At 41.1% G+C, this 41,241-nt stretch carries 26 protein-coding genes and 4 pseudogenes; 7 read left to right on the forward strand and 23 right to left on the reverse strand.

What is annotated here, in order from left to right; translation table 11 throughout:
• Positions 1-256: 256 nt before the first annotated feature.
• Both FTT92_RS15725 and FTT92_RS15730 read right to left on the reverse strand, forming a co-directional pair.
• Positions 257-963 (reverse strand): annotated as a pseudogene (locus tag FTT92_RS15725) (IS1 family transposase).
• Positions 964-1,053: 90 nt separating this feature from the next.
• Positions 1,054-1,896 carry a carbapenem-hydrolyzing class D beta-lactamase OXA-58 gene (locus FTT92_RS15730; protein WP_002002480.1) on the reverse strand — a complete coding sequence of 281 codons (843 nt, stop codon included), beginning with the start codon at positions 1,894-1,896 and terminating at the stop codon, positions 1,054-1,056.
• A gap of 80 nt (positions 1,897-1,976) precedes the next feature.
• Between FTT92_RS15730 and FTT92_RS15735 the strand changes: the two are divergent.
• Positions 1,977-2,345 (forward strand): annotated as a pseudogene (locus tag FTT92_RS15735) (IS1-like element ISAba3 family transposase); the annotation flags it as partial.
• 134 nt (positions 2,346-2,479) lie between these two features.
• Here FTT92_RS15735 and FTT92_RS15740 read toward each other — a convergent pair.
• Positions 2,480-3,805 (reverse strand): ISNCY family transposase, encoded by a 1,326-nt coding sequence (locus FTT92_RS15740; RefSeq protein WP_180025629.1) that lies wholly within the window; start codon positions 3,803-3,805, stop codon positions 2,480-2,482.
• 296 nt (positions 3,806-4,101) lie between these two features.
• Between FTT92_RS15740 and adeR the strand changes: the two genes are divergently transcribed.
• A complete protein-coding gene (gene adeR, locus FTT92_RS15745) occupies positions 4,102-4,830 on the forward strand; it encodes an efflux system response regulator transcription factor AdeR (RefSeq protein WP_032073130.1) in 729 nt (242 codons plus the stop codon).
• On the forward strand, positions 4,820-5,926 hold the full coding sequence (gene adeS, locus FTT92_RS15750; RefSeq protein WP_032073131.1) for a two-component sensor histidine kinase AdeS: 1,107 nt from the start codon (positions 4,820-4,822) through the stop codon (positions 5,924-5,926). Before adeR ends, adeS begins: the two co-directional genes overlap by 11 nt.
• Before the next feature lie 103 nt (positions 5,927-6,029).
• Here adeS and FTT92_RS15755 read toward each other — a convergent pair whose 3' ends face one another.
• The 3 genes from FTT92_RS15755 to FTT92_RS15765 form a co-directional block, all read right to left on the reverse strand.
• Complete coding sequence (locus tag FTT92_RS15755) at positions 6,030-7,544, reverse strand: MFS transporter (protein WP_032073148.1); 1,515 nt, start codon at positions 7,542-7,544, stop codon at positions 6,030-6,032.
• 113 nt (positions 7,545-7,657) lie between these two features.
• Entirely contained in the window at positions 7,658-10,762 is a 3,105-nt protein-coding gene (locus tag FTT92_RS15760; protein ID WP_270915313.1) for a multidrug efflux RND transporter permease subunit, read from the reverse strand.
• Positions 10,759-11,922: an efflux RND transporter periplasmic adaptor subunit gene (locus FTT92_RS15765; RefSeq protein WP_032073150.1), complete on the reverse strand. Its 1,164-nt coding sequence runs from the start codon at positions 11,920-11,922 to the stop codon at positions 10,759-10,761. The genes FTT92_RS15760 and FTT92_RS15765 overlap by 4 nt, the downstream gene beginning before the upstream one ends.
• 426 nt (positions 11,923-12,348) lie before the next feature.
• On the opposite strand from FTT92_RS15765, the gene FTT92_RS15770 reads away from it, so the two are divergent.
• The gene (locus FTT92_RS15770; protein ID WP_074163998.1) at positions 12,349-12,945 is read left to right on the forward strand and encodes a LysE family translocator; all 597 of its coding nucleotides are present in this window, start codon (positions 12,349-12,351) and stop codon (positions 12,943-12,945) included.
• Positions 12,946-12,972: 27 nt separating this feature from the next.
• Here FTT92_RS15770 and FTT92_RS15775 read toward each other — a convergent pair whose 3' ends face one another.
• From FTT92_RS15775 to FTT92_RS15805, 7 genes are all read right to left on the reverse strand, one after another.
• Positions 12,973-13,791, reverse strand: coding sequence for an AraC family transcriptional regulator (locus FTT92_RS15775; protein WP_032073151.1), 819 nt, complete (start codon positions 13,789-13,791; stop codon positions 12,973-12,975).
• Positions 13,792-14,042: 251 nt separating this feature from the next.
• The gene (locus FTT92_RS15780; RefSeq protein WP_000678311.1) at positions 14,043-14,609 is read right to left on the reverse strand and encodes a recombinase family protein; all 567 of its coding nucleotides are present in this window, start codon (positions 14,607-14,609) and stop codon (positions 14,043-14,045) included.
• A gap of 186 nt (positions 14,610-14,795) precedes the next feature.
• Positions 14,796-15,695, reverse strand: coding sequence for a cation diffusion facilitator family transporter (locus FTT92_RS15785; RefSeq protein ID WP_005028603.1), 900 nt, complete (start codon positions 15,693-15,695; stop codon positions 14,796-14,798).
• Positions 15,696-15,781: 86 nt separating this feature from the next.
• Positions 15,782-18,922 (reverse strand): efflux RND transporter permease subunit, encoded by a 3,141-nt coding sequence (locus tag FTT92_RS15790; protein ID WP_179994455.1) that lies wholly within the window; start codon positions 18,920-18,922, stop codon positions 15,782-15,784.
• On the reverse strand, positions 18,912-20,141 hold the full coding sequence (locus tag FTT92_RS15795) for an efflux RND transporter periplasmic adaptor subunit (RefSeq protein WP_016658777.1): 1,230 nt from the start codon (positions 20,139-20,141) through the stop codon (positions 18,912-18,914). The genes FTT92_RS15790 and FTT92_RS15795 overlap by 11 nt, the downstream gene beginning before the upstream one ends.
• Position 20,142: 1 nt before the next feature.
• Positions 20,143-21,468 carry a TolC family protein gene (locus FTT92_RS15800; RefSeq protein ID WP_035269736.1) on the reverse strand — a complete coding sequence of 442 codons (1,326 nt, stop codon included), beginning with the start codon at positions 21,466-21,468 and terminating at the stop codon, positions 20,143-20,145.
• A 48-nt stretch (positions 21,469-21,516) separates the two neighbouring features.
• Positions 21,517-21,933 (reverse strand): cation efflux protein, CzcI-like, encoded by a 417-nt coding sequence (locus FTT92_RS15805; protein ID WP_227591103.1) that lies wholly within the window; start codon positions 21,931-21,933, stop codon positions 21,517-21,519.
• 289 nt (positions 21,934-22,222) lie between these two features.
• Between FTT92_RS15805 and FTT92_RS15810 the strand changes: the two are divergent.
• A pseudogene (locus FTT92_RS15810) lies at positions 22,223-22,459 on the forward strand (hypothetical protein); the annotation flags it as partial.
• A 123-nt stretch (positions 22,460-22,582) separates the two neighbouring features.
• Here the strand turns inward: FTT92_RS15810 and brxL are convergent.
• From brxL to FTT92_RS15850, 8 genes are read right to left on the reverse strand one after another with little or no spacing between them, the layout of a single operon-like run.
• Positions 22,583-24,619 carry a protease Lon-related BREX system protein BrxL gene (gene brxL, locus FTT92_RS15815; protein WP_180172591.1) on the reverse strand — a complete coding sequence of 679 codons (2,037 nt, stop codon included), beginning with the start codon at positions 24,617-24,619 and terminating at the stop codon, positions 22,583-22,585.
• 29 nt (positions 24,620-24,648) lie between these two features.
• Positions 24,649-27,273: a BREX-1 system phosphatase PglZ type A gene (pglZ, locus tag FTT92_RS15820; RefSeq protein WP_180172592.1), complete on the reverse strand. Its 2,625-nt coding sequence runs from the start codon at positions 27,271-27,273 to the stop codon at positions 24,649-24,651.
• Positions 27,270-28,640, reverse strand: coding sequence for a hypothetical protein (locus FTT92_RS15825; protein WP_163146590.1), 1,371 nt, complete (start codon positions 28,638-28,640; stop codon positions 27,270-27,272). The genes pglZ and FTT92_RS15825 overlap by 4 nt, the downstream gene beginning before the upstream one ends.
• Positions 28,637-32,173: a BREX-1 system adenine-specific DNA-methyltransferase PglX gene (pglX, locus tag FTT92_RS15830; RefSeq protein WP_163146589.1), complete on the reverse strand. Its 3,537-nt coding sequence runs from the start codon at positions 32,171-32,173 to the stop codon at positions 28,637-28,639. The genes FTT92_RS15825 and pglX overlap by 4 nt, the downstream gene beginning before the upstream one ends.
• A 46-nt stretch (positions 32,174-32,219) precedes the next feature.
• Positions 32,220-35,900: a BREX system P-loop protein BrxC gene (brxC, locus tag FTT92_RS15835; RefSeq protein WP_180172593.1), complete on the reverse strand. Its 3,681-nt coding sequence runs from the start codon at positions 35,898-35,900 to the stop codon at positions 32,220-32,222.
• A gap of 40 nt (positions 35,901-35,940) precedes the next feature.
• Positions 35,941-36,516 carry a DUF1788 domain-containing protein gene (locus tag FTT92_RS15840; protein ID WP_086355031.1) on the reverse strand — a complete coding sequence of 192 codons (576 nt, stop codon included), beginning with the start codon at positions 36,514-36,516 and terminating at the stop codon, positions 35,941-35,943.
• Positions 36,517-36,532: 16 nt separating this feature from the next.
• On the reverse strand, positions 36,533-37,144 hold the full coding sequence (locus FTT92_RS15845) for a DUF1819 family protein (RefSeq protein WP_121523422.1): 612 nt from the start codon (positions 37,142-37,144) through the stop codon (positions 36,533-36,535).
• A 10-nt stretch (positions 37,145-37,154) separates the two neighbouring features.
• The gene (locus FTT92_RS15850) at positions 37,155-37,931 is read right to left on the reverse strand and encodes a YafY family protein (RefSeq protein ID WP_257223270.1); all 777 of its coding nucleotides are present in this window, start codon (positions 37,929-37,931) and stop codon (positions 37,155-37,157) included.
• On the opposite strand from FTT92_RS15850, the gene FTT92_RS16775 reads away from it, so the two are divergent.
• Both FTT92_RS16775 and FTT92_RS15855 read left to right on the forward strand, forming a co-directional pair.
• A complete protein-coding gene (locus FTT92_RS16775; RefSeq protein WP_227554859.1) occupies positions 37,845-38,039 on the forward strand; it encodes a hypothetical protein in 195 nt (64 codons plus the stop codon). The two genes, FTT92_RS15850 and FTT92_RS16775, sit on opposite strands and share 87 nt — an antisense overlap.
• 190 nt (positions 38,040-38,229) lie before the next feature.
• Positions 38,230-38,559 (forward strand): DUF4236 domain-containing protein, encoded by a 330-nt coding sequence (locus FTT92_RS15855; RefSeq protein WP_005403805.1) that lies wholly within the window; start codon positions 38,230-38,232, stop codon positions 38,557-38,559.
• Between the two features lie 273 nt (positions 38,560-38,832).
• On the opposite strand, the gene FTT92_RS15860 is transcribed toward FTT92_RS15855, so the two are convergent.
• Together FTT92_RS15860 and FTT92_RS15865 are read right to left on the reverse strand one after the other, a co-directional pair.
• Complete coding sequence (locus FTT92_RS15860) at positions 38,833-40,065, reverse strand: ATP-binding protein (RefSeq protein WP_160255372.1); 1,233 nt, start codon at positions 40,063-40,065, stop codon at positions 38,833-38,835.
• Positions 40,066-40,615: 550 nt separating this feature from the next.
• Positions 40,616-40,927, reverse strand: a pseudogene (locus FTT92_RS15865) (HNH endonuclease signature motif containing protein); the annotation flags it as partial.
• Positions 40,928-41,241: the final 314 nt, after the last annotated feature.

Genomic DNA, 41,241 nt, shown 5'->3' on the forward strand with positions numbered 1-41,241 from the left:
AAAATCATTTGAATGATTTCTTCTTGGTCTACGTGCCATAAAATACTCCATATATTGATGTTTATAACATCATTTGAGGAGCAAAATATCACTTATAGGAGTTGTTCAAATTTACGGATCCATCTCTCTAATGAAGAAATTCTAAAATTAACATAATACACCTTATACAAAATGCCCTTGTAAGCCCTTAATCAAGGGCATTTTTAGTCTCTACTTAACATAAAATTTTGGTGGTGCTTCAAAAAGTATGCTGCCTTTAAATGAAGCCATTATTGATGTAAAAGAAAAGAAGGCTAAATCAAAAGCTTTAAAATGGTTTTCAAGCTTTTTTGAAAAATTACAGCTTCTTCTGAAGCTACGCCTAATTCTATGCCTTATTTTGCAATTATTGCCTTCAATACCTACAGTAAAAAATTTACCAATACTTTGCTTACCATTTTTAAAAGCAGTGATGAAACTGTCCCAATGATCACTTGCAATTCGGGTGTAGTGAATATCTAATTGTTTAAGCTTTGTCTTCAATTGTTAGACTGTAGCTAAATCTCGTTTACCCCAAACATAAGCAACAATTTCACCTGTTTCTCGATGATAGGCGTAAATAAGCCATTGTTTATTCTTTTTATTTCCAACAAAATTCCAGAACTCATCTACTTCGAGAGATTCATAATGACTTTGCTGAGGCTGAATTTCATAGGTTGATTCAGTTAAAGTACGTAAAACTTTACCGATACTGATGCGCTCAACTTCAGCAATATCTCGTATACCGCTGCCTCTGACCATCAACTGTAATATTTTACGAGTAATACCTGACTTACATCCTAGATAGCTCAGTGCATGATCACCAATAAACTGACGTTTACAGTCTTTGCACTGATAGTTTTGTTTCCCATCTACTTTGATACCATTTTTCTTTATACTATCACTGAGGCAGGTTGGACATTTGATTGCTAGAGTTATTTGCATTTCTCTATTTTATCAAAATCCAATCGGCTTTTTCTTCAGCATACTTTTTGAAACACTACCAAAAATAGATTAACCTCAAACTTCTAATTCTTATAAATAATGAAAAACACCCAACTTATCTAGCACATCTAAAGACAATTGTTTACGTAGAGCAATATCATCACCAGCTTTCATTTGCATATTTAAAGCAAATGCCACCACTTGCCCATCTGCCTTTTCAACAAAACCCACATACCAACCCACTTGCGGGTCTACAGCCATTCCCCAGCCACTTTTAGCATATAGACGATTCTCCCCTCTGCGCTCTACATACAACATCTCTTTCACTTGTTGCTGAACTTCAGGTTTAAAAGGCAATTGCCCTTGGGCTAAATCATACACAAACTTTACTTCTTGTATAGGTGTAATTGTCAAAGGCCCTTTCAACCAAAATTGATCAACTTCCGTGCCTATTTGCATATTGCCATAACCAATACGTTGCAATTCACTTTGCATTAAGCTTGGACCAATACGACGTGCCAATTCTTGATATACAGGCACTGTAGATGCTTGCATGGCTTCGCCCAAAGTAAAATCTTTGTCCCATGCTTTAAAAAAACGTGGCTTTCCATCCCACTTAAATATTTCTGTAGATGTTGCTTTATGATTTTCTAAACCAATTAGTGCATTGGCAATTTTAAATGTAGATGCAGGAATATAAGCTGTTTTTGCTCGGTCTAAATGCGTGCCATATTTTTTAATATTTTGACCATCATATGTGACAAACACAGCATCAGCTGAGATTTCATTAAAAAGCGCTTGAACATTCTGATCGATGATTGAGTTATTCACTTGTGGAATTGTACTTGTTTTTGCTCGACTCATACTATGCTCAGCACAAGCCCCAATACTTATGCTTAAGCAAACTAAACTCAATATTTTTAATAATTTCATGATATACAACTTTAAAATTTGGTAGTGTTTCAAAAAGTATGCTGAAGAAAAAGCCGATTGGATTTTGATAAAATAGAGAAATGCAAATAACTCTAGCAATCAAATGTCCAACCTGCCTCAGTGATAGTATAAAGAAAAATGGTATCAAAGTAGATGGGAAACAAAACTATCAGTGCAAAGACTGTAAACGTCAGTTTATTGGTGATCATGCACTGAGCTATCTAGGATGTAAGTCAGGTATTACTCGTAAAATATTACAGTTGATGGTCAGAGGCAGCGGTATACGAGATATTGCTGAAGTTGAGCGCATCAGTATCGGTAAAGTTTTACGTACTTTAACTGAATCAACCTATGAAATTCAGCCTCAGCAAAGTCATTATGAATCTCTCGAAGTAGATGAGTTCTGGAATTTTGTTGGAAATAAAAAGAATAAACAATGGCTTATTTTTGTTCAAAAGTCATATTTTACCTCGGAGAAACCGGACATTTTTATTGGTGAGAATATAGACACTTTAAATGGGTTCTAACACTCTCTGTTATTCCTAAGTAGAAATGTCCTACCTAATAACCAAATAGAAATGTCCTATATGGACAATTCCAAGTCAAGCACAGGATTCAGATTTCGTTCTTTGATTACTGTCTTCTGTGCACGTCTGCTTGGCATAGATTGAGAACGATTACGTTTGTTTTGCTGTTCCAATTCTTCATGCTGTTGTTGAATATGATTGAGAACTGCACCTAAACGTTTATTCTCAACAATCTCTCGCTGGTTAAGCTGACTTAATTTATCGAAGATGCTGTAATTGATTTTTCTTCCCTGATATTCAATCGCGACTGTACCATCCGGGTATTCCAGGAACTCAAGATACTTACCGATCAACCTTTGATTTTCTTCGGTGTTTTCCAGGAGATATACGCATTTATCATAAGTAATCGTCAGGCTATTCGTGACTCTGCGGGGTTCACGCCAAGTAAAAATATCATCTAATTCTTCGGCTGTTTCAGTGATAGGCCGATGTAGATCCTTAGGATTAAAAGCCATCTTGGCGAACTTCTGATTGAACTGCTCAATGAAGCAGGGTAGCCAGGCATTAGCTTGCTCAATCGAGCTGATACCTTCCAGACGCATCTCCTTGATCAGACGGTCCTGAAGGGTTCTGTTGGCACGTTCCACACGGCCTTTGGCCTGTGGTGAATTGGCGAAGATGATATCGATATTCAGGGTACTGAGTACGCGTCCAAACTGGGTAATCTTGGTGTCTTTCTTGCTGCTTTGATTCACCCTGAAGACTGAATGTTTGTCGCTGTAAAATGCCAACGGCTTACCATGCTGCTCAACATACAAGCGTGTTGAAATCATATAATCAAAGGCTGATTCTGATTCACAGAAGCGTAAATGCTGCAATTTTCCTGTAGCATCATCGATAAACACCAGCAGACAGCATTTAGCAGCGCGTCCTTCAAACCAGTCATGATATGAGCCATCAATTTGGATCAGTTCACCAAAGCAATCCCGGTTGTAACGAGGCTGATACGGGCGTTTCAGGCGCTTGGATCGAGGAATCCATAAGTCAGCTGCAATCATCCAGGAACGCAGGGTTTCTACTGAAAGATCGAATCCATGTACGGTGGTGAGCTTTTCATGCGCTAAAGTGGGTCCGAAACCATGGAGTTGGTCAGAAACAATATTGAGGCACTTGAGTCTGAGTTCTTCAGGAAGTTTGGAATTGCTGATTTGGCCACGACCGGCATGGGCTAATGCAGCGGGACCTTGAGCTTTGTATTTCTGCAGTAAGCGTCTGATCTGACGTTCTGAAATATGAAGTAGCTGAGCAGCCTGGGATTGAGTTATGCGTTGATCGCAGATTTCCTGCACGACCGACAATCGTTTAAGTTCTTTATCCGACATAGACACCAACATATCAAACCGTCCGCTAACGAAATTGCAAAAGTGCATATTCTAAAAGCGGACATTTTTACTTTGGAGAAACCGGACATTTCTATTTTGGAGTTACACTCTCGTTTCGTATAACAGCCATTATGTTAAATGAATGATAATTGACATTTTGTTCATTAATACTGATATGCAACGAATTTTATTATATGTCACCCCTCAATTACAAATATAAATGACTGCTCGTCTAATCATCTCCATTACACAATTAAATGTTAAAATGCATAGCTACTTCATCTAAGATAAAATATATGTATCCAAATCTACAGCACAGCTTCGAAAACAGCGTCATTCTCGTTGTAGAAGATGATTATGATATTGGTGACATTCTTGAAAAATACATAAAAAATGAAAACATGCAGGTCATCCGTGCATTGGATGGACAACAAGCTTTAGAGTGCCTAAAAGCCAACTCTATCGACCTGATTCTCCTTGATATTAAATTACCCAAACTAAATGGCTGGGAAATTCTACAAATCATCCGTCAAACAAGTCATTTACCTGTCATTATGCTGACTGCCTTAGATGATCAAGTGAATAAGATCATGGGGCTAAAAATGGGTGCTGATGACTTTATTATTAAGCCATTTAACCCAAACGAAGTGATTGCACGAATACAAGCCGTACTTAGACGAAGTACAAGCCAAAATATGGAAATAACTAATATTATTCGTTATAGAAATATTGAAATTAATCCAGATCATCATCAAGTTTACATTTCAAATGGTCAAAGAAATCAGTTGCTCAACCTTACGTTAACTGAGTATAAGATACTGTTTTTGATGGCAAAAACACCGAATAAAGTCTTTACACGTAATGAATTGATCCAAAACTGTATGCCTGAAAGTGATGCTTTAGATCGCACTGTAGATAGCCATATCAGCAAATTACGCAAAAAACTTGAAGAAAATGATGTAAATGGCTTATTAATCAATGTCCGTGGCGTGGGGTATCGCTTAGATCAAAATCATGAAATTTAACTTTTTTAAAAATTCTGTTGGAATTAACTTCCAGTTTATTATCATGATGAGCCTATTCAATTTAGGCATTACGCTGTTATCTTTCATGATTGGCTATTTTGTTTATAGCTGGGCGATAAAAATAGGTTTTCTAAATACACAAGTTATTAATTCAAATGAATTTTCAGTTACCTCCGTTGACTTTATCTGGCTGTTTTTAGTGCTATTAACAGGCTTTTTTCTTTCTACTATCCTCGCCTTTAAATATGGAAAACGCTATACACAGCCAATTAGTGATTTAGCAGATGTTATTCAACAAATTCAACAAGGCAATTTAGCACTCAGAATTAAACAGCCACATCATGATATTCCACATGAAATCAAGTCTCTTATTGAGAACTTCAATGAAATGGCAAACCAACTTGAAGTATCAGTTAAGAATTCAACTGTTTGGAATGCTGCAATTGCACATGAATTACGAACACCTGTGACAATATTACAAGGTCGCTTGCAAGGTATTGTCGATGGTATATTTATTGCCGATAAAGCTTTACACCTAAGCTTATTGAACCAAGTCGAAGGCTTATCTTACCTTGTGGAAGATTTACGGACACTGACACTTATTGAAAATAAACAATTACGATTAGAACTAGAAAAGACCAATTTAAAAAATAGTATTGAAAAATGTCTGCAGATGTTTAATGAACGGTTTCATGTTAAAGGTTTAACTATTGTTTTAAATTTGACGGATAAATTGGTTTGCGTTGATATAAGAAGGATGGAACAGGTCTTTATTGCATTGTTCTCTAACTTTCTAAGATATTCGAATGCTGGAAAAATAAATATTACATCTGTAACCACAGCAGAACATTGGGTATTGACGTTTGAAGATGAAGGTCCTGGTATTGATGAATCGCATCTTAAACACCTGTTCAAACCCTTCTATCGACTGGAAGACTCTAGATCATGTCTAGATGGCGGTACTGGATTAGGCTTGGCAGTGATTGATGCAATTATTGAAGCACACCAAGGTCATATTTATTATTCTAAATCCAAAAACTTAGGTGGCAGCTGTTTTACTATTCAACTAAATCGTAAGACATCAACTCATTTATAATGTGTTAAGTTCAGATTAATACGGCTTAATTTAAACCATAAATTTAAGATAAATTGATGTCTGAACTTAACCATTCTGTTTGATGATCCTCAAATAAATTTCATCACAATGAATTCTCATCTCGATATTTAGCTAGCATAAAAAATACCACAATGGAGAGTATCCCGATGATAATCCCTGCTGTTAATAATAAATTAACATGAGCTGAACTGAAGGCAATTTTACCTGCGTTAATCAATGCTGTACCTTGTTCAACGGGTAACTGGCTCGCCACTAAATAGGTATCACCAATCGAAAGTCTGGCTTTTTCTGCTAAAACAGCAGTTAAATCTGACGGCACTTGAAGATGACTGCCAAATATATAGGCCATGAAAACACCAAATAAAGTAATACCTAGTCCTGTACCCAGTTCATAACCTGTACTTTCAAGTGAACCTGCCGCACCGCCCTTTTCTGCAGGTACTGAGCCCATGATCGCAATGGATGAAGCTGTTAAACCAATACTCAGTGTTAATCCAATCGAAGCTAAAATAAAGGGAACGATGATTCCCGGATGATGAAAATCTGAATAACTCAAACTGACCAACGCAATTGCTGCCAATATTAATGACATGGTCGCAACCAGACGGAGTCCAAATTTATTGGATAAAAAACCAGCAATAGGCCCGCCAATAGCGGCCGCAACCATAATCGGAACCATAAAAAGACCGGCTTGCAGCGGTGTTAAACGAATGACATATTGCAGCTCCATTGCCAAAGTTAACTCAACCCCTGCCAAAGCGCCTGCAGCAACCATTGCCATAATAATGCCGGCTAAAATAGCAGGACGTGAAAATAGCGAAAGATCTAGCATCGGCTGAGGAGAATTCAGCTGTTTGCGTACAAATATGGTTAATAAGCCGATAGATAAAACGACCAAAGGCAAGACAATCAACAACGACTGTTTACCGCCTAAGCCTGCTTTTAGTGCATATACAAACGAAATCAAACCGACAATCAGCAATAGCGCTTGACCAAATGCCCAATGTCCAGGGGTTATAGCTTCTTTTCGGGACAATAAGAAATAGCACATTGGTGCGACAACCAGCATGATTGGGACGTTAATCAGGAAAACTGAACCCCACCAGAAATATTCTAACAATCCCCCACCAATGAGCGGTCCAATGGCGGCACCGGCTGATCCGATTGTGCCCCAAATACCCAGCGCAATGGCACGTTCGCGACTGTCTTCGAAGGTTCTGCGAATAATACCCAATACACAGGGCATAATCATGGCACCGCCTAATGCTAATAAAGCACGTGCGGCAATCAGCATAGAAGCCGTTTGGGAAAATGCCGCAAGGACTGAGGCAATTCCAAATATAACCAAGCCAATCAGCAGAATCTTACGATTGCCGACACGATCAGCCAAAGTTCCCATCGGAACTAAAAGTCCAGCCATAAGTAATGGATAAATATCAATAATCCATAAGACTTGGTTACTTGTGGCACTCAGCGATTGGGTTAATGAGGGAACCGCAACATGCAGTACAGTCATATCAATCACAATCGGCAGAAATGCAAGCACGACAGCGAGCAATATCCACCAGCGTTTCGGATCAAGATTGGTAGCTTTCATGATTAAACCTATATTGATGGTTTATTAAATCAATTCTGAAATAAAGATGTAAATGAAAGATTTGTTGTGGGCTAAACTCGTTAACCCACAGCTTTTATTCTCAGTTTTGATGCTTAATGTGCCGCTTTACGTTTCGAGAATTTCTCAACCATGCTCATGACGACAATAAAGAAAATCGGTACAAAAATAACAGCTAGAATTGTTGCGCTGATCATGCCGCCAAAGACGCCTGTACCAATCGCTTTTTGAGTTTCAGAACTAGCGCCACTGGCAATGACTAAAGGAATAACGCCACAGGTAAATGCCAAAGATGTCATTAGGATTGGACGTAAGCGCAATTTAGCGGCTGCAACGGTTGCCTCCACTAAACCCATTCCTTCTTCTCTTAGTGCTTTTGCAAACTCAACAATCAAAATAGCATTCTTTGCAGATAGACCAATAATCGTGATCATGCCGACCTTAAAGAAAATATCATTTGGCATACCACGTAACATTACTGCTAAAAAGGCGCCAATCAACCCTAGAGGGACAACTAGCATCACAGAGAATGGAATTGACCAGCTTTCATAAAGCGCTGCCAAGACAAGGAAAACGACTAACATCGACAACAGTAATAAAAACAAGGTTTGTGATTCCGACTGTTTTTCTTCTAGAGAAATCCCAGTCCACTCATAACCCACACCTTTCGGAAGTTGTTCAATCAAATTTTCCATCTCAGTCATGGCTTGTCCTGAAGATATACCTGCTGCTGGACTGCCAGAAATACTCAATGATGGACGACCGTTGTAACGATTGTATTGTTGTGGGGAATGTTGCCAAATTGGAGTAATTATTTCAGACATTGAAACCAATTTACCGCTTTGACTGTTCACCTTAATCTGAAGAATATCTTCAATACTCATGCGTGATTTGGCATCAAGTTGCACAATGACTTGCTGCATACGGTCATGATTTGGAAAATCATTGATATACATCGAACCCATTGAGGTTGAAATAATATCGGTCACATCACTGAAATTAACACCTAATGCCTGCAATTTATCTCTATCAATTTTAAGCTGTACAGAACTGCCATCTGGCAAACCTTCAGGATAGACCTCCGCCACGATTTTACTTTGTGCTGCTAATGCTAAAAGCTGATCTTGTGCTTCTCTTAAAGCAGGCATGCCAATATTGCCACGATCTAATAATCTCAGTGAAAAACCAGATGAGTTACCCAATTCATCAATTGCTGGTGGTAACACAGACATGGTTTGACCTTCTGAACTTTCAGCCATCGCTATATTGGCATTATTCACGACTTCTTGTGCCGTAATAGTACGCTCTTCGAATGGCAATAGATTGGTAAAATACATCGCTGTATTCTGACCAGATCCACTAAAACCAAAACCTAAGACCGCCATATTGTCTTTAATCCCCGTTTCTTGGTCTAAATAATTTTGAAACTCAGCAACGACTTTACGGGTACGTTCTTGAGTTGCATCCGCAGGAAGTTGAATCGAAGTCATAAACCACCCCTGATCTTCTTCTGGCATAAACGCAGTCGGAACGTGTTTAAAACTAAAAATCAGCACAATGACAATGCCTAAGAAACATAACATTGCGAGGGTTTTATGTTTAATTACTTTAAATAAACTGCGTTCATAGCGATTGTTCAGCTTCTCAAAACTGCGATCAAACGATGCAAAAACACCCTTTTTCTGATGGTCTTGATCAATCGGTTTTAACATCGTTGCACATAACGCAGGGGTTAATGTCAGTGCAAGGAAAGCTGAGAATAAAATTGAAACCGACATGGTAATGGTGAACTGACGATAGATAATCCCCACTGAGCCTGACGCCAATGCCATCGGCAAGAATACAGCGGCTAACACTAAGGTGATGCCAATAATCGGATTGGTAATTTCCTTCATGGCTTTAGATGTGGCTTCAACTGGAGATAAGCCTTCTGTCGCCATAATGCGTTCAACATTCTCAATGACCACAATCGCATCATCGACAATAATCCCGATCGCAAGCACCATACCGAACATGGTCAGCACATTAATCGAAAAACCAGCAAGCAGCATGACTGAGAATGTGCCAAGCAATGCAATCGGTGCAACAATCGCCGGAATTAAGGTGTATCGAACATTGTGTAAAAAGATAAACATGACAATAAAAACTAATGCCATAGCTTCAAGCAATGTCATGATTACTTTTTCAATCGAGATTTTTACAAAAGGTGCAGTGTCGTAAGGTATAGAGAATTTCATACCATCAGGCAGTGCTGAACCTAACTGTTCAATTTTCGCTTTAACACCTTCTGCAGTCTTGACAGCGTTGGCACCAGGACTCATTTGTATCGCCACAGCTGTAGAGGCTTTGCCATTTTCTAAAATCGCAAAGTTATACATCTGTGCCCCGATTTCGACACGAGCGACATCCGACAGTCGAACATTGGCGCCATTTTGTTGAGCACGTAAACTAATTTTCTTGAATTGCTCTACAGTTTCTAATTGACCTTGAGCAGTTAAAGGAATAGTAATTTGTTGCCCCGTCAAAGCAGGAACATCACCAATACGACCTGGTGATATCGGCAAGTTTTGGTTTTGGATGGCTGTATTCACATCTTGAATACTCAATCCATAAGAAACCAAACGATCTGGATCGACCCAAATCCGCATGGCTTTTTCAGCACCAAAATTTTGGACTTTACCAACACCGTCAACCCGCTTTAATTCTTCAATCACATAGCGAGTCATATAGTCACTGACATCAATTTCACTATATTTGCCATTCGGTGAACTTAAGCCCACCATCATTAAAAAACCAGACGACGCAGCATCGACCATCAGCCCTTGTTGTCGCACTGTTTGAGGTAAGCGTGACTCAATGGCTTTAATTTTGTTTTGCACATCAATTTGTGCAAGTTCTACATCTGTACCTGGTTTAAATGTTGCGGTGATTGTTGCTGTTCCAGAACTATCTGAACTTGAACTGTAATAAAGTAAGTTTTTGACACCTGACATTTCCCGCTCAATCAAGGTCACAACACTATCATTCAATGTTTTTGGCGTAGCACCTGGATAGATTGCCGTAATACTAATCTGTGGTGGCGCAACACTTGGGAATCGTGCAATAGGTAACTTGGGGATGCTTAGTACACCCAACAGAATAATAAATAAAGCAATCACCCATGCAAAAATAGGACGCCTAATGAAAAATTGGGACATTATTGCTGTCCTCCATTTTCCTTAATATTTGTAGGTTGCCACTGCTTAATTTTTAATTTTTGCTCAGGCTGTATACGATCAGCCCCTTCAACAATGACTTTCTCACCTGCTTGTAACCCTTGTTTGATCACATAGTTATTTTGATAACGTTGACCAAGCTGAACAGGCTTGCTTTGCGCTAAACCTTTTTGATTAACAATCGTAACATTGGCTTTACCACTAATATCATGTTGAATCGCTTGTTCTGGAACTAGGAGCGCATTTTCAACTTGAGCTCGGCTCATATTGACTCGAACATACATGCCTGGCAAAAGTTTTTGATTTTCATTATTGGCTAAAATACGGATTGTGACATCACCCGTATCAGGATCAACTTTAGTATCCGAAAATAGGATTTCACCTGTAACGTTATAAGGTTTACCCTGACTATTTAGGATTTCAACCGTATGTTTGGTATTTGACACGTCACCTTGCTGTAAAGCTTCCTGTAGTTTTTCATAATCACTAATTGATTGCTTTACATCAACATAGACTTTATTAATCTGTTGTATTACGGCCATTGCATTAGTATCACCTTGACCAACTAATGCACCCTCAGTCACTAAGATTTCACCAATCGTTCCCGAGATAGGGGCTGTAACAGTCGCATATTTAAGATTAAGTTGTTGTCTGCTTAACATGGCTTGCATTTGCGCCACATCGGCTTTTGCTTTTTGATAATCTGCTTCGGTATTGTTGTATTCCTGCTGACTAACCGCATTTACTTTTACTAATTCAGTGTAGCGTTTTAACAGCACCTGCAAACGTGTCACCTCAGCTTGTGCACGGTTTAAAGTGGCTTGATTGCTTTTTACATCTGCCTGAAATATTTCAGAATTCAATTTAAAAAGCGGTTGACCTGCTTGCACATAAGAGCCTTGCTTAAAAAGTACTTTATCAACAATTCCACCTACTTGCGGGCGAATTTCAGCAATACGGTAAGCGACAACACGGCCTGGAAGATTTTCAATTAAATTCATGGAATGCGGTAATACCGTGATGGTACTGACAACCGCTGGTGGCATTTCTGTTGGGGACTGTTCAGCATCTTTGGCTTGTGTACAGCCGATTAAAAGTACAGTTGTAATAAGTATTGAACCTATTAAATGATAATGTGTTGACATGCTTTTTCAGAGGGGGGGTTTTAGATACTACTATTTTGAAATAGCAGTGTTTATGAATTGCTGATGTTGTGTGGAGATTGTGTGGAGATTGTGTGGAGAGATTAAAAGATTTATTTTTTAATGACACGCTTAAACAGCGTGGCTTGTAAATTAGTATAAATAATTTTGTTGTTCTACAATTTTGATCGTATCTTAGTTTTTTCTCATAGTTCATGAACTTTAAAATTCTAAACCAAGACTAATATTTATATAAGCAATTGAAAATACAATACATAGTTTCTTTATACACTTATGAAGTGAACTTTAGGTGAACATAAGTTAAATAGAAATTTTTAATTAGTTCAGCACAAACGTACAATCTTTAAGGCCTATAACTCGATACCGTTCTCTCTTTGATGTTTATTGCTATCTAATTGAGTGAACTCTGTGGAAATATTTCTTTATACATTAAGCGTTATGTATAGCCCAGGCCCTGTAAATTTTATGGGGCTAAATTCTGGCCTTACAGGTCAATTAAAAAAGACTATAGGATTTTACCTAGGCATTGGTTTCGCCATGTTGATCTTATTCGTATTGTTTGGCTATATAGGTGAAGCTGTTATTCCACATGGATTGATTCATTATATTGCTTTAGCGGGTGCAATTTATACATTCTACTTGGCTATAAAAATGATTAGGGCGAATGTAGAAACAACTCAACAGCAAGAAAGCCATCTAACATTCTTAAATGGCTTATTTATTCAGTTATTAAATCCAAAAGCCATTCTCGTCATTCTACCTGTTACGACAATTATGTACCCTGCAGCCAAAATCACAGGAATCATGATCTTGATAGTTTCTTTACTGATTTCACTTGGTGCTGTTGGCGCACCATTCACCTATGCTCTGGTTGGAAAAGTATTAGGCAACAAAATTGCTAATCCTATCTGGTTTAATCGGCTAAATAAGCTGATGGGTATACTCTTGATTTTATCAGGGCTTTTTATGTTCAAAGATTTTCTTAATGGAATAAATCTGCTGTAGGACAAATTAGCCGTTCAAATCGAACGGCTATCTTTTAATATTTATCATTTTCCATTGAGTGGGAGTTAAACCAAATGTTTTTATAAAATGTCTGGTCATATGACTCTGATCAAAAAAGCCTGCATTTAAAGCAGCATTAACAATAGACTCCCCTTGAGCAAGGTAGAACTTAACTGTTTCTAAGCGACGCATGATCATATAACGGTGTGGGCTAGTTCCAAATAATAATCGGAAATCACGAGAAAGGCTCCAGCGGTCACGATCAGCATGTTTCTCTAAATCTGACAAACTTAAGTTTTCATGTGGATACGCCAAAATACACTCACGCGCTCTCTCTGCTGCCTTGTAGTCAAATTTTTTGTTTTGGTTAGATGAAGTATCTGAAATTTCACACAGTGTAGTTGCCAAATCAAATAGAGCATCTTCCTCTTCTAGGGTATCCATATAATTATTTATATTATTTAGAAAGCTATCCATTGCCCTAAACAGGCGAATATCATTACTTAAGCCATGTCTGATAAAAGGCAAAGGTTTACCCTTTAAAATGGTTTGGATCATCGCTGGTTCGATGTAAATCATTCTATAGCGATAGCCATCTAATGTTCCTGATTCACCATCATGCTTTTCATCCGGGTGTAGAACCATAGTCATGCCTGGCAAGCTATGTTGCAATGTACCTTTGTAATGAAAGTTTTGAACTCCGGAAAGAGTCCTGCCAATAGCATAAGTATCATGTCGGTGAGGTTTATAAGCATAATTGGAAAGAAATGCTTCAATTCTTTCTAATTTATGATTTTGAGTGGGGGATCTCACAATCCAATTATTTCCACTGGAGAAATCAGGCATAATTGATGGCCAATTTTTCGTAGATTCTATTGTAGATTATTTTTCACTTTTCCTAAAATTAACATAATACACGTTATACGTAATGCTTGATATTTCTCTTTAAATATCATTATATTAAAGCAAGCCGTTCTGAAATATAGGGCACCAGCAGAGCGGCTTTTTATTGATTATTCATGTTCCACGCTTAAAATTCGAACAGTGTTTCATGATTTTTATAAGTTAAACTAAATTTAGTTGCTAATCCCAATAAGCTATTCACTAACTTGTAAATATCGGTATACCGCCTGACGACTAATCCCAAAAGCTTTCCCTAATGCCATTTTCGATGGATACTTCCCCTCCTTCCATGCTTGTCGTAAAGCTTCAGCTTGGTCAGGCTTTAGTTTATGCACCCGACCTTTGTACTTCCCCTGAGCAGAGGCGAGTTTTATTCCTTCCTTTTGCCGCTCTAAAATGATCTCACGTTCGAACTGTGCAAAAGCACCCATCATTTGAAGCATCAAATTATCCATCGGGGTGGATTCGGCTGTAAAAGTAATATTTTCTTTTACAAACTGGATGGCGATCCCTCGTTTGACCAGTTTATCTACTTCAGTGACCAAATCTTTTAGGCTTCGCGCAAAACGATCCATTGAATGTACAATCACCCTGTCCCCTTCCCGGACATAGTTCAACATTTCCTGAAATTTAGGTCGGTCAGTATTTTTACCTGAAGCACGGTCAACAAAAATCCGGTCGACCTCAATTCCTTCAAGTTGACGTCCAGTGTTTTGCTCGACAGAACTTACCCGGACATACCCTACTTTTTGGCCTTTCACTTTTTCACGCCCCAATTGGATAAAAATGAACAATTTCGTAAATTATAATTCTTTAACACTAAAGTTACATGTTACTTATGATTAAAAATCATTTAAATGATACATAATTTCATGAACTTCCAGATTGTAACTTTAGGGTATACTTTAAAGTTACACAAAACATCTATATGAAGACTAAAGTCCAAATTAGTGTTTATGTTGGTTCAATGTATTACATTTCGTATTTTCTATTTGTAACGTAATTTCAGTAATATTATGATTATGTTTTAGAACTTCTAAGGCCTTTTGATAGAGTTGATCTGTATTGCTATTCGGAGCAACCAAATGAGCAGTTAAATGAATATTTCTTGAGGATATAGCCCAGACTTTCAACTGATGAATCCCTTCAACGCCCTCTAGCTTCAATAAATCATTTCTTAACGACTCAATATCAATCTCATCAGGAACTCCTTCAAGCAGAATATGAATACTTTGTTTTAATAAAATCCAAGTTCGAGGTAAGACCCAGAAGCCAATTAACACAGCGATTACGGTATCAACCCACATCCACTGGGTAAAATAAATAACTATTCCTCCGATAATCACGCCTATCGATCCTAGAGCATCACTAAGAACTTCTAAATATGCACCTTTTATATTTAGACTTCCTTCAGCACTAGCAGAAAGGATTTTCATTGAAATCAAATTTATGACCAAACCAATGACCGCGACAATCATCATTCCAACACTTTGAATTTCAGCAGGATTCGTAAAACGTTGATAAGCTTCATATACAATATATATTGCTACCACAAAAAGCATCACCGCATTAAACAGAGCCGCTAAAATTTCAAATCGCTGATAGCCAAAAGTTCTTTTATCATCTGCGGCTTTTTTACCAATTTTGATAGCGGCAAGAGCAATAGCTAAAGCGGCTACATCAGTAAACATATGAGCTGCATCAGATAACAAAGCCAAACTTTGGGTAATAAAAGCAGCGACAACTTCTACTATTAAAAAAGTAGTCGTTAAACCTAAGGCAACCATTAACTTCTTACTATTTTCTTCAGTAACAACCGCATGGCTATGATCATGATGTTCTGACATAAAATATTTTCCTTATTCTATTTATGATGAGCAGAGATATTGGATAACAGCCAATATCTCTGCTGTAAATCGACTAATCTATTGGATTAAGAAACTTTCTTTTCATTTATCCAACGATAAAGCACGGGTAACAGCACCAAAGTTAGTAATGTTGAAGAGATAATCCCGCCAATCACTACGGTTGCCAGTGGCCGTTGAACCTCAGCCCCTGTTCCGGTTGCCAGCGCCATTGGTACAAAACCCAGTGAAGCCACACAAGCTGTCATCAACACTGGTCTTAAGCGCAAAATAGCCCCTTGCCACACGGCTTTATGCACTGGATATTTGTCCCTTAATTCCTTAATAAAGGTCAGCATTACCAGTCCATTGAGGACTGCAACACCAGATAAGGCAATAAAGCCAATTCCAGCTGACATCGATAATGGAATATCCCTTAGCCAAAGGAACAGCACACCACCGGTCAAGGCAAAGGGTACCCCGGTAAAGACCAATAGACTTTCTTTGACATTGTGAAAGACCGCCATCAGTAAAATAAAGATAGTGATTAAAGCCAGTGGAATCACGATTTGCATCCGTGCTTTGGCTGAAGCCAAATTTTCAAACTGACCGCCATATTCTATCCAATAACCACTTGGCAAAGTGTATGCTTTGAGCTGTGTCTGTACATCAGAAACAAAAGACCCTAAATCACGCCCTTCAACATTCGTTGTAACCACAACTCGGCGTTTACCATTTTCTCGACTGACTTGGTTGATTCCTTCAATGGTCGAGACTTGCGCGACATCCGACAATAAAATACTGCCACCATTTGGAAGCTGAATAGGTAACTGGGAAACAGATGCGACACTACGGTCTTGCTCTCCAAGACGGATAACAAAATCAAAACGACGATCGCCTTCTAAAATCTCTCCCACGCTTTGTCCACCAATACTGGTTGCCACAAGGTCTTGAATTGAACGCACACTCAAACCATATTGTGCAGCCAAAGTTTTATTTACCTCGACATTCAGTAATGGCAAACCTGAGGTCTGCTCAACTTTCACGGCACTGCTACCCGATATTTGCTGAATGATTTTGGAGATTTTAGTCGCCTCAGTATTGAGGACATTCATATCATCACCGAAGATTTTCACACCAACATCACTACGCACACCTGAGATCAATTCATTAAATCGGAGTTCAATCGGTTGTGAAAATTCACTATTATTGCCTGGAATCGTGGCTAAATACGTCACCATACGGCCACGTAATTCATCTAAACTTTCTTTAGGATTTGGCCATTCTGAACGAGGCTTTAACATGATATAGCCATCTGAAATATTGGGTGGCATGACATCTGTTGCAACCTCGGCTGTACCCGTTCTGGCAAATACTGCCTTAATTTCAGGGAAACTCTTTAAAAGAAGTTTTTCAGTATTCTCCTGAATACGTAAAGACTCTTCTAAGCCTGTACTTGGTGAACGTAACTGTTGTACCGCAAAGTCTCCTTCACTGAGCTGTGGTGCAAATTCACTGCCGAGTTTGGTACTGATAAATCCCGTAATCACTAATACACACAGTGCAAAAGTCAGCACAACTGCTTTGTATTGATACGAAATATCAAGAGTTTGCTGATATTTAGCTTTTAGCCATAACATCCAACGACTTTCTTTTTCTTGAATATCGCCTTTGACCCACAATGCCACAGCAGCAGGCACAAAGGTGATCGATAAAATAATGGCTGCAACAAGGGCGAGTACCACTGTCAATGCCATCGGATGGAACATTTTTGCTTCCACACCACTTAAAGCAAAAATCGGCAAATACACCACCAAAATAATAAGCTGACCAAAAATAAGAGGACGACGTGCTTGGCGGGCAGCCAGAAAAACTTCCTTAAAGCGTTCACTTTGTGTGAGAGGTCGTTTTAACAGTTGCTGTGTATGGGCTAAACGCCGGATACAGTTTTCGACAATCACCACAGCACCATCGACAATGATGCCGAAATCGAGTGCACCTAAACTCATCAGATTGGCACTGATATTTTTCTGTGCCATCCCGGTTAAGGTAAACAGCATAGAGAGTGGAATGACACAGGCAGTAATCAAGGCAGCACGGATATTCCCTAAAAACAGGAACAGAATGATGATGACCAGGATTGCTCCCTCTACCAAGTTTTTCTGAACGGTTTTAATCGCCTTCTCAACCAAGGTAGTACGGTCGTACACCGTTTCAATCACTACCCCTTTAGGCAAACTATTCTGAATATCTTGAAGCTTGGCATCCACAGCTTTAGAAACAGTCCGGCTATTTCCCCCCATCGCCATCATGGCAATCCCTAAAACGGTTTCTTTGCCGTTATAGGTTGCCCCACCGGTTCTTAAATCATGCCCAATAGAGACTTGCGCAATATCACCAACCCGAATTGGGCTGCCATTTGGGCTACCCAGCATGGTGTTCTCAATATCAGAAAGCCCATTGAATGTACCCGGTACACGTACCGTCAGTTGCTGACCATTGTCTTCAATATAACCTGCACCTCGGTTCTCATTATTTTGCGCTAAAGCCTGTTGCAGTTGTTCTAATGAGATATTCAGTTGCTGCATCCGGTTTAAATCGGGAGAGACCACATAGGTTTTTTCAAAACCACCAATACTGTTGACCTCTGCAACTCCCTTAACACGTTGCAGTTGAGGACGCACAATCCAGTCCTGAATCTCACGTAAATCCATCGGCGTGTATGCAGTTCCATCCGGCTTTTTCGCATTCGGATCTGCCTTCAGTACCCATTGATAAATCTCACCGAGACCCGTAGAAACGGGGGACATCGTCGGTGCGATTTGTGCAGGCAACTCAGATTGCGCCTCCTGTATCCGTTGGTTAATCTGCTGACGGGCCCAATAAATATCAGTCCCATCTTTAAAGACAATGGTGACTTGAGAGAGTCCATAACGGGATATGGAACGGGTAAGCTCCAGATCCGGAATGCCAGCCATGGCATTTTCAATGGGATAGGTAATCCGCTGTTCGACTTCAAGCGCAGTAAAACCCTTGGCTTGAGTATTAATCTGGACTTGGGTATTGGTAATATCGGGTACAGCATCAATCGGGAGTTTCTGATAGCTATACACCCCGACCGCAATCCAGGTACAGACAAAGAGCAACACCCAAATCGCATTTTGTATGGAAAACTGAATGATTCGTTCGAATAAACCTTCTGGTTTTGGCAGATCAGAATTAATGTTCATGGCCTGCCTCGTCTTTTTCTAATTCAGATTTCAACAAGAAACTGCCTTGAGCGATATACTTCTGCCCTTCAGTCAGCCCAGAAATCACTTCAAGCCATTGTCCATCACTTGAAGCCTGCCCCAATTGCACTTTCTGTGCTTTTAAGTGGACTTGACCTTTTTGTTCTGAATCTACGATGAAAATACTGTCTTCACCTTCAATACTTTGCAGCGCAGACTTTTGAATCCGAAGGGCTGATTTTGCTGTAGCTTCCGGAATCAACACTCTCACTAACACATTAGAACGCAACTCAGTAGCTTGCGCATCGAGTTTTGCGCGCACCACCAGACGCCCTGTTTGTACATCTGCCTGAGAGGTTAAGCTTTGTACAGTAGCTTTATAGATTTGATCTGAATCATTCACTTTAAAGTCAATTTTTTGCCCGGCTTGCAGTTGACCTGAGAATTGATTCGGCAAATTAAACTCAAGCCATAAATCTTTCAGCTGTTCAATGACAAAGAGCTGATTAGCCAGTTGCACATTTTCACCGACCACAATATCTTTTTGACTGATCACCCCAGAGATCGGTGCTTTAATCAGAAAACGCCCATTGTTATTGCCACTTGCACCTAATGCATTTAAACGTGCTTGTGAGGACTGGACAGTAATCTGCGCTTGACGGTAGGCATTTTCGGCACGCTGGTAATCCTGTTTGGCAGAAATCCCCTGTGACCAGAGTTGCTGTTCGCGCTGGTAATCTTTACGGGCCAAATCCAGATTCACCTGTGCCATACGCAGATTTGCCTGTTGGTCGATCAGTTCAGGCACGATTAGTACAGCCAGCGTTTGTCCTTTTTGCACGCTCTGTCCTAAAGCCACATTGACCTGCTCGACATGACCACTAAAATTAGGCGATATATGCGCTTGTTGATCGGTATTCACCACCAATTTACCTGGCAGGGTTGTCAGCTTTTCAACCAATCCTGTGGATGCAACAGCAACTTTTAAACCTTGTTCAACCATTTGTTGGCTGGTCAGTTGTATTTCGCCTTCTTCAGCATGTCCTTCTTCAGAACTATCTTCATCAGAATGTTCGGCATTTCCCTCATCATGACCATGCCCCTCAGATTCAGTTTTTTTTGAACTTAACCAAATAACCAGACTGACCAAGACCGTAATCAGAATCAAAATTGCAATCATGAGAGACTGGGATATTTTTCCGTTTTGCTTGGCGTTCATTTTATCGTGCTCCCCCATTGATTAAATTTTGCGATGCTTCGACTGCCTTTTTATTCAGTTGTGTATAGGCATCCGAACGGCTAATTTCTTCATAACTTGTGCCAATACTGAGTGCCTCAGCTGCGAGGGCAGTTTGCCAAGCTTGACGTAGAATTTGTAATTGACCCAATCGAAGATTCTGCAGTTGGGTGGTTGCTTGCTGAACGTCGGTAATGGACAGTTTCCCTGCCTGAAACCCTTGTAAAGTACGGCTCTGAACTTTGGTCGCCAAAGTAACTTGTGCTGTTGTGGCATCGAACTGGCTACGTAAACCTTTGAGCTGATGCATGCTGTTGGCAATATTGAGTATTTGTTGCTTCAGCTCACGCTGCTGCTGTTGGTTCAGCAATATTTGCTGTTGCTGGACCATCGGGATCGCATATTGCTGGCGGTTAAAAATATTCAGTGGAATAGCCACGCCGATTGCCAAAGTCGTATCGTTGCTTTCATTAGGGGTTTTGCTACGTTTCATGCCTACATTTAAAGTCGGATTGGGACGTGCCTGAATTCTTAAATTTTCAATTTGATGATCCGATTGCTGAATGTTCAAGGCATAGAATTTTTCTAGCCACCCTTCAGCAATATACCGTTGCACAGTTTGGAGACTTTGCTCTGGCCAAGGGATAGCGGTTTTATTCAATTGAAGATGTGAAGATGTTTCTCCCCCCCACAAATTAGACAGCTGACGACCGGCAGCTTGTTTATTCAGCATCGCTTGCTGATAAAGTCGTTGGATTTCTAGCGCTTCAATTTGGGTACGCTCAAAATCAACCAGGGCAATACTGCCTGCCTGATAGCGTTTCTGGGCACTGTCCAGATTGGCTTTACTTGTTTTTAACTGTACTGAATAAGCAGACTGCTCAACCTCAGCAAGTGCAAATTGCGACCATGCAAATTTAACAATCAGTTGGCTTTGTGCCTTCCATAATTGCTGTTGCAATTGGATTTGTTGATTCGAGGTATTGGCAATCACCCGGTTCAGCTTACGCTGACCAAATAGATCTAGAGGTTGACTAACGCCAACATTGAATTCCTGTTCTTGACCTGAGCCAAAGCCAGACTGTTCTAAACTTATACTTGGATTCTGCCATAACCGACTTTGCTGAATATTCAATTCAGATATTTGCTGAACTTGTTGCCACAGCTTGTCTTGAGTCTGGTAACTTTGTACTTTTGCTAAAGCGGATTCAAAGCTGGTAACGTTTTCAGCATAGCTATATTGCATAGCCGCTGCACATATACAAGCAACCAAGCTATGACGCAAGAGTATAATTGATTGTGAAGACATGATTTTTCCCACTTATTTAAATAATAAAAGTGGTGGGAATGTTTTAGGCTACCCCACCATGAGCGGGGAAAATTCGGGAGGTGGGCTTTGTTGAAACAGGTCAGGAGCCTGATAGCTGTTTTTCCAATGAAATTGTGGATTCACTTTAACTTCAGAGCTTGGATGAAACACATCTACTTTTTCATTTTGTACAATCAAATGCGTCATCGATGGTAGATGATCTTGATGATCTTCACCGATTTCTAAATCGCTACTGAATGTTTTTATGTTTTCTGACTGTCCATTATGATCGTGTTGACGACTATCGCTGGCACACAAGGTATTTTGGTGATGACCAAAATGATAACTCTGCTGTGATTGAGGCTGTTGTTCATGGACACAAAAGGCCGCCGCCACATTCCAAAAGCTTTGGAACATGAACAATCCAACCAAGACTGTAATCCATGTAGTAGAACGCATCATCATAACAATCGAAAAATTTGTACCAAGTATAAGGCTTAGAGCCACTCCAAGGTCAAGCTTAATAAATTAAATTAAACATTCAATGAACACTGAATAGCCGGCACTTTTGCAAATTTACCTTGTCTCTATAAGCTCACATCAATTTCAGGTAAGAATAACAATAGATAGTGAACCGTACCGGGTTTGTCGGAGACTTTTTATTTAAGTTAGGCCACCTGACCTAACGGGTTAATCTTATCATTGTACATTGCTTCAAACTCAAAAGGCGATACATTGTCAACGGCATTCTAAAATTGACCCCTTTTACCTTACAAATGGCAAAGTAAAATTGCCCCCTGAAATCAGAGAAAGAGCGGTTCAATTATTGATTGAATCTGAAAAAGATTATCCTTCTACTTGGGCAGCAATCACAGCTATTGATCCTAAAATCGGTTGTACTCCTGAAACATTGCGTGTTTGGTATCAAAAATATTTAGATCAACAAAATCCTGTCAAAGTACAACAGATATCTGATCAAAAAAAAATGAAGGGTAATCCCCCCTAAAATACTAGCTCTTTAAAAGAGGCAGTATTATGCTTTTACAACATGGTGTTTAACTTGAGAAACTGAATTTAAAACAATCTACTGTAACTCTTCCAGACAGATATGAAATTAATCCACCCCTAACCCTTTAAACACCGCATCCACCGGATCTGCATAAAAGCTGGTCTGGAACTTGGTAAACAGTTCCACAGGAATCGTTGGGATATCTGCCGCACTACTCATTGGTAAAGCAACCTTCTTGGCACCCGCATCAAAAGCAACTTGCAGACATTCGGCAATACTTTCCACCGGTGTCACTGAACCACCCAAGCTCATATCACCCAGTACCACCATCTGACTTTGTACCGATCGTCCTAAGAGGCCAGAAGCGAAAGCCACTAAACTTGGCAGAGCAAGATGGCTGAGCGGGCCGGTATTCTGTAATTCCACCACATGTAAGTGGAAATCATGTTCCAGCACCTTACTGCCCCCCGAGATCCGGGATGCATTGGCCTTGAAGTAATCAAAAGCAATCTTGACCTGTTCTTTGGCACTACTTGAATTCCATAAGCCAGATGTCGCCAATTTTCCTGAACCTTTAGTGACTTGAAGTTCTAAGCGGTATAAGCCTGGCATGCCCTTATTACTGAGGCCAATGGTATACAGGAAGCCTGGTTTAGCAGGACCTTCGGGAATAAGTCCACCTCCACCCTGCTCTTTTACCGAAACAAAATGCTCTTCTAGGGTGTCATTGTCGATATAGCTAAAATGCACATCATAGAATTCCATCCCCCCAATTTTTTTCAGCTGTTCTTTGACCCGACGGCGCACCTGCAGCGCATATTCCAGGCATTGCCGTACATCTTCTTTGTTAAATTGACCATGTGGGTAGAGCAGCTTCATCAATCCAGAAACCGTCTTGCGAACGGCAATCACATCACGCTGATTCAGGTTATTCCCTAGCTTAAAGTACTTCTCAATGGCATCCGCAAAACTACGCTTACGCATTTCCCGGAAGAACTCAGCCAGATAATCAACGATCAAGCCATAACGGTTGGTAAAGAATTCCGGGCGCATTTTCGGAATTTCCCAACCCGGGATATAGGCATGAAAGCGATCAAAGAATGCTGAATCGATCATGGCTTCAGGAAAAGGAGCCAATAAGTGGCTAGTCTTCACCAAGGATTCAACACTTTGGTTAATATTACCCACAAAAACCATCGAAGCTGAGGCTTCCATCTGTTCACGACCACGGGCAAAAGATCCTGAGGCCATGTAGTCTTTCATGATCTGTACGCCATCTTTGTCCTTAAAGGAAATACCAGCAACTTCATCAAAAGCTACCACATCCCATAAGCCCACCAGACCAATACGGCGGCTACTCATGTTATAGAACAGGTTGGCGACAGTCGTTTGTCCACCGGAGACTAAAATACTATTCGGTGAACACTCTTTGTAAATATGGCTTTTCCCGGTACCGCGTGGTCCCAGTTCACAAACGTTATAGTTATTTTCAACGAACGGAACCATACGCGCTAATAGGTGCCATTGCACATCCTCTTTTAACGAAGCCGGTTCCATGCCGATCGAACGGATTAAACTCTCGCGCCACTGATCAGTGCTTAATGCTGCTCTGCCACTGAAAAGTTCATCCATATTCATATTCGGCATTTGAATCGGCTTGAGTAAGCTCACGCCAAATGGAGAACTCTGTCCTTCTTCAAAATAATAACTGAGCGTAGCAATGACCCAGATACCACCAACAAGTAATTTTTCATACTCTTTGACGATGCCTGCCGAGATTTCGGCATCTTTGATGCCAAGATTACTAAATGATGCTTCGTATTTGTCTTTACGCTCATTCAGCTTTACAGTCACCCGATCAATGACCTTATAACTGCCCCGTTCACGGACCAGGGATTTCACCTTCTCGGCTTCATCCGGTCGGACGTAGTTCTCAGCCAGTACGGTCTTTACGTTACGTAGTCCCTGTTCAATGATCTCTGGATCATCCGAGGCACAGTACATCCCCAGCAGGTATTCGAGTACATAGACAGGGACATTGGCCCCTTCTTTGATCAGTTTAGTTAGATCCTTACGTACCACCCGCCCAGCAAAGTGTTCATTCAGCAGCTGATCCAGTTCTTTATCGTTAGCAGATTCCATGTAGGCTACGCTCTATCGTTAATTCGTTATTAGAAGAAGTCATCGGTAAATGCCAAATCAATGGTGACCTTATAGCGTTGCATCTCGATATTCAGGTCTTTGTCTTTCAGTACCAGGAAGTAATCTTTCTTACGGTCAAAATCAGTGCCAGACAATGACAGTCTGACCTGTTTGACCCGATCGGCAACAGAGTCGGTAGTGCTATCAAAAGTCAAAGTTTCTTCACTGGAAACTTTAAGATCCCCATCATAAATGGCAATGGATAAAGTCACTGGCATGACCAGCTCACTGACAGCTTCGGTTTGCATCAAATCAAACTTCTGGATGTTATTGACCATCTTCAGCGTGGATTTGGTAGAAATGACCTCAACTTTACGCTTGGTCCGCTGTCCAGCCTTTTCACCACGTAGCTGTTTTACCATCAGTACCGGTACCACAATTTCCTGAGGCATGATGCCGCCATGCACGAAACGTGAGCCTCCTACGAAATGGAAACGGTTCGCCCCTTTTGGAATCCAGAAATCAGTCGCAGATAATGTGCCTGCCGTAGCTTGGGTTGAGCCTTTCCAGGCTTCCTTGCTCTCTGGTAAACCATGCCCAATCACATAGCGTTTTTTGCTCTTCAATGTATTGGCAGGTTTTTCAGTCAAGCTTGAACGATCCGCAGATTCCAGTTTACTTTGCTGGAACAGGAAGCCATGGTCGGCTGTAATCAACAGGGTAGAAATATTGAAGTGCATTAAGATTTTGCGGCTGAGTTCGGTCAGCTCTTCAATAGCATGTTCTACCGCCATAAAGGTTTCTGATTCTGTCGAGGCACTGTCACCGCGTGCATCAATCACGTTGTGATAAACGTAAATCAGCTCATGATCTTTCAGCGCTTCACGGCCTTCATCACGCGACCAGCCTTTTACCATTTCAGCGGTTACTGCCAATCCATTATAGGCAGCCAGAATTTTGGATCGTGCTGCAGTCCCTTTGCTGGACTGCCCATCTACTAAAACATCATCACCTGCGGCCTCTTTGTACTCCAAAGTCTGATGCGGCAACAACGAGGCCATGCCAAGTGTGGTGTAACTTGGGACAACGCCCAGCTGTGAAGACAAGGTCGCTTCAGAATAACGCTTTTCATTGATTCGATCACGCAGCTCTACTGCAGCTTCATAGCGGAAAGCATCACTGATAATTACCACAATACGGCGTTTCGTTGCAGAATTGAGTAAGGGTCTGACGTGGGTATCGTAGAAGTTCTGCTGATTTGGGATATCTGCCACTTTCCAGACATTCAAGCGTTGCTCAGCTTCAACCCGCTCTCCCCAGTTTCGTGCCAAGTGGTCAATAAACCAGTAGGAATAGCAATTTTCGACTTCTTCATCAAGTTTTTTCAGGATATCGACATGAGCGCGTTGAGAAGCAGCACTGTAGTGGCGATAGGCCATATCAAAGCGATACAACTCCTGCTCGTAGGCTTTATACAAGGCTTCACTAGAGTCGAAATAGAACCCAGAATCAAACTGCAATCGCAGACTGAACAGCTCAATCGCTGCCTGCAACGCTGTATAGACGGTACGGTATTTACGGCGGGTTGCATCGTCCTTATGTTTGGACGCCCAATAGCCATCCAGACGGGTAGAAATAACCGTTCTGAAATGTTCCAGTTCAGCTTTGGCTGCTGCGGGGATATGACTGGCCAAATCAACAATGATCTTTTGTTCAATCACTTCAAAGGTCATGACATCGAGCAACTGCTCCAGATCAAAAGCCCCGACCTTTTCTTGGATCCGCAGTGCATTGGCCACGCTCTGGGAGAGTGTATCGAAGGTTGGGTAGTATTTGGAACTGTCTCTCCAGCGCGACAAGAAGGCTCTAGCCGTCGCACGTGAACTGACAGATGACATCACCAGTTCCTGAGCCCATAGCGGTATATCGCCCAGGCTTTCACAAAAACCTGTGCTCATCAAACGGATAAAGAACGTACCGAGCTTGAATGGTACTTCCCCATTCAATTCTTCAACCGATGCTGGATAACCAATTTCCGCCTGTAATGCGGTGACTAAAGCTGGCACTAGTTGGAATTTTTCCAGTTCAGCAAAGGAGTCTGGATTCACTTCCAAATCCAGATTCTGCTGTACCATTTCATCTGCCAACGCCAGGACAATATGCATCAGCTCGGCACTATCAGCCTTGACCACAGTTGCAATCATGGCCATATCTAGATCCTGTGCATCTGCATCAGGCTGGATATAGCGTTTCAATGTACTCAGACGGGCTTTGGCTTTAAGGAATTCTTCACGTTTGGCCAGATGTTCTCTTAGACTCTGCTGCTGTAAACCCAGCTCATTAAAAATAATCGAGAAACGATCGGCATAGAAGCTGCGTGAATACAGCTTGATGTCCAGTAACCAGTCTTTTTCGGTTTCAGGCTCAGGGCTTGGGAAATACAGCAAGTATTTGCCCTGCTGATCCTCAAGTTCCAGTTTAAGCTTGATCGCAAGGCTGGATTCTTCTACCATATTTAGAATCTGGACATCATTTAGCTCTAGGGCTTTGATTTCTTCAGTAAATGACTGTTCAGCATCGTACCAAAAAACAATCCGATGGTTCTCATGAAAGAAAGTCTGTTCTAATCCTTGTTTAATTTGATCTAAGTTCATGACTTACTATCACCCACAATATCTTTAATTTCTTTAACTTGGCCAATCATTTCTTTTAAGTTTTGAATCGAAGATACTCCATCTTTTTGCTGATCAACTTTTTGTTTGCTGGGCGGCATATAGATGGTTTGCACAGAATCCATAATTAATTTGTCTTGATTAGCAGTCTCTTTTAATTGTTCTGCATAAGAATTAACTGTAAGTGCAACTGCGGACTTAAATGCATACTCTTCCTGAAAGTTACGCTCTTTGGTGTATTGAGAAATCGTAAAGAAAAACAATCCCAATACGGGCAAGGTTTTTATTGAATTTATTAAAAGTAACTGCCAGCTAATCGACGCAGGATCAGTTCCCCAGAATAGATAAACGATCCAAAAAGCGGATACCAGTGCTATAGTAGGAATACTCCATTTCCAAAATTTAATTGAACCTGTTAATTCGGTTTTCCTTTGTTTAAACGTTTCAAACAGCGATGCACCAACTTCTCTACCTATTAAATCGTCTAGATATTGGTTCCGTTGTTCAAAGTATGCGTGTTTGCTCTCTACAAAGGTAAGCTTAGATTTAAAATCCTGTTTGAGAGTTTCAAAATCATTTTTTTGTTCTAAAATATTTTGCTCTAGGTTCTCAAAAGTCGTTTTTAACGTTTGTAATTGAGCACGTGTCTCGATCAACAGTCGATCTGAATCCGCTCTTTTCTCTTCAGATGCCTGTAATAAAGAATTTATTTTTTCAATTAAAACCGCAGCCTGACTCTGTAGATTAGTAATTTCTAATGAGTGATTTCGACTCGCAGTTACTAACGCCTCTATCTCACTTAATTCACTTCTTTTTACGGAAGTAAAAGAATCCAAATCATCTTTACTAGTTTCTAGTTCTTTTAATAAGACCTCTAATCGTTGTGATGTGGCGTCTAGATAAGTAGAAACTAATTCGATACGTTCTTTATCTTGTTGAACATTAACCTCCGAACTTCGAAAATATTTCCGTTTACTTTTCTCCCAAAACCCATTTATTGCTTGGTAATGAATTAAACGATTAAGATGTAAAACCGCAGCAGGAAAATTTCGATTATTAATATTTTGTAAATAACCAGCTAGATCTTGATTTAAATCTGCACCACCATATTCATTTTGAAATTGATAACTATATGGTAAAGCTTTAGCAAACACGGTATCGATCTCTTCTTTAAATTGGGTGAAAACCTTATTAGAGACACTGAGAAATTCTTGTGCTGTATATTCACCAATCTGAACATTGCTTAGGTCTGATATATGGGAATGCTGTTGAGCAAGGATATTTGAAAGCCCGAGTGCGTAATAAGCTTCAATATGTATCTTTACCTGATCAATTTGAGCTTTATTCATTCTGTTTTATCCCCCGCCACTGCTTTCACTTCAGCCAACAAGTCCCCAAACTTGCCGTAGTTCACTTTCACCCCATCATCTAGATCCAGTGATATACGCTGATCGGCATAATGGCGCAGTTTTTCTTCAAAGCTACTCAGTTCAGCCTGTTGCTTATGCAGATCCTGCAGTTTTTTCTCGATACGTTTGATTTCAGCCGCAGAGTCACTAGTTTCTTTCGCTGTTTCCAGAGAATTAGCATAGGCAGCCATTTTGGAAATCAGCGGCATGACGTATTCAGTACGCATACGCGCCAAGGTACTTTCGTTATAGCGGTGCAAGTACACCAATGCCTGGAAAGCACCTTGTTTACCACTGCTAAATAACCAGTAGATCGGACGCTTTTTATAGGTCTGCATATGGTCTTTATAGAATTTGCTGGCTAAGTAACGGCGAATGGTGTCTTCAGCTGTTTCGTTGGCTTTTTTGTCCAAGCTTTCTGCCAGCCACTGCATATTGGCATCCAGCGTTTCTTTGCCCCAAACAGCAGTTAAGAACTCTTGGATACGATGGGTGGCATCGTCTTCAAACCAGTGCATTTCGGTCAGTGGAATAATGCCATCCGCATCGGCTGGGAATTTTTGATAACGGCTGGCATCAAAGTCTTGATTGCCTGCATGCGCATAGATCAGACCTGGTTCATCCAAGCTATAACGTCCCATCATGCAACCAAGTGCATAAGACACTAAACGCTGGCTGTCTTTTTCACGTTCAGCACGAGTAAGGGTGATTTGTTCATCAGGTACATCTGGAGTCAGTTCATCCTCTAAACCATAAGCATCAATAAACAGCTTATTATTTTCTTCTTCCAAACGTTTCATTTCAGCCACGGCGTCAGCATTTTGCTGCTGCCATGTGTTAAAGGCCTGTTCTAGATTTGGTTGCTGGGTACGAATAATTGGATTTTCAGTAAAGTCCCAGGAAATTTCGTAGGAGTCCCAATCTATTTTAGCTTGAGCTATAAGTGATTTAACCTGTTGAGATATTTCATCTTTGGAATCTAGTAGAGCATGGCTAAAAGGCAAACTTGCAATATGTCCAGCCTCATAATTAACAGTTGGAGAAATAGCTTCAATAACATTTTTACAGATAGGTGAATTAACAAAACCTAAACATGTATATAAGGCTTCATTATTTTCAAAAAAAATACAGCATCCTGCTACATCAAATATAAATCCATTAGGGAAATATCTGAACGATATATCACCTGAAGATATTTTAGACCAACTAACAGACGGCTTAAAATACTCAGTCATACTTTTAATTGTTCGAGTAGGTGAACCATACAAACTAGCTGCATAACCAATAACTTCCTCACCACTATTTTTCCATTTAATTACATAATCTTGATTTCCATACCATTTTTTATATCCACCACCTTTGTTATATGGAACCCATGTTGGATTTAAATCTTTTGCATCTTGAGAAGAGGAACAATTTGAAATCAAATCTAATCGATTAACTTCATACCACATTCTTAAAAATCGATTATTATCACTAGTAGCCATACCTTGACGGGTATCACCTTCTTTTTTAAGTATTGGAAATTTTTTAAATGTACCTCTTATTTTGTCTTTAACCCAGTAGGCTACAGGACTACCTGGAATTTTCTTAAAATCATCTGGTTTTGCTGTTTTTAGTCGTTCATTTTGTACAGGGAATTGTTTGGGGATGCCAAATTCATTTACATCATCATTTTCACAATAAGAAAAACTACCTGCATAATTACTAATATGGTTATTTAGCATGACAGTAGCAGCCGTACCAAAGGCAATTCCCATCACCCCATTACCCATATGCACCATACAAGACAAGGTTCTATTCTGTAGCAGTTTTTCACGCATTGCTTCATAAGATGACAAGAACATCCAGCTTTGCATGGTTACCATGCTATTAAAGCCACTGTCCTTACACCAGTTAAAACCACGCTCAATAAACATGGCAAATAGGTCTGACTTGCTGTTAGGGAATGTCTTTTTCGCAAAATCTTTAAGTGCTGTGTTCATGCCCTTACTGCCCATGTACGGCGGGTTAGCAATCACGGCATCGTATTTTTTAGCCAGTAAATTCGCTTGTTGTACTAGAGGTAACAGCTCCTGTGCTGACTGCTGCGAAAAAATATCTCCTGACGCTAATGCTGTATTCAGCTTGCTTTCTAAATCAGGCAGCTTTTTAGCGAATGCCTCAGGGATTTGAATCAAAGAACCAAAAGTCGAAGCATGTTCAAATAAGTCCAGCAGTTCTTTTAAGTCTGCTTGCGCAATGTTGGCGCTGGATAAATCTTGGCTAAATGCATCTAAACGTTCCGGCTGGCTATCCTGTAACGCAATGATATTCAGTTTTGGTGGATTGCTAAATAAACGGCGGTCATCCTCACGTGCTTTCATCAATAGCGCAAAACTGGCGAGCTGTGCTGCACGGGTATCAATATCAATGCCGTACAGGTTCTTTTCTAAAATCAAACGTGGAATATCCCGGCTGCGGTAACCACGTTCTAAATAGATCGCTTTTAAGCAATCGTAGGCTTCCACCAGAATATGCCCCGAACCACAAGCCGGATCGAGTACTGTAATGCTTTCAGGGTTTAAAGTATCGCCATCTTCACTGATCCGCGCATCAATCAGCTGTTTTAACTGGGCATTGACTTCATCGGTCTGTTCCGCTGGCTGAATATAGTATTCCCACTCACTGGCAAGCGTACTATCAGGCTGTGCCATCATCCATAGACGACCGACACTGTTCTGTACCAAATATTTTACAATCCAGTTCGGGGTGAAGAGTTGTGTCGCTGCAGGAATGTCTTCACTCTTGACGACTTTACCAATCACCTGATCTTTCTTTTCAGAAATATAGAACTGATACAGCCAGCCAATAATCTGCACATCCGTCCAGTCTTCTTCCGGAATGCTGCTCACTAAATCACGGATCAAGGAGTCGGTTTTAGTCAGGTTATCCGGTAACAGTAGTTCAGACTCATCAGAAACCTGTTCAAACAAGAGTGGCATGACCTGATTCAATGCATGGCATTGGGCCAGTAATATCTCACGATAGAGTTCTTCGTCTTTATTACCATCCAGCTTAAGCTCAGCCACACGGCCGGCATCTAAACTCGGCAGGTCAATATCCAGACATTCTTCCAGAATCTGTGGCAAACCTGCACTGCCATCGGCACTACTCAGTACACGGCGACCATGATCCAGTAAGCCTTTGCATTCCATATAACGAATCGCACAGAGACGGTTAAACCAGCTATAAGCGATATAATCAATCGTCTGCCCAAAGCTAGTTGCTTGAATGCGTTTGATCAGCTTCTCACGTGGTTTCATGACGGATAGCGGAAAAACCTGATCGCCAATCAGCAGCAAGTCGCCTTTCTGTTCTGCCGGTAAAATGCTGTCTGCGGTGATGCCATATTTGGCAGCCTGCTTGCGCATCGCTGCGATAAAATCATTTCGTGCTTGCGGTGCGTATTTTTTAATATTACTGGTATTCATGTTAAAACCTTTAATTAATGACTGATGCCGATATCCCTAACCCGAGTTAGCGGATACGCACACGCTTTTTATCACTCACGATTTTTTTCAGTTCAGCTTTGAGTGCATCTACAAACTGATCCACTGACTCTTCCGTTTCCAGATAGACACTGCTGGAGGTTTTGCTGTAAATGCTGGCGACATCGACTTCGACAACAGGTTTCGGTGGCACTACGGCGATTGCGGGCTTTATCGGACTCGCAGCAGGTGTTGATGTAACTGGGCTGGTGGTGGTTGCTGAGCTCGCCACACTCTCGGCTTTGCTCTGAGCCAGTTGTGCCGCTTTGGCCTGACGTTGAATTTCAGCCTGAACTTCTCGTTCCAGCTCATACAAGGCTTCATCAAAACGCTCCACGGCGGTTTGGGTTTGCAGCATATAGATGGTGGACAGGCTAGTTTCCACTTCAATATCTGTTTTCAGCAGTTGTAGTGGGCGTAATAGCTTGTTACTCAGCTCAGCGGTGGCGATGCCACTGTTTTTAATCTCGGCTTCCAGCTGCTTGATTTTGTCATCAATGTGTTCTATCGCCTGATTGCGCTTCTCACTCAACAGTCGCTCATTGACGCTTTCCACAGTGCGAACCAAATCAGCCACTTTATTTAACAGGCCATAGGGCGATTCAAGGGTGAAAATACGATGTAATTCGGAGAGGGCTTTTTTTGCCACATCATCACTGCCCAGCGCCTGTTTGTTTTTCTCAAAATGACGTAAGGCCTGTTGCAGTTGTTGCCAGCTTGGCATCTGGTTGCTAAAGAATTCATGAATGTCACGATAATCTTCTTCCAGATCAAGATAGTCGTCCTTGTTCTCGACCACGGCCTTAAAGAAATCAAAGCTGTCACTATTGGCCAGCAAACGCTCCAAAGTCAGAATCGACTTTTCAATCACTTTCTTGCCCGGGAACTGCCCGACATCAGTTTTACTCTTATAAGACTTAAAGTTGGCTAACCAGTTTTTAAAATGTTGGGTATAGAATTCAAATAGCTCTTTCTCTGTCGCTGGTCCCATAGCCGAGAATAGGTCTTGGGTGAGTTGGCGTGCCTGTTTCAACACCTGATCATCAGTCTGGCGTTTTTTAATGATCGACACATCACGGCGACGGCGGCTGTTTTGTAAAGGCTCAAAGGCATCTTTTAACTGTAAGCTGCCGCCATTTAACTGCAGAGAAATCCGCCCCATCGCAGCCAGCTGACCCACCAATAGTAAAATCTCGGCATCCGGCCAGCCATAAGGACGTTTGGCAAAACGATCTATCACATCTGAGACTAGAATACGCTCTGTACCGGTGGCCCGTAGTGCAATGTACTGCTCCACTTCCTGTAGGGCTTTGGGATTGCTCTGACCGCCATCCAGAGACAATCCGAGTTGCGCCATATCATCCACAGTCAAGACGGCGTTCAGTTCACGCCAGGCATCCTGCTGATAGACCTGCAGATAGCTCAGTTTGGTATAAGTGTTTTCCAGCAAATAACGACAAGCCTCATCCAGCTTGGTGGTTGGACTTGAAGATGAAAGTTGTAGATGTTGACCCAAGGCATAACTTTCCGCGTCCAGCAACATTTCTTCGACCCGGACACGCAGGCGTTTTTTACGCTCCTGGTTCTCACGGCCACGGTCTGCCAGGATACGGGTGATATCGGACTGAGTGCCATCATCATTTAACCGAATAAATTTATTGGTTTTCAGCCAGGTGCGCAGTTCATTAAAGAACTGTTTATCGTCTGCCAGTTTAAACAGGACTTGTCCTTCGGCCTGAGTACTTTTACCAATACAGTAAGCTTCAGTATAGAGGTTGTATTCCGTATCCAGCGGAGAAATGATTTCAACTTTCAAATCGCTCTCATACTTGCCATCCAGGCTATGACCATCCAGAAAACGACCAATCTGATAGTCCATCTTGTTGGCTTGATGGCGGTATTTGTTCTGATCGCGCAGTAAATCTTTAAAGATCAGGTTGGCTAACTCTTTATTTTCTTCTGAAGCCGCTAAGTCTGTGGCTTTAATTTTTCGGGTAATATCCCGCTCTTCATTGGTTAGGAACAGGAACTCATCACCATTCCTAGTAATCAGGCTCTCTTTTTCCAGACGCTGCAGGCTCTCTTCAATCCGCTTGCGCAATGCCAGCTTATCTTCATCAATTTTCTCAATCGACAAAGTCACCAGGTTATCCAGCGTACCTTTGATGATATCGACATAGCGGATCATGAACAGGGTACGCAGCATCTGCACATCAAAACCATCCAGGGTCTTATTCTGCCCTGCCTGGTCGATGGTACGCTTCACTGCTGTATCCAGAAATCCTTCCACTGAAGTATAGAAGCGGTGGAAAGGAACCAGGGCACCGACTTCATCTGTAGCAATCGCATTCGCGGCCATCTGGAACGCATCCAACATGGACCGTTCACCATAGGCCAGGTGTGCACCGGTCGCACCGACCTTACGGATTTCTTCAAATACTTTTTGTACCAGCTGAAAATGGTACGGCGCAAAAGGATAGTTATGGATAAAGCTGTCTGGCCCCTCATAGTTCTTTAGGGTTGGGCCTGAACGGTCAAAGGTAATCTGATTTTTTAAGATATCGCCCTTTTGCTCAAACACTGATCTGAGCAATGCTTCTGCTTCTGGGGTTTTACGTAATAAACGTTTCTGGATGACTTCATCGGTATTGGAACTGGACAGTGATAACCGGGTTTTAAAACGACCAGCAATCTTGGAGAAGTCATTGGCTTTGGAAGAAGACATCTCACCTAAAACAGCATCGATGTCTGCCTGTGAGGTGACGATAATCCAAGCGCGGCCTTTACAGATCGTACCCAGGTTTTCAGTAATGGTTTGCAATGTCAGCATCAAGCGGGTATCGCTGCCAATAAACTGCCCCACTTCATCGACCAAGAACAACATGCGTTGCTGGGGTCCTTTGCTGTCCAGGTATTCTTTCACCCACTGACAGAAGTTTTCAACCGAAACACTAAAGGTCTGCTCAGAATCCTCAAACCACTTGTGTGCAGCTTCTGCTGATAGATTCAGTGCCTGAGAAATCGCAGTTTCGACATCATCCTGATAGAACTGATATCCGTCACGTTCTTCTAGCCAAGACATGCCGCTGGATTCCTCAAACGCCTGTTTAAAGCGTTCATACACCCCTTTCTGGCTCAGGTGACGTTCCATATGGGCAATATGTGGATGGTCAGCACTAAAACCCTGATACTCGTTAAACACACGTAAAAACACATTCAGGATCGGATTGCCATCGTCATTGGAACTGGCTTTACTGTCAATGTTAAACAGGATGACATCGGCATGATGGCTAACGGCCTTGCCAATATCGGCACGGATAAATGCATCGCGGATTTTAGTTTCATCAAAGAATTCTGCGGCGCTACGCTCGTTACCTTGCGCATCACGTACCACTTTATTGGCCAGAATATACGACAAGGTTTTCAGGAAATGTGATTTACCTGAACCAAAGAAGCCAGAAATCCATACGCCGACACGGTTGGCAATCGAAGGATCGCTCAGGTCTGTGCCATAAGACTGGAAAAAGTCCCGAAAATGCTTTTCCAGTTCATTGGTGACCACATACTCATCGAGTTCCTGATAAACCGTAGTATTGTCATTCTGGTCTGCTTTTACGACCCCGTTAATCGCACGATCTAATGGCTTATAAAAAAGTTCTTTAATGTTCATCTCAATCCATTCCCCCGAATTCTTATTTCTATTTGCCGTGTTAAGGCACTAATCTGAATGCTCTGTAGTAATTATTGCTTGGAATTTTTCCAAATAAACTCATCGCTTGACCGTCGTAATAACCTGGGTAAAACAGCACCACTGGCTTATGCCCCAGTAACGAATGCAAACTGTTCAATAAGTGATGGGCACGTAACAGTGGCCAAACCGACCCTACCCCAGTCATCAACACAATATCTTGTGCATTGGTGGCATATTTACTCACCAGATAGGGCGCGAACTTATCCATATGCAGTGGGCCTTTCAGCGCTTTGAGCAGCGCCTCATCGCCTTTGGCTTTTTGCATTTGAATGGCTTTATCGATGAAGTTACGCTCAGACAGATAATCCACCACGGCTTGCAGCAGGTTGATATTCACCACCTTCAGCTGACTGTGTTTTTTCTCCAGCATCCCGTCTAGAAAATGCAGATATTCGCGCACCTTCAACTCATCTTCAGGTGCATAATCAAAAATCCAGAAGCCAATTTCATTGCCCAATCCTTGTCCAGTGAGAAACTCGGTTGAAAGTATTCGCTCTGGAATCTGGTTCAGACGCTCATGTATTGTTTGACTCATTGCTGCCCCTCTACAACTAACGCGTCCATACCGACACTTCCATAGATCTTTTAATGCGTTGTTTATAATGTTCTTCCAACAGGCTACGCAGCTCTGCTCTGACGATCACGCGCTGCAACTCCAGCTTACGGGTACTTTTTAAATAACCGGCTTCTGCCAGCATGCGAAACACCACCTGCCCCATTTTTTTCTTGCTGGACTCTTTCCAATCACAGATATCCGGATCACGTTGTGAGCGTTCATCCAAAAAATCTGACCAGATATAACTGTCCAAGTATTGCGCCTGGGAGATATAGGCATCCCTCATCACCGTTTCCATAAACTCAAGCAGCAACAGGTTGCGTTCCAGTGCCCCACAAAAAGCCACCTGAGTCGCCAGCTCATCATCCCCATCCCGCAAAGCTTTCCAGAAATCAGGCTCTAAGCGCTCAAGACGCTTACGAATGGCAGTGGCGTTACGTTGGGCTGAAGCAGGCGTTCTTTTTTGCAGAATATTGTCAATCTGAATGGCCTGATGCCATTGTTCTGGAGTCGCTTCTCGTAATAACAGATCCGCGATCAGCCGGCTTTCACGCACCATCAGGGAACCGCCAATCAGGTCACTGTCATAATGAAATTGTTCTAACATAGCCAATCTCCTATGACGCCTGATCAAACAGGTAAGACGACAGCTTTTCGATATCTGAGCGTTGTAGTACCAAGGGATATTTCAAGGCATCATCCGCCTCAGCCAGCGTGATCGCGGCCTGATATCGCTGCAAAGTATAGTGAGCCAGGGCTTTTTTCACCGGAATCTGTAATCTGCCATCAGGCATGCCGAAGTCTTTTTCGACCAGCGCTTGTTGTGATGAGTTCAATTTTGGATTAGGGATCAGCGTCAGTACAATTTCTTCATGCCATTGCTGATCCTGAGCAGGGCCTACTGACTCAATCGCCATCACAACAGGTGTGCGATCAATTCTGGAGAGTAAAAAGTCCTTAAACTGCTTGCTCTGATGGCAATAGGCACGGACATGCCAGCGAAAACCGGTATACACCAGGGTGTGTGGGGAAATGATGCGTTCATGCCACTGCGGATTCTGCATCGAGGCATAAATCATTTTTAAAGTACTTTGGTTGCGGCAGGCACGCAAAACTTCCCGAATCACTTCAGGACGTACACTGCGATCAGGTAATTGAACTGCTGTAAGATTCGGTTCTGGCATCGCAATAAGGGCATGCGATTCACTGACCAAGCCCGAGAGCATATTGAGATATTCATTGATATGCGCTGTAGTCAGTACAGGCTGGAAGCTGGCCTTAGGCACATAACCCTTGACGGAGGGGTCATGAATCAAGGCATCGGGGTTATACAGCGTATTGTAACGCTTGATATCCGCAGAAGCCTGCTGTCGACTGAGCCCAAACCAGCTCATCAAACGATTGGTAACCAAACGACCTTCCCAGTAAGCAAGCAACTCGATGGCTCGCATTCGAAGAAGCACTTCATGCTTATCTGTCGTCATATACCAATCAGTCAATAAATAGCAGCTTTAAGATTACCCTACAGCAAATATACAGTAAATATTTTTGACGGTATTTAAAGGTAGTATTGCAATCATCAGATAAAAAATATACTAGTATCCTGATGATAGCCGTCAAAGTACGATCTCTAGCAGATCATGGATCCTGGTATAGCGCGTGAATTGAGCTAAGTTTTAGAATGAGAGAAATATGGGTTTTAGATTTCGTAAAAGTATTAAATTATTCCCGGGTTTTAAAATTAATCTGACCCATAAAGGCATCAGCAGTGCCAGCATTGGCAAACCTGGTGCTTCTCTAAATATTGGGAAAAAAGGTACGCGAACCAGTGTCGGCATTCCAGGTACGGGACTATCTTACTCTAAACACCAACCTTACTCTAAAAAGACCCGTGTTCCACAACCGACATCGCTAGAACACACGGAATATAATCCTCAGAATTTAGAACAACCGAAGGCAAAGATATGGCCTTGGATTATTTTTGGAATATTGTGTTTTATGGTGGGTGCCGTCATTTTTTAGCAAGAACCGCATTGTATTTTAATCAAAAAAAAAATGCCCAGATGGATGAATGGGCAAACTAAGGAATTAATATCCTTCAGAAACTCCAGCGCAATTCTCGCTACTTTCAGTAAGCGACTCTGGCTCAATCATGATAGTCTGACTCAATCGAGTCGAGGTAAATCGATCCATCACAATTGGAGCAGAAATTATGCTTGATCACACTCTTGGTTAATGCTGAAAAGTCTTTGAGTTTTAATTAATAAATAATAGTATCCATGTCTACCCTCAACTTTACTTATTTTCAGATAGCAACCAATCGAGAGCACTCATTTTTACAATACCATTATAATTCGCTTCAGTCCCTATCGTGTCTAATGTAAGCAAATACTTGGGATACGAATCAGAAATTTTCTGTAATGGACGTAACTCTCGGCTGAGTGTCTCCTCATTGAGCGTTTCTAATGCCACCTGATAATAAGTTAAATTCTGTAAAGTATCGACAGCAACAAAATCAATTTCATATTCATCAACCCGCCCTACATAGACCGTATAACCTCGTCTGACAAGCTCAAGATAAATCACATTTTCTAAGATATGACCTTGATCAGCATTAGCATCAGGCAACATAATCCGGCGCAATCCGACATCAACTAAATAGTATTTTTCAGAGGATTGTAATAACTCACGCCCGCGTACTTTAAATTGTGCGGCACTATAAAATAACAAACTGTCCTGTAAGCCCTGAATATAGCGTTTTACTGTTTCAAATGAAATTTTAACCCCACTTGAAACAAAGGTATTTTTAATTTTATTGATGGAAATAGCTGAGCCTGTCACGCTTGCCAAATATCTTGTGACACGCTCGAGAGAGTTAATATCGGCAGTATTCAAACGTGGAATAACATCTTTAAACATTACACTGGCATAGACCGCTTGCAAGTAATCATAAGTTTCCTGCTGGCTAGTCATGGCAAGCGTATAAGGGAAACTACTGCGCGTATACATGGCATACAAATCACGATTTGATAATTGTTGGATGATCGGATTATTTTCAATATGCCACTGTTTAAATTCTTGGAATGAAAGGGGTAAAACATGTTGCTCTATATAGCGTCCTGTAAGTAAAGTCGCAAGTTCTCCACTTAGAAAGAATGCATTTGAGCCTGTAATATATAAATCGATATAATCCCGAACATATAAAGAGTCGACTACTTTCTCAAAATTTGTAACATGTTGAATTTCATCTAAAAAAACATAGTTTTTTTTACTTTTATCAACTTTGGATAATACATAATCATGTAGTTTACGGTAATCGGTGAGTTCTTCAAATTCCATAAATTCGAAGTTGATGGCAATGATGTTTTCGGCTTGTACGCCCTGTGCTTTTAGGTCTTGTTGAAACATCGCCAATAAGGTGGATTTTCCAGAGCGACGTACACCCGAAAGCACTTTAATGACATCACGGTCTTGCCATGTATTCAGAAATTTTAAGTAGCCATCACGTCGAATATTAGCGCTTCTCATTATTTACACTTAGAATCTAAAGTTTTAATAAATTCTATCAAATTTTAGAATGTATATGTAAATATATTTAGTTTTAAGAAAAGTTTAAAGGTTAAGTGAAACATTCAAAGCTGCTGTAGAAGCATGTAAACATGCAGATCTGATCAAAATCCAAATTCTGTCTTTTTGATTATTTTCCATGTCATGTTATGTCATTTATGCTACGAGTTAACTGCTATATAAATTAAGTGAAAAGTAAATGGAACTAAGTTGTTAACTAGAGTGGAACTCATTTTTGTTGTGCTGATGGTCTCAGCCTTAATCCTAATTGCTTATGAAATGCTAAAAGGTTTATTTTAGAGCATCTATACAATTTTTGATCAAAAAAAGCCCACAGAGGGAATCTATGGGCGAAACTAAGGACCTTGACGGTCATTCAGAAACTACAGCTAGTTTCTGGTTGTGATTCTGGACTGAATTAAAAATAACCATATTGGCTGAATGTATCAAAAGTTAAATCATGTGATTAATCATTGATACTTCTGCAAAAATGAGCTCATCGCTCTGTTGATTAATACAGTAATTCACCAAACAAATCCGCTCTAATCTCTTCCAGGCTCAGATCTGATTTCATCCTATTACAGATGGGATGAACCAGCAGACCATTCTCTAGAACACCTTGCCCACCTACGGCTTTGGCAATCCGATGATCCGATTCAGTAGAATCAAGATAGATCAATCCATCACAAATGAGGCAAAAGTTATGATTACCCACCAGAAAATTGTGCTTAAGCAGACTCTTGGTTAATGCCGAAAAGGCCTTGGGCTTTGACCGAGAAATTGGACTAATCGACTCCACATATCCCACTCTATTGTAAACAAGACATTTTTATCTTTTATATTCAATGGCTTATTTTCCTGCTAATTGGTAATACCATGAAAAATACCATGCTCAGAAAAGGCTTAACAATATTTTGAAAAATTGCCTACTGAGCGCTGCCGCACAGCTCCATAGGCCGCTTTCCTGGCTTTGCTTCCAGATGTATGCTATTCTGCTCCTGCAGCTAATGGATCACCGCAAACAGGTTACTCGCCTGGGGATTCCCTTTCGACCCGAGCATCCGTATGAGACTCATGCTCGATTATTATTATTATAGAAGCCCCCATGAATAAATCGCTCATCATTTTCGGCATCGT

The organism is Acinetobacter sp. YH12023 (assembly GCF_013420135.1).
GTDB lineage: Bacteria > Pseudomonadota > Gammaproteobacteria > Pseudomonadales > Moraxellaceae > Acinetobacter > Acinetobacter amyesii.

Coding starts and splice junctions, on each gene's coding strand:
- FTT92_RS15730 (WP_002002480.1), bottom strand. CDS start 1,896: ATGAAATTATTAAAAATATTGAGTTTAGTTTGCTTAAGCATAAGTATT.
- FTT92_RS15740 (WP_180025629.1), bottom strand. CDS start 3,805: ATGTCGGATAAAGAACTTAAACGATTGTCGGTCGTGCAGGAAATCTGC.
- adeR (WP_032073130.1), top strand. CDS start 4,102: ATGTATCCAAATCTACAGCACAGCTTCGAAAACAGCGTCATTCTCGTT.
- adeS (WP_032073131.1), top strand. CDS start 4,820: ATGAAATTTAACTTTTTTAAAAATTCTGTTGGAATTAACTTCCAGTTT.
- FTT92_RS15755 (WP_032073148.1), bottom strand. CDS start 7,544: ATGAAAGCTACCAATCTTGATCCGAAACGCTGGTGGATATTGCTCGCT.
- FTT92_RS15765 (WP_032073150.1), bottom strand. CDS start 11,922: ATGTCAACACATTATCATTTAATAGGTTCAATACTTATTACAACTGTA.
- FTT92_RS15775 (WP_032073151.1), bottom strand. CDS start 13,791: ATGCCTGATTTCTCCAGTGGAAATAATTGGATTGTGAGATCCCCCACT.
- FTT92_RS15785 (WP_005028603.1), bottom strand. CDS start 15,695: ATGTCAGAACATCATGATCATAGCCATGCGGTTGTTACTGAAGAAAAT.
- FTT92_RS15790 (WP_179994455.1), bottom strand. CDS start 18,922: ATGAACATTAATTCTGATCTGCCAAAACCAGAAGGTTTATTCGAACGA.
- FTT92_RS15795 (WP_016658777.1), bottom strand. CDS start 20,141: ATGAACGCCAAGCAAAACGGAAAAATATCCCAGTCTCTCATGATTGCA.
- FTT92_RS15800 (WP_035269736.1), bottom strand. CDS start 21,468: ATGTCTTCACAATCAATTATACTCTTGCGTCATAGCTTGGTTGCTTGT.
- FTT92_RS15805 (WP_227591103.1), bottom strand. CDS start 21,933: ATGATGATGCGTTCTACTACATGGATTACAGTCTTGGTTGGATTGTTC.
- brxL (WP_180172591.1), bottom strand. CDS start 24,619: ATGGAATCTGCTAACGATAAAGAACTGGATCAGCTGCTGAATGAACAC.
- pglZ (WP_180172592.1), bottom strand. CDS start 27,273: ATGAACTTAGATCAAATTAAACAAGGATTAGAACAGACTTTCTTTCAT.
- FTT92_RS15825 (WP_163146590.1), bottom strand. CDS start 28,640: ATGAATAAAGCTCAAATTGATCAGGTAAAGATACATATTGAAGCTTAT.
- pglX (WP_163146589.1), bottom strand. CDS start 32,173: ATGAATACCAGTAATATTAAAAAATACGCACCGCAAGCACGAAATGAT.
- brxC (WP_180172593.1), bottom strand. CDS start 35,900: ATGAACATTAAAGAACTTTTTTATAAGCCATTAGATCGTGCGATTAAC.
- FTT92_RS15840 (WP_086355031.1), bottom strand. CDS start 36,516: ATGAGTCAAACAATACATGAGCGTCTGAACCAGATTCCAGAGCGAATA.
- FTT92_RS15845 (WP_121523422.1), bottom strand. CDS start 37,144: ATGTTAGAACAATTTCATTATGACAGTGACCTGATTGGCGGTTCCCTG.
- FTT92_RS16775 (WP_227554859.1), top strand. CDS start 37,845: ATGAATCAAGGCATCGGGGTTATACAGCGTATTGTAACGCTTGATATC.
- FTT92_RS15850 (WP_257223270.1), bottom strand. CDS start 37,931: ATGAGCTGGTTTGGGCTCAGTCGACAGCAGGCTTCTGCGGATATCAAG.
- FTT92_RS15855 (WP_005403805.1), top strand. CDS start 38,230: ATGGGTTTTAGATTTCGTAAAAGTATTAAATTATTCCCGGGTTTTAAA.
- FTT92_RS15860 (WP_160255372.1), bottom strand. CDS start 40,065: ATGAGAAGCGCTAATATTCGACGTGATGGCTACTTAAAATTTCTGAAT.